At 38.8% G+C, this 57,671-nt stretch carries 55 protein-coding genes, 2 pseudogenes and 1 riboswitch (1 of these 58 only partly in view); of the genes and pseudogenes, 8 read left to right on the top strand and 49 right to left on the bottom strand.

Going from position 1 to position 57,671, the window contains the following annotated elements; genetic code table 11:
* Positions 1 to 844 precede the first annotated feature (844 nt).
* Positions 845 to 1,696 carry a superoxide dismutase gene (locus NSQ44_RS08135; protein WP_082830427.1) on the top strand — a complete coding sequence of 284 codons (852 nt, stop codon included), beginning with the start codon at positions 845 to 847 and terminating at the stop codon, positions 1,694 to 1,696.
* 5 nt (positions 1,697 to 1,701) lie between these two features.
* On the opposite strand, the gene NSQ44_RS08130 is transcribed toward NSQ44_RS08135, so the two are convergent.
* The 16 genes and pseudogenes from NSQ44_RS08130 to rarD form a co-directional block, all read right to left on the bottom strand.
* On the bottom strand, positions 1,702 to 3,144 hold the full coding sequence (locus NSQ44_RS08130) for an NAD(P)H-hydrate dehydratase (RefSeq protein WP_340856456.1): 1,443 nt from the start codon (positions 3,142 to 3,144) through the stop codon (positions 1,702 to 1,704).
* Between the two features lie 49 nt (positions 3,145 to 3,193).
* On the bottom strand, positions 3,194 to 3,400 hold the full coding sequence (locus NSQ44_RS08125; RefSeq protein WP_063389709.1) for a DUF6501 family protein: 207 nt from the start codon (positions 3,398 to 3,400) through the stop codon (positions 3,194 to 3,196).
* Between the two features lie 74 nt (positions 3,401 to 3,474).
* A complete protein-coding gene (gene odhB / locus NSQ44_RS08120; RefSeq protein WP_063389708.1) occupies positions 3,475 to 4,734 on the bottom strand; it encodes a 2-oxoglutarate dehydrogenase complex dihydrolipoyllysine-residue succinyltransferase in 1,260 nt (419 codons plus the stop codon).
* Between the two features lie 16 nt (positions 4,735 to 4,750).
* On the bottom strand, positions 4,751 to 7,594 hold the full coding sequence (gene sucA, locus NSQ44_RS08115) for a 2-oxoglutarate dehydrogenase E1 component (protein WP_340856454.1): 2,844 nt from the start codon (positions 7,592 to 7,594) through the stop codon (positions 4,751 to 4,753).
* A 746-nt stretch (positions 7,595 to 8,340) separates the two neighbouring features.
* Positions 8,341 to 9,624, bottom strand: coding sequence for an IS110 family transposase (locus tag NSQ44_RS08110; RefSeq protein ID WP_340855228.1), 1,284 nt, complete (start codon positions 9,622 to 9,624; stop codon positions 8,341 to 8,343).
* 92 nt (positions 9,625 to 9,716) lie between these two features.
* A complete protein-coding gene (locus NSQ44_RS08105) occupies positions 9,717 to 11,534 on the bottom strand; it encodes a vWA domain-containing protein (RefSeq protein ID WP_340856453.1) in 1,818 nt (605 codons plus the stop codon).
* A 10-nt stretch (positions 11,535 to 11,544) separates the two neighbouring features.
* Positions 11,545 to 12,450, bottom strand: a complete 906-nt coding sequence (locus NSQ44_RS08100) for an ATP-binding protein (protein ID WP_094245678.1) — start codon at positions 12,448 to 12,450, stop codon at positions 11,545 to 11,547.
* 798 nt (positions 12,451 to 13,248) lie between these two features.
* On the bottom strand, positions 13,249 to 14,715 hold the full coding sequence (locus tag NSQ44_RS08095; protein WP_340856450.1) for an amino acid permease: 1,467 nt from the start codon (positions 14,713 to 14,715) through the stop codon (positions 13,249 to 13,251).
* 119 nt (positions 14,716 to 14,834) lie between these two features.
* Positions 14,835 to 15,138: pseudogene (locus tag NSQ44_RS08090) on the bottom strand (group II intron maturase-specific domain-containing protein); the annotation flags it as partial.
* Between the two features lie 138 nt (positions 15,139 to 15,276).
* A riboswitch (Lysine riboswitch) is annotated at positions 15,277 to 15,469 on the bottom strand.
* Positions 15,470 to 16,061: 592 nt separating this feature from the next.
* On the bottom strand, positions 16,062 to 16,424 hold the full coding sequence (locus NSQ44_RS08085; protein ID WP_340858188.1) for a type II toxin-antitoxin system PemK/MazF family toxin: 363 nt from the start codon (positions 16,422 to 16,424) through the stop codon (positions 16,062 to 16,064).
* Between the two features lie 222 nt (positions 16,425 to 16,646).
* Positions 16,647 to 16,832 carry a hypothetical protein gene (locus NSQ44_RS08080; protein WP_094245675.1) on the bottom strand — a complete coding sequence of 62 codons (186 nt, stop codon included), beginning with the start codon at positions 16,830 to 16,832 and terminating at the stop codon, positions 16,647 to 16,649.
* 663 nt (positions 16,833 to 17,495) lie between these two features.
* Positions 17,496 to 18,578: pseudogene (locus tag NSQ44_RS08075) on the bottom strand (LysM peptidoglycan-binding domain-containing protein).
* Between the two features lie 183 nt (positions 18,579 to 18,761).
* Positions 18,762 to 19,430: a bacillithiol biosynthesis deacetylase BshB2 gene (gene bshB2 / locus NSQ44_RS08070; protein ID WP_063389702.1), complete on the bottom strand. Its 669-nt coding sequence runs from the start codon at positions 19,428 to 19,430 to the stop codon at positions 18,762 to 18,764.
* A 17-nt stretch (positions 19,431 to 19,447) separates the two neighbouring features.
* Entirely contained in the window at positions 19,448 to 19,795 is a 348-nt protein-coding gene (locus NSQ44_RS08065) for a YojF family protein (protein ID WP_063389701.1), read from the bottom strand.
* Between the two features lie 14 nt (positions 19,796 to 19,809).
* Positions 19,810 to 20,076, bottom strand: coding sequence for a hypothetical protein (locus tag NSQ44_RS08060; protein ID WP_063389700.1), 267 nt, complete (start codon positions 20,074 to 20,076; stop codon positions 19,810 to 19,812).
* Between the two features lie 34 nt (positions 20,077 to 20,110).
* A complete protein-coding gene (rarD, locus tag NSQ44_RS08055) occupies positions 20,111 to 21,010 on the bottom strand; it encodes an EamA family transporter RarD (RefSeq protein WP_066250309.1) in 900 nt (299 codons plus the stop codon).
* A gap of 138 nt (positions 21,011 to 21,148) precedes the next feature.
* Between rarD and NSQ44_RS08050 the strand changes: the two genes are divergently transcribed.
* Complete coding sequence (locus NSQ44_RS08050; protein WP_063389698.1) at positions 21,149 to 21,562, top strand: Hsp20/alpha crystallin family protein; 414 nt, start codon at positions 21,149 to 21,151, stop codon at positions 21,560 to 21,562.
* A gap of 550 nt (positions 21,563 to 22,112) precedes the next feature.
* Here the strand turns inward: NSQ44_RS08050 and NSQ44_RS08045 are convergent.
* From NSQ44_RS08045 to ypmT, 17 genes are all read right to left on the bottom strand, one after another.
* A complete protein-coding gene (locus tag NSQ44_RS08045; RefSeq protein WP_340858187.1) occupies positions 22,113 to 23,498 on the bottom strand; it encodes a S41 family peptidase in 1,386 nt (461 codons plus the stop codon).
* A gap of 183 nt (positions 23,499 to 23,681) precedes the next feature.
* A complete protein-coding gene (locus tag NSQ44_RS08040) occupies positions 23,682 to 24,521 on the bottom strand; it encodes a M15 family metallopeptidase (protein WP_063389695.1) in 840 nt (279 codons plus the stop codon).
* Between the two features lie 236 nt (positions 24,522 to 24,757).
* Positions 24,758 to 25,462, bottom strand: a complete 705-nt coding sequence (gene deoD / locus NSQ44_RS08035) for a purine-nucleoside phosphorylase (RefSeq protein ID WP_340856448.1) — start codon at positions 25,460 to 25,462, stop codon at positions 24,758 to 24,760.
* A gap of 98 nt (positions 25,463 to 25,560) precedes the next feature.
* Positions 25,561 to 25,869, bottom strand: a complete 309-nt coding sequence (locus NSQ44_RS08030) for a YodL domain-containing protein (RefSeq protein WP_063389740.1) — start codon at positions 25,867 to 25,869, stop codon at positions 25,561 to 25,563.
* 79 nt (positions 25,870 to 25,948) lie between these two features.
* Positions 25,949 to 26,272 (bottom strand): phosphatase PAP2 family protein, encoded by a 324-nt coding sequence (locus NSQ44_RS08025; protein ID WP_158640156.1) that lies wholly within the window; start codon positions 26,270 to 26,272, stop codon positions 25,949 to 25,951.
* Positions 26,273 to 27,570: 1,298 nt separating this feature from the next.
* Complete coding sequence (locus NSQ44_RS08020) at positions 27,571 to 28,341, bottom strand: sporulation protein (RefSeq protein ID WP_063389692.1); 771 nt, start codon at positions 28,339 to 28,341, stop codon at positions 27,571 to 27,573.
* A complete protein-coding gene (locus NSQ44_RS08015; RefSeq protein WP_340856447.1) occupies positions 28,342 to 29,151 on the bottom strand; it encodes a serine/threonine protein kinase in 810 nt (269 codons plus the stop codon).
* Positions 29,152 to 29,153: 2 nt separating this feature from the next.
* The gene (locus NSQ44_RS08010) at positions 29,154 to 29,342 is read right to left on the bottom strand and encodes a hypothetical protein (RefSeq protein WP_327855925.1); all 189 of its coding nucleotides are present in this window, start codon (positions 29,340 to 29,342) and stop codon (positions 29,154 to 29,156) included.
* A gap of 183 nt (positions 29,343 to 29,525) precedes the next feature.
* Positions 29,526 to 30,140 (bottom strand): hypothetical protein, encoded by a 615-nt coding sequence (locus tag NSQ44_RS08005; RefSeq protein ID WP_340856445.1) that lies wholly within the window; start codon positions 30,138 to 30,140, stop codon positions 29,526 to 29,528.
* 148 nt (positions 30,141 to 30,288) lie between these two features.
* Positions 30,289 to 30,516, bottom strand: coding sequence for a YozE family protein (locus tag NSQ44_RS08000; protein ID WP_339211415.1), 228 nt, complete (start codon positions 30,514 to 30,516; stop codon positions 30,289 to 30,291).
* 218 nt (positions 30,517 to 30,734) lie between these two features.
* Complete coding sequence (gene bioB / locus NSQ44_RS07995) at positions 30,735 to 31,733, bottom strand: biotin synthase BioB (protein WP_340856444.1); 999 nt, start codon at positions 31,731 to 31,733, stop codon at positions 30,735 to 30,737.
* Positions 31,734 to 31,857: 124 nt separating this feature from the next.
* Positions 31,858 to 32,007 (bottom strand): YjcZ family sporulation protein, encoded by a 150-nt coding sequence (locus NSQ44_RS07990; protein WP_082829556.1) that lies wholly within the window; start codon positions 32,005 to 32,007, stop codon positions 31,858 to 31,860.
* A 366-nt stretch (positions 32,008 to 32,373) separates the two neighbouring features.
* Entirely contained in the window at positions 32,374 to 33,312 is a 939-nt protein-coding gene (locus tag NSQ44_RS07985) for a magnesium transporter CorA family protein (RefSeq protein ID WP_340856441.1), read from the bottom strand.
* A gap of 293 nt (positions 33,313 to 33,605) precedes the next feature.
* Positions 33,606 to 34,577 carry a peptide-methionine (R)-S-oxide reductase MsrB gene (gene msrB, locus NSQ44_RS07980; protein ID WP_340856438.1) on the bottom strand — a complete coding sequence of 324 codons (972 nt, stop codon included), beginning with the start codon at positions 34,575 to 34,577 and terminating at the stop codon, positions 33,606 to 33,608.
* 338 nt (positions 34,578 to 34,915) lie between these two features.
* A complete protein-coding gene (locus tag NSQ44_RS07975; RefSeq protein WP_094245205.1) occupies positions 34,916 to 36,274 on the bottom strand; it encodes a transposase family protein in 1,359 nt (452 codons plus the stop codon).
* A gap of 165 nt (positions 36,275 to 36,439) precedes the next feature.
* Complete coding sequence (locus NSQ44_RS07970) at positions 36,440 to 37,645, bottom strand: MFS transporter (protein WP_340856436.1); 1,206 nt, start codon at positions 37,643 to 37,645, stop codon at positions 36,440 to 36,442.
* Between the two features lie 151 nt (positions 37,646 to 37,796).
* The gene (gene ypmT / locus NSQ44_RS07965; RefSeq protein WP_340856434.1) at positions 37,797 to 37,991 is read right to left on the bottom strand and encodes a protein YpmT; all 195 of its coding nucleotides are present in this window, start codon (positions 37,989 to 37,991) and stop codon (positions 37,797 to 37,799) included.
* A gap of 172 nt (positions 37,992 to 38,163) precedes the next feature.
* Between ypmT and NSQ44_RS07960 the strand changes: the two genes are divergently transcribed.
* Positions 38,164 to 39,543 (top strand): RsmF rRNA methyltransferase first C-terminal domain-containing protein, encoded by a 1,380-nt coding sequence (locus NSQ44_RS07960; RefSeq protein ID WP_340856432.1) that lies wholly within the window; start codon positions 38,164 to 38,166, stop codon positions 39,541 to 39,543.
* A 672-nt stretch (positions 39,544 to 40,215) separates the two neighbouring features.
* Here the strand turns inward: NSQ44_RS07960 and NSQ44_RS07955 are convergent.
* The 13 genes from NSQ44_RS07955 to NSQ44_RS07895 all read right to left on the bottom strand — a co-directional run bounded on the left by NSQ44_RS07955 (position 40,216) and on the right by NSQ44_RS07895 (position 50,548).
* The gene (locus tag NSQ44_RS07955; RefSeq protein ID WP_340856430.1) at positions 40,216 to 40,794 is read right to left on the bottom strand and encodes a YpmS family protein; all 579 of its coding nucleotides are present in this window, start codon (positions 40,792 to 40,794) and stop codon (positions 40,216 to 40,218) included.
* A 5-nt stretch (positions 40,795 to 40,799) separates the two neighbouring features.
* Positions 40,800 to 41,624 carry an SGNH/GDSL hydrolase family protein gene (locus NSQ44_RS07950; protein ID WP_340856428.1) on the bottom strand — a complete coding sequence of 275 codons (825 nt, stop codon included), beginning with the start codon at positions 41,622 to 41,624 and terminating at the stop codon, positions 40,800 to 40,802.
* A 134-nt stretch (positions 41,625 to 41,758) separates the two neighbouring features.
* Positions 41,759 to 42,331: an SCO family protein gene (locus tag NSQ44_RS07945; RefSeq protein ID WP_340856426.1), complete on the bottom strand. Its 573-nt coding sequence runs from the start codon at positions 42,329 to 42,331 to the stop codon at positions 41,759 to 41,761.
* Positions 42,332 to 42,438: 107 nt separating this feature from the next.
* The gene (locus NSQ44_RS07940) at positions 42,439 to 43,287 is read right to left on the bottom strand and encodes a DegV family protein (RefSeq protein WP_340856423.1); all 849 of its coding nucleotides are present in this window, start codon (positions 43,285 to 43,287) and stop codon (positions 42,439 to 42,441) included.
* Between the two features lie 213 nt (positions 43,288 to 43,500).
* Positions 43,501 to 43,752 (bottom strand): DUF2535 family protein, encoded by a 252-nt coding sequence (locus tag NSQ44_RS07935; protein ID WP_063389678.1) that lies wholly within the window; start codon positions 43,750 to 43,752, stop codon positions 43,501 to 43,503.
* An 87-nt stretch (positions 43,753 to 43,839) separates the two neighbouring features.
* The gene (gene ilvA / locus NSQ44_RS07930; protein ID WP_340856420.1) at positions 43,840 to 45,108 is read right to left on the bottom strand and encodes a threonine ammonia-lyase IlvA; all 1,269 of its coding nucleotides are present in this window, start codon (positions 45,106 to 45,108) and stop codon (positions 43,840 to 43,842) included.
* Positions 45,109 to 45,382: 274 nt separating this feature from the next.
* Positions 45,383 to 45,874, bottom strand: a complete 492-nt coding sequence (locus NSQ44_RS07925; RefSeq protein ID WP_340856418.1) for a dihydrofolate reductase — start codon at positions 45,872 to 45,874, stop codon at positions 45,383 to 45,385.
* Positions 45,871 to 46,665: a thymidylate synthase gene (locus tag NSQ44_RS07920; RefSeq protein ID WP_340856416.1), complete on the bottom strand. Its 795-nt coding sequence runs from the start codon at positions 46,663 to 46,665 to the stop codon at positions 45,871 to 45,873. The genes NSQ44_RS07925 and NSQ44_RS07920 overlap by 4 nt, the downstream gene beginning before the upstream one ends.
* Positions 46,666 to 46,872: 207 nt before the next feature.
* A complete protein-coding gene (locus NSQ44_RS07915) occupies positions 46,873 to 47,388 on the bottom strand; it encodes a phosphatidylglycerophosphatase A family protein (protein WP_063389674.1) in 516 nt (171 codons plus the stop codon).
* A 15-nt stretch (positions 47,389 to 47,403) separates the two neighbouring features.
* Complete coding sequence (locus NSQ44_RS07910) at positions 47,404 to 47,985, bottom strand: YpjP family protein (RefSeq protein WP_340856415.1); 582 nt, start codon at positions 47,983 to 47,985, stop codon at positions 47,404 to 47,406.
* A 373-nt stretch (positions 47,986 to 48,358) separates the two neighbouring features.
* Positions 48,359 to 48,793: a BrxA/BrxB family bacilliredoxin gene (locus tag NSQ44_RS07905; RefSeq protein ID WP_063389672.1), complete on the bottom strand. Its 435-nt coding sequence runs from the start codon at positions 48,791 to 48,793 to the stop codon at positions 48,359 to 48,361.
* A 59-nt stretch (positions 48,794 to 48,852) separates the two neighbouring features.
* Positions 48,853 to 49,977 (bottom strand): conserved virulence factor C family protein, encoded by a 1,125-nt coding sequence (locus tag NSQ44_RS07900; RefSeq protein WP_340856413.1) that lies wholly within the window; start codon positions 49,975 to 49,977, stop codon positions 48,853 to 48,855.
* A gap of 97 nt (positions 49,978 to 50,074) precedes the next feature.
* Positions 50,075 to 50,548: a glutathione peroxidase gene (locus tag NSQ44_RS07895; RefSeq protein WP_063389670.1), complete on the bottom strand. Its 474-nt coding sequence runs from the start codon at positions 50,546 to 50,548 to the stop codon at positions 50,075 to 50,077.
* A gap of 182 nt (positions 50,549 to 50,730) precedes the next feature.
* Between NSQ44_RS07895 and metA the strand changes: the two genes are divergently transcribed.
* The 3 genes from metA (at position 50,731) to cspD (ending at position 53,421) form a co-directional block, all read left to right on the top strand.
* Complete coding sequence (gene metA / locus NSQ44_RS07890; RefSeq protein WP_063389669.1) at positions 50,731 to 51,639, top strand: homoserine O-acetyltransferase MetA; 909 nt, start codon at positions 50,731 to 50,733, stop codon at positions 51,637 to 51,639.
* A 60-nt stretch (positions 51,640 to 51,699) separates the two neighbouring features.
* The gene (locus NSQ44_RS07885) at positions 51,700 to 52,839 is read left to right on the top strand and encodes a diglucosyl diacylglycerol synthase (RefSeq protein WP_063389668.1); all 1,140 of its coding nucleotides are present in this window, start codon (positions 51,700 to 51,702) and stop codon (positions 52,837 to 52,839) included.
* Positions 52,840 to 53,217: 378 nt separating this feature from the next.
* Positions 53,218 to 53,421: a cold-shock protein CspD gene (cspD, locus tag NSQ44_RS07880; protein WP_063389667.1), complete on the top strand. Its 204-nt coding sequence runs from the start codon at positions 53,218 to 53,220 to the stop codon at positions 53,419 to 53,421.
* Between the two features lie 72 nt (positions 53,422 to 53,493).
* Here the strand turns inward: cspD and NSQ44_RS07875 are convergent, their stop codons facing one another.
* Positions 53,494 to 53,712: a zinc-finger domain-containing protein gene (locus NSQ44_RS07875; protein WP_157728045.1), complete on the bottom strand. Its 219-nt coding sequence runs from the start codon at positions 53,710 to 53,712 to the stop codon at positions 53,494 to 53,496.
* Positions 53,713 to 54,065: 353 nt separating this feature from the next.
* Between NSQ44_RS07875 and NSQ44_RS07870 the strand changes: the two genes are divergently transcribed.
* Complete coding sequence (locus NSQ44_RS07870; RefSeq protein WP_340856411.1) at positions 54,066 to 54,485, top strand: reverse transcriptase-like protein; 420 nt, start codon at positions 54,066 to 54,068, stop codon at positions 54,483 to 54,485.
* Entirely contained in the window at positions 54,463 to 54,630 is a 168-nt protein-coding gene (locus tag NSQ44_RS07865; RefSeq protein ID WP_340856408.1) for a hypothetical protein, read from the top strand. The genes NSQ44_RS07870 and NSQ44_RS07865 overlap by 23 nt, the downstream gene beginning before the upstream one ends.
* Positions 54,631 to 54,943: 313 nt before the next feature.
* Here the strand turns inward: NSQ44_RS07865 and NSQ44_RS07860 are convergent, their stop codons facing one another.
* Together NSQ44_RS07860 and NSQ44_RS07855 are read right to left on the bottom strand one after the other, a co-directional pair.
* Positions 54,944 to 55,210 carry a YpbS family protein gene (locus NSQ44_RS07860; RefSeq protein ID WP_327862924.1) on the bottom strand — a complete coding sequence of 89 codons (267 nt, stop codon included), beginning with the start codon at positions 55,208 to 55,210 and terminating at the stop codon, positions 54,944 to 54,946.
* Between the two features lie 64 nt (positions 55,211 to 55,274).
* Positions 55,275 to 57,671, bottom strand: the 3' portion of a protein-coding gene (locus NSQ44_RS07855; RefSeq protein ID WP_340856405.1) for a dynamin family protein. 1,209 nt of this gene lie beyond the right edge of the window; 2,397 of the gene's 3,606 nt are visible here — the last part of the coding sequence; its start codon lies off the right edge, out of view; its stop codon occupies positions 55,275 to 55,277.

Genomic DNA, 57,671 nt, shown 5'->3' with positions numbered 1-57,671 from the left:
TGATCAAATTCAGTAATGAAAAATAGTTCAAGGGACCGTAGAAGCTTTGAGAATGCTTTAAAATATCACATTAAAAAAATCCCAAAATCGTCTGTTTATTGATTGTTGTATTATGATTCAAGCAAACAAAAAGTACTGGATTGTCATTTCACGGACTTTGTTATAGCCTTTTGTAAAGGAATACCAAAAATATATAGACGACATTTTAAAGCAGGATGAAAATGCGTATGATGATAAAATTTTTGTTATGATGGCAGATCTAATCAAGAAGTAGTATTTGTTGTTAAAATGAAATTTGAATGTACTTACTTCTGTCATTAAAGTAGAGTTTGTCTATTAGTTCCCAAAAAAGCTAAAGAAGCTGACGTGCTTGTTTGAAAAGATGAAAAGTATACTGTTCAATGAACGATGTTTGGGCAGATTGAACTTAAGGGGCCGTCCAATTAGTTGATTTCACGGCATTGGATCCCCCTTTTCATGTTCAGTAATGCTGATATATCAGCATTTCTTGATTATTGAATTCCAATGGATGTATCCTTTTGGGACAATCCCCTGATCTTATTTTGCATTGATATGCATGGCATTTTTCATACATAATTCAGGCAGCTGCTCTTTTTTCATAACAAGACCGAGTATTTACAAACAAAATTCTTCCCATCCAGCCTCTCCTCTCACAAAAAAAATACACGTCTTTAAAAAATCATCCGTTTTTAATTGGTGAAAAACCGCTTTAAGGAGTCCCCTCTTCCATCTAAAAAAAGACGCGCTTCTTTTAGTTCACCCTTTTGCAAATTGCTTCATATAGTATTCTGGACGATTGAATGAAAAGGAGGATTTTGTTGTCTTGAGTGAATCGTATATTAATGAATTAAAAAAATGGTGTGATGATCTTTATGGAAACATCATTTCAGAACACCCTTTTGCAAGCGAATTCGAGGAAAAAATAATCCGTTTCAAAACAGAGCTGGACAAAGCCGAGTCCGTTTCAGAAAGCGAACTTTATGAACAGGCGAATCAATTGTATGATGAATTCAGATCATTTATTGAAGGTGAAGATGACCGGTCTTTGGCTGTGCCGATAGGACAACATAAGCTCCCTCCTCTTCCCTATCGATACAATGCGCTTGAGCCGTATATTTCAGAAGAAATCATGAGGCTTCACCACTTGAAACACCATCAAAGCTATGTAGACGGTTTAAACAAGGCGGAAATCGAAATGGAAAAAGCACGGAGAACAGGAGATTTTTCATTGATTAAACATTGGGAACGGGAAGCAGCTTTCAATGGGGCAGGCCACTATTTGCATACAATTTTTTGGAATGTCATGAACCCAAAAGGCGGGGGCGAGCCAAAAGGTGAATTAAAGGAAGCGATCAAAAATTCATTCGGAAGCTTTCAAGCATTTAAAAAGCATTTCAGCGAAGCTGCAAAAGCAGTCGAAGGCGGAGGCTGGGCGATATTAGTATGGTCCCCCCGTTCAAGAAGATTGGAAATATTGCAGGCGGAAAAGCATCAAAACTTAAGCCAATGGGATGTCATTCCTCTTCTTGTATTAGATGTTTGGGAGCATGCATACTACTTGCAATATAAAAACGATCGGCAAAAATATATCGATAATTTTTGGAAAATCGTCAACTGGCCAGAAGTGGAACAAAGATTTCAAACTGCAAAAAAAGTCATTTGGAAGCCATATTGATAAGGCTATTCGAATCGTTTCATCACTTCCGGCAAAATGTCTGGAATATCGCCCGCAAGCATTGATCTTACACCTTTCGTTTTTACAAACAGATCTGCACATAAACCGTGTAAATAGACTGCATTTGCCACAGCTGCTTTTTTGTTCTCATAATAGGACAAAAAAGCAGCGATGATTCCCGTTAATGCATCTCCGCTCCCGCCTTTGCCCAAAGCAATGTTTCCAGTTGGATTGATCATTCCTGTTCCATCCGGAAATGCAATCACTGTATATTGGCCTTTTAAAACAACAATGACATTTTCTTCAACGGCAAATTTAGAAGCAGCTTCGATTCTGTTCTTTTGTATATAGCTGATCGGCTGATCGATTAAACGGCTAAATTCCCCCGGATGCGGTGTTAACACAATAGGATGTTGTCTATTTTTCGGATATGTGCGTTTTTGTAACGCACCGGCATCCAGCACAACAGGCCAATCGTTTTGTAAGATGGATTGAATGGCTTTTTCGGTCTCTTCTCCAGGAACGATACCTGGTCCAATTGCACATACTGACAGCTTTTCCGGGAATTCACCATCTCCTGCTTTTATGAGACCTTCAAAAAAATAAGTTGCTTCAGGAATTTGCCCGGCGATGGCCCCCGCTACAAAGGGTGTTGTGCCGATCACAAGCTTGCCAATTCCTGCCCTCATAGCTCCTTTCGCAGCAAGAAGCACACTTCCCGGCATTTCGTCGGAGCCAGCAATTAAATAGCCTGTTCCAAAAGTGCCTTTATGGGAAAAAGACGGATGGTTCGGCCATGTTTGCTTCACATCTTTTTCTGTCCAGACCTTCCATTTCCCTTCTTCCTTCAGGCCGATGGACACAACTTCCTTTTTTCCGTAAAAAGATGAAGAAGGCAGCAAAAAGGCTGATCGCTTATATCCGTGGATGCTGATGGTGACGTTTGCTTTAACCGCTATCGACGCTTCTCCGGTGTCGGATAAAACTCCTGAAGGAACATCAACGGAAACGACAAAAGCGTTTTGTCCATTAATCCATTCAATGATGTTTTTCACATCATCTCTTAGCGGATGCCTTGCACCGACCCCCAGCAAAGCGTCAACGATGACTTGGTAATGATTTTGTTCATATTCGGCTGTTTCGAGAAAACCGCTGTTTTTATAAAAAGCGAAATGATGCTTCGCTGCTTCACTTTTCGGTGCCCCAAGCGGAAAAGAAAGATCGGCATGGTAGCCGTTTTGTTTTAAATATCTGGCCAAAACAATTCCATCTCCGCCGTTGTTGCCTTTACCGGACAATATTAAAATGCGATCATCTTTTTTTACATACGAAACAAGCTTTTGAAATAAAGAGCGCCCGGCGTTTTCCATCAACACAATAGAAGAAAGGCCATTTTTTTCTGCCAGATTGTCAATGTTGCGAATATCCTCTTCAGTATAAACGAACACGAACAACACCTCCTCTCAAAAAGGTAAGAAAAAATAAAGGGATGATTAGCTATTTTGCCTCTTCAAAATATTCTTTGTAAAACCCGCCTACTTTTCCGGAATTGTCGATAATAAAATAATACTCTTCCGTTTCGTTCAAGACATCATAAGTTTGTCCAGGTGTCAATACATTATTTACCATATACTTTTTTGCATTTGTATGTAAACATACAACTTTTTTATTTGCTTTTTTGTTTTTCCATGATAGATGATTCATGTTTGCCACTCCTTCATTCGTTCGTTTTCATATGAAAAGAAGAACGCGGAATGCGTTCTTCCTTCATTAGTGATTTACCCTTCCAGCAAGAGCTGCTCTGGATCCTCCAACAGCTTTTTGACAGTTGCCAAGAAGCTGACAGCTTCTTTTCCGTCAATAATACGGTGGTCATATGATAAAGCAATATACATCATCGGACGGTTTTCAATGCGCTCTTCGTCAATCGCAACTGGGCGAAGCTGGATTTTATGCATCCCTAAAATACCGACTTGAGGTCCATTTAAAATCGGTGTTGACAATAAAGATCCGAAAATACCGCCGTTAGTTATCGTAAATGTTCCTCCTTGCAGATCCGAAAGCGCAAGTTTATTTGCTCTCGCTTTTGCTGCAAGATCGGCAATTTCTTGCTCGATTTGAGCAAATGTTAAGCGATCTGCATCTCTTACAACAGGAACAACCAAACCTTCATCTGTAGAAACAGCTACTCCAATATCATAATATTTTTTCAACACAATTTCATCGCCTTGAATTTCCGCATTCAGTAGAGGGAATTTTTTCAAGGCTGCGACAACTGCTTTTGTAAAGAAGGACATAAAGCCTAAACGAACATCATGCTCCTCAAAAAATTGATCTTTTCTCCGTTTGCGGATGTTCATAACGGCTGTCATATCCACTTCATTAAAGGTTGTCAGCATAGCTGCTGTATTTTGAACTTCTTTTAGACGTTTGGCAATGGTTTGTCTTCTGCGGGACATTCTGATCCGTTCCACAGGCTTCTGATCTGCAACCGTTGCCTTTTGTGTTTCTTGCGGTTCTGGTTTTGGTTTATTAGGGGCTTTTTCTTCCGCTTTTGGCGCTTCATAATATGCAATATCTTGTTTGCGAACACGACCGAGCGGATCAGCCGTCGGTACGGCCGATAAGTCGATTCCTTTTTCACGTGCAAGCTTTCTTGCTGCAGGTGTTGCGATTGGGCGCGGTTTGCCTGCAGACTGTTCTTCCGATTCCACTTGAACTGTTTGCTCCTCTCGATTTTGCTCTGGAGCGGCTTCTACTTTTTGTTCTGGCTGAGGGCTGCTTGCCTGTGGAGCTTCACTTGCGCCTTCATCGATGATTCCGATGACTTCGCCAACTTCGACAACATCGCCCTCATTTTTAAATACTTCTTTTAAAACACCGGCATGTTCAGCAGTAATTTCAACATTGACCTTATCGGTTTCCAGCTCAAGAATGTATTCGCCTTTTTCAATTTTATCGCCAGGTTTTTTCAACCATTGAGAAATTGTACCTTCTAAAATGGATTCTGCTAGTTCTGGAACTTTAATTTCAGCCATTTTTTAAATTTCCTCCTCATTCATTCCATGTAAGCGCTTCTGTTATGATTCGGCTCTGCTCTTTTTTGTGAATTGTCGGGTCTCCTTCTGCAGGGCTTGACCGTCTTGGACGTCCAATATATTTAACAGCGAGCTTATCACCCACAATAGATTTTAATTGCGGATATGTGAAAATCCACGATCCCATATTCTTCGGCTCTTCTTGCACCCAGACGATTTCCTGCAAGTTAGGGTATCTTTCTATAATCTCTTTAATTTCTTCTTCAGGGAACGGATAAATTTCCTCCACCCGTACAATATGAAGAAAATCTTTTTGATCTAATTTTTGCAGACCATTCGCCAATTCTATCGATATTTTGCCAGTGCACAAAATTAAACGTTTTACTTTTTCTTTATTTTGACCTAAACCAGGCTGTTCAATAACCGGTTGAAATTGACCTTCAGTCAGCTCTGTAACGTCGGAAACCGTATTTGGATTACGCAGCAAGCTTTTTGGTGTCATAATGATGAGCGGACGCACTTCTTCTTTTGTTAAAATCGCTGCTTGTCTTCTTAGCAAATGAAAATATTGAGCAGCAGTCGTTACATTTGCCACCGTCCAATTGTTTTCTGCAGCAAGGGTCAAGTACCGTTCCAAACGCCCGCTGGAATGTTCCGGTCCCTGGCCTTCATATCCATGCGGCAGCAACATGACGAGGCCAGATTTTTGTCCCCATTTTGCCCTGCCGGCTGAAATAAATTGATCGAATATGACTTGTGCAACGTTTGCAAAATCACCGAATTGTGCTTCCCAAATGACAAGCGTTTCCGGAGAAAATACGTTATATCCGTATTCAAATCCCAATACAGAAACTTCAGACAACGGGCTGTTATGAATCGCAAATGATACTTGAACATCCGACAAACGATGCAGCGGCGAGAAGGTTTTGCCTGTTTTCACATCGTGCAAGACTAAATGTCTATGAGCAAAAGTCCCGCGTTCCGAATCTTGTCCAGTAATTCTAAGCGGAGTTCCATCTCTCAAGATTGTCGCAAAGGCGAACGCTTCTGCAAGCGACCAATCTACTTTTCTTTCTTCTTCATATACTTTTGCCCTGCGTTCTAGAATTTTTTGCAATTTATTAAAAACGGTGAATCCTTCTGGGAACGTAATTAATTCCTTGTTAATTTTGTCAAGGACATCCACCGGCACAGTCGTGTCGATTTTTGGCAGACCATGGCTGACCGTTTCTGGAATATGAATTTCCTCTTCTTGGTGTTCGTTTTTTGGAACTTTATCGTATGCTTTTTTCAGCCGATCCTGCACTTCTTGTTCAAACTTTCTTGCGTCTTCTAAGGAAATAATTCCATCGCTTTCAAGCTGTTTAGCATATAATTTGCAAATTGTTTCATGTTTCTTAATTTTTTCATAAAGCAACGGATTTGTCGCCATAGGCTCATCCATTTCGTTATGCCCGTAACGGCGGTATCCGATTAAATCAATTAAGAAATCTTTATGGAATTTATTGCGATACAAAATGGCAATATAAACAGCTGCCAAACATGCTTCTGGATCATCCGCATTCACATGAACGATCGGAATTTCGAAGCCCTTGGCTAGGTCGCTGGCATATTTTGTTGATCGAGAATCATGGCTTTCCGTCGTAAATCCGATCATATTATTGGCGATAATGTGGATTGTTCCTCCGGTTTTGTAACCGTTTAACTGACTAAGGTTAAGAGTCTCTGCCACGACTCCCTCGCCAGGGAATGCTGCATCGCCGTGAATCAACACAGCCATGGATTTGTGAATATCTTGTTCAGGATATCCGCGCACATTGCGATTATCTTGGGCTGCACGTGTATACCCTTCCACAATCGGATCCACAAACTCTAGATGGCTAGGGTTGTTCGCTAGCGTGAGTCGTGCACGAACAACATTATGATCTTTAATTTTTCTGTCCGCACCTAAATGATATTTCACATCTCCGGTCCAGCCGTAGTTGATTCCGATTGAACCTTCAGACGGAACCAATTCTTTGTTCGGTGCATGCTGGAACTCAGAGAAAATAAGCTCAAATGGCTTTCCTAACACATGAGCCAACACGCTTAGTCGGCCCCGATGCGCCATTCCGATGTTTATATTTGTCGTTCCGCTTTTCACAGCTTCAGAAATCAGCTCATCAAGCATCGGAACGAGCATATCAACACCTTCAATGGAGAATCTCTTTTGGCCGACAAATGTTTTATGGAGAAAAGATTCAAATCCTTCAACTTCTGTTAATCGCTTCAAAAGAGAAATGCGTTTCTCTTTTGAAAGTGTTTTGAAAATTTTCCCAGATTCCACCATTTCGTTGAGCCATTCATGCTCTTCAAAATTGTGGACATGCTGAAATTCAAATGCAATCGATTTTGAATAAACATCTTTTAAATATTGGATCGCTTCGTACCCGTTGTGTACATGATCAGGAGTATACGGACTCAACAATTTGGCCGGTATTTCAATTAAGTCCTCTTTCGTCAGACCGTATCTTGATTCATTCAAAACATCTTCTTCGTTATGTTTTATCCCCATAGGATAAATAGAAGCATCCAAATGTCCAAATGTCCGAATATCCTCTGCAAACCTTACAGCAGCTGCTACTTTTTGCAGCTTTTCAAACGTATAAGACAAATTTCTGCTTACAGTGGATGAGGAGTTTACATAAGATTGTTCAGTTAGAGCCTCAGGAGCCCCCCAAGCATCAAACATGTTTCTTAATTCTTCATCAACAGAATTCGGATCTTCTAAATATTGTTCATATAAGTCCATGACATACCCTAAATTAGGTCCGTGAAAATCACGCCATGCGATTTTTAAATTTGACGAAGTTTCTTCCATTTTCTTAAAAACCCCCAATGATCACTAATCATTAGAATTCTTCTGCTTTGTTTCCCCACAAAAAATTTTTTTAAATTCTCATCACCATCCCACAAGAAGCAAGCTATATTTTTTTAAATAACCGCTTCCACCGCTATTTTAACACTATTCATCAGATTGACCAATAGTATTTACTTAAAAATTAGCATCTTTATATAATAATTTTCTTGATTTTTTGAATACATGTTGTATTCTGCCATGTTTTGGTGGTTTATTCGATTGTTTTTTGCAGCAATTTTTTCAAAAGCGGGAACAAGACGTCCGGGAGTTCTGTAATATTTTGCACCATGATGCTGTGTTTTCCATAAATCGTTTTCATTACCTCCCTCTAGAAATGTTGATATATCAAGGCTTTTCGGCCTCTCAGGGGTGTCAAAAAAATATTTTTCGACAAAATCCCTTACATCCTTTTTCAGTTTTGTGGATATCTTACAGAGCCAGGGTGCGCTTCGCGGCCACGTCTGGATACATTTTCCTGACGTGGGGGGAAGCGTATTCGATGCACCCTTGGATCTCCGCATCGCTGATGAGGACGAACCCTCCCATGTCTCCGGGCGTCTTTGCGCCAACATTCCCTCGTTCGGTCTCGTCATCAGGCGGAGGCCGGCCAAGCTTTCTTAGGGACTCGAGGTCGCATGGAGGAGATCACGCCAGCTTCTCCGGTGTCATCCTGTTGTCAAACATTTTTTCTGTTCGTGGGGGAGGCCTTATGCCACCCGGTGTTGAACTTGGGACAAGACGTCCTGCATCATTCGCTCTGCGTCAAAGGCTTGTTTCTTCGTACAAATCGCAAACAGCACATTCAGCAGTTTTCGGCATAACACCACGATAGACTGTTTTCCGGTCAGCGGGTTGACGGATCGGGTCGTGTAATACTCATGCAGCTCGCGAAACGCCTCGTTGTGCCGGATCAGCGGAATCATCGCCCGAAACAACACCGATCGCAGCCGTTTTCGTCCCCGTTTGGAGATCCGCTTTTGCCCTTTGCGCTGGCCGGAGGAGTTCTCCTTGAGCGTCAGGCCCGCTAATTTCACCAATTGACGCGGGTCCCGATAGTGGGAGAAACTGCCGATCTCCGCCAGCAGGTCAATGATCGTGGCATCCCCCAACCCGTCGACCGTTTTCAGCCATTGATACTCCATCGTCGTTTGAACCAACGCCTTCAACTCCGCGTCCAGCGCCGCGATCTCGGCTTCTAATTGGCGGTATTGGCGGACGAGCGCGGCGATCTCAAACCGGGCCATCGTCGTCCCTTCCGTCACCCCAATGGAGTCCTTCGCGGCGTCGATCAACGCCTGAATTTTGGCCTTCTGCGGGCATTTCAGCCCTTCGCTTTGCCGGTACACCTCGATGAGCTCCTCGGCGGTCCGACCCACCATATCGGCCGGAAACGGCGTCCACTCCAACACCGAAAGCGCCGTTTTCCCCAGATCGCGAAACACCGTCCAAAACTCCGGAAAATACCGATCGGTCCAACGAATGATCGCATTTTTCACCGCCGTCTGTTCCTTGCGGAGCTTTTCTTTGAGGGTGCTCCCGACGCGCAAATCCGCTTCGATCTCGTGCAACAGCCGGGGGACGAGGAATCGTCCGTCTTTCGCCAGTCTGGCGATGACCAGGGCGTCTTTGGCGTCGTGTTTCGTCGGCAGGTTGTCATCGAGTTCTTTCGACCGGCACACATGCGCTGGGTTGACCATGACCAGCGGGATCCCGTTTTCCTCGAGAAAGTAGGCCAGGTTCAACCAGTAGTGCCCGGTCGGTTCCACGGCGACGATCACCTGTGACTTCCCGAACGCTTGCATCGCCTCCTGAATCGCTTCATTCAGCTGCCGAAATCCCTTCTTCGACTGGAGGAACGGGAAGGATTTTCGAAGCACACGCCCCCGGTCATCCACGAAGCAGGCGTAGTGGGTTCGTTTCGCGATATCGATTCCCACGACAAGCGTTTGTTCGGTGACTTGATTGATTTTATGATTTTGTGTACAATTCATCTGAAGTCCTCCTTGGCATGATGGTAGGTGTTGTTTGACACCCCTGCATCATACCAAGAGGGCTTTTTTTGATCAAGTCCCCGGAAAAGCTCCTAACAGGAATGCTTTCTTTTGCTTTCTTCAACTGCTCCGGCGGATAAAAATATGTTCAGCACCTCTATACCGTGCTTTCGTGCATTCATAACGGCTTCATGTGTATCGACAATTCCATTTTGATCATATCCGTAGGCAGCAGGCTCACCGTCTGAAAAAACAAGAAGAAATTTTTGCTTCTCTTTTCTTGCAAGCAGTTCGTTTGTCATATGCCGGATCGCAAAACCGTCGCGGTTATCTTCTTCAGGCAAAAGCTGCATGATTTCTGGTCCTGAGCTGGAGCTAAGTGAAGTTTCGAAGTTGATTACTTTTTTGAAATAGTTCGGCTGGTTGTTTTCTGTACTGTTTGCCGAGTCTTCCCAAAAACCGACAATTTGATGTGGAACCCGAACGGACTTTAACGTTTCATGAAACAAAATGATGCCTCGTTTCGTTTCTTCCATTTTGTCGTGCATGGATGCAGAGCAGTCGACGAGCAGTGTAAACACCCCGTCAAGATCATTCGCAGGATTCTTTTTTTTGAAAAAAAGCTTCGGGTTTTCATCCGTCCATAGACGCAACAGCTTTTTATTCAATCTGCCGAAATGTTCATCTTGTTTTGGATATGTCTTTTTATGTTCAAGCGTTTTTTGAATGATTCGCTGCAAACGTTTTTTGTACACGATCAATTGCTGCAATTCCTTTTCATACGCAGTTTTTTCTGCTTCCTTTGGCATGTTTGCCGTCAGGAAATATGCTTTTGCATGCTTGTTTTCCTTCCCGAGTTGTTGTTGTATTTCTTGCTCTGCTTCTTTTTGCAGCTTTTCATCAGCATTTACTTCGTCATAATAATTGTTTTGAGTCTGTCTAGCTGAACCTTCCACAATCACAAGCGCCTGATCTCCCGTCTCAGTTTGCCTTGCATGTTCATCTATTAAATTCGTTTGCGTTCCTTGTTCTAAATCAAATTGCAAAAAGCTTTTCGTCGGTGTGGATGTTTCACGATGCCATACGGCCATTTTTTCATCATGAAGATCTTCATCACCCTTTTTTACATTATCCAGTGCATCCTGATTTTGAAGCCGGTCTTTTCGTTTCATGTCGTCAAAAGTCAAGGTATGGAGATCTTTTTCCGATAAATCAGGCAAAATGAAATAAGTATGGATCAAATCTTTTTTCAACACTTCATCCAACAGCCCCATCGTCTTCAGGACAATATCGGAAACTTCTTTCGTGCTATTTGCATCGTATACGTTCATCACTTGTTCCTTCACGAAAGGCAGCAGTTCATCTATTTGGACGCTTATTTCTGGTACATTCAAAACAGGTGATGTGGCCGTAGCCATTTCATACAGGGCCGCAAAGAGCGCATCGGTTGCAAATCCCCGATCAAGGCTTGCTTTCAACTGATCACGGTAATATTTTTTATAAATATTCAGCCGCTTGCGGAAATAACGCTTTGTCCCGGGACGATCGCGTTTAACCAGCTCTTCAATCCGCACATCTTCAAGCAGCATCAACAGCTGTTTTGCAAATTTTTGATGATGTAATGTCCGAACGAGATCATGAAATGCAGCAATTTGATGAAAATCCGTATAATAATAGCTGCCAATTGCGCGCAAATAAATGTCTGATTTAAATCCTGCAAGCTTGTCTTCTTCCGCACGATCGTTCCAAAAATGGCTGATATAAATTTTTTGTTCTGCTGGATGAAAGTAAGACTGAACGGCAAAAGCGATATCGATATCTCTTCGTTTTGTCAATGTTTGCGCTAAGTCGGACAGCTCCATCATTAACATTGAATCTATGATTTCATCATTAAATTTTATATAATGCATCGGATTTCCCTCACTCAAAAACGGTTTCTGCAATGTTCATGATCGCTCTTTTTTCCAGCTCATCATCCAATTTTGCTGCAATGGCCCGTTCAATCGCTCTTAAAGGGGGCAAATAAACCGACAAATCGCAGGCATCGATCAAAGCCCGGATGGAAGCTGCTTCTTCCGAAACCTTCCCGATTTTTACTTGTGTAATAATGTCACTGGATAATGTGAGAAACTTTTCTATCAGCTTTTCATCTTTTAAAGAAGACTGCTCAGTGAGCACTTGTTTTAACTTTTCATTTTGTACATATGGAACATCCATCACGACGAATCGGTTTTTCAACGCTTCGTTTAACGGAACCGTCCCTACATACCCTTCGTTAATAGCTGCGATGACACCAAATCCCTCTTTCGCCGCCACAACCTCTTGTGTAAATGGATTCGTGATCCGCCTCCGGTAATCTAGCACCCCATTTAAAATTGGCAATGTCTCAGGTTTCGCCATATTGATTTCATCTATATATAAAAAATGCCCTTTTTTCATCGCCTGAATAACAGGTCCTTCGACAAACTCAATGGCTGTTTGATTGCTGGAATTGACAATCGTTTTATATCCAAGCAATGCTTCGGCATCAAGATCAACTGAACAGTTAATGCTGTGCATCGGCTGAGAAAAAAATGATGACAGCGTTTCAGCAAGTTTCGTTTTCCCAGCACCGGTCGGTCCTTTTAACAAAACATTTTTTCCAAGGGCCAATGCCACCAGCGCATCATACAAAATGACTGGATCGTCAGACAAAAAACCGCCTTGTCCAATTAATCTTTGATCTTGATCAGAATGCACCCGCTTTTTGCGAGATTCAATTACATTTATTATTTCTTTTGGCAAATGAAGCTCTAAAGACATCATAAAAATTTCCTTTCTAATCATCACGTTCTTTTTTATATTGTTTCACTACATAACTATATCATATCCTTTTTTAACACATTAATTTTTAAGATTCTTTTGAATTTAAAATATTATAATTTTTACAGACAGCACAAACCATAGACGTGGTTTGTACTACTGGGATTGTCCAGAAAGTCAAAATCCATCAAATCATAAGCATGAATATATCAACGTTTTAAAAAAAAAGTTAAAGGGGCGTCTATAAGCCCCAAAAATCGACTTATTAGACAGCCCCTATAAATCAATAAATTATATAGAAATTTATTTATATTGAACTCAACTTTCGCATACCAGTAGCTTAGTTAAAATTATATATAGATCTTGTAATTCAAATGTATCATTTAACATTTTGGCAACATTAAGAAAGACACCTATTTTCTGACCGTCGAAAAACGGTCCAAGCTACATATCCATACAGATGTTAACATGTCAAGTTACACCTATATAGGGAGGAATGGATTCAATCCAATCGTTTTCTATCTTACCAAATGAAAGACGCCTTTCCGCCATTCCCCCATCTCTGAATGTTGGGAGCTCTGAACAGACAATCTTAATTATCGGAATAAAAAGAACAAATCATTTGATGGAAAAGTTGAAGCTTTCCCTTTAACTGATGAATGCCGCTCCGTATCAAGAAAGAGCGGCTTTTCTGATTGGACCATCATTCGTTTACACTTGTCCTGCACCGTACGAGCGTTTTCGTCGTTGTGATGGCATACAAAATCCATTGAACACCGAGCGTGCAGATTTTGGAACTAATGCGTCTTATCAATCGGCTTTTTAGTCTAATTCACATTCTTCGAGAGGAACGACCTTTGTCTTTTTCACGATTTTATAGCCAAACCAAACTGCTAAAAACAATGGCAATCCAATGTAAGAAACGAGAATACCGTACCAGTCGATTGATTCGCCCATGAAGGCCCTGTAGTTCTGTCCCAAAATGACGACCGCGCAAAGTACCAGAGCGAACAGCGGTCCGAATGGAAACCATTTTGCTTTGTAAGGAAGATCACGGAGATCTCTCCCTTGCGCAACATACGCTTTGCGGAAACGATAGTGACTGATTGCAATGCCAAGCCATGCAATGAACCCCGACAAACCAGAAGCATTTAATAACCATACATAGACGATCCCATCCCCAAAAAACGAAGCCAAGAAAGCAAGTGTTCCTAATGAAGCAGTAACCAGTAATGCATTAACAGGGACTCCCCGGCGATTCAACTTAGCCAAAAATTTTGGCGCTTTCCCCTCTTTTGCTAGCCCCCAAAGCATCCGAGTAGACGCATACATACCAGAGTTTCCAGCTGATAAAACCGCTGTTAAAATGACAGCATTCATAACGGATGCAGCGAACGCAATGCCAGCTTTGTCAAAAACGAGAGTAAACGGGCTGACCGTAACATCGCTATTCGCTAGATTTTCATTCGTATATGGAATAAGAAGTCCGATTGCTAAAATAGCCAATATATAAAATAGCAAAATGCGCCAAAATACTTGCCGAATGGCGCGAGGAATGTTACGTTTCGGATCCTCGCTTTCACCTGCTGCAACTCCAAGCAGCTCTGTTCCTTGGAAAGAAAAACCCGCCGCCATAAAAATGCCGAGAGTCGCCATGAAACCACCATGGAATGGAGCGTCGCCGATGGTGAAGTTTTTAAATCCAACCGCTTCACCACCCATAATACCTACAATTATTAAAAAGCTGACAATAAGAAAAATAATGACTGTTATTACTTTAATGAGCGAAAACCAATATTCTGCTTCGCCAAATCCTTTTACGGATAAATAATTAAGCAGAAACATAATTACTAAGCATAAAGCGCTCCATAAAAGTGAAGGACTATCAGGAAACCAAAATTTCATAATGATAGTCACAGCAGAGAGCTCTGCGGCAATCGTAATGGCCCAGTTGTACCAGTAATTCCATCCTAGAGCAAATCCGAGCGCAGGATCGACAAACTTAGTTGCATACGTACTAAACGTTCCAGTAACTGGCATATAAGCTGCCATTTCTGCAAGACTGGTCATCAAAAAATACACCATTATACCAATTGCAATATACGCTACCAGCGCTCCGCCCGGCCCAGCAGTATGAATTGCTCCACCGCTGGCTAAAAACAATCCAGTGCCAATCGTCCCACCAAGAGAAATCATCGTTAAATGCCTTGTTTTTAGCTTGCGTCGAAGCTGGTTAGGCGAAGAATGGTCGGTCGTAGCTGTTTCCTTCTTTTTAATAACGCTTTCCATTGTTTTCATCGCTCCTTTTTTCTTTGTCATGGAAAGGAGCCGGGTGATAATCGAGCAGGAGTGGGTGACTAACCCCCGACCTCTCACACCACCGTACGTACCGTTCAGTATACGGCGGTTCAATTAAGATGACGCAGAAATTGATATCTTTCGAATAGACTTCTTAACCCTTGTCGACTCCAGTAGGAGTTGTCGAGGGTTTTGTGTAGAATGGGACTGCAGGCAATCCGACAGTATTTCTTGCGTATTACCCCACTCGAATGGCTTATGCGTTGGAACACTTAATCCTCTGAGTTTCCGAATTTTTGTTTTCGGCGTTTTCCACTCTTTCCATAAACACATTCGAAGTCTTCGTCTGATCCATTCGCCAAATTCTTTGAACTTACTTGGCGTATCTGCCAAGGCAAAATAGCCGCACCATCCCCTTCTGTTAAGCTAACTGCTCTTCTGCCTTTGCAGCTCGGGACTTTCACCCTAGAGATTACACCCATGCTGGGCGCACCAAAAAAGCCGCCGAAGGTGATTCGGCGGCAATACAAACATTACCCGTATCAACCCTTCCGTGAAGATAGCGCTCCACGGCTGCTTTTCTTCAGGCAAACCGTGACAGTGCTGCCCCTGTTCGGTGGCAACCCCAGTCCGCACATCCAGAGAAATGTGCGAACTTCGGCGGCTTTCCCTTTCCAGCGAAGTCTTCAATGTTCTCTGCATCTCGTTCGCAGTACTCATAAAAGCCGCAACCTCTACCTCATCGGGTGAATGAGGATGCTATTTATTTAATTCCATAATGATTATAAAACAATTTTTGTGCAAAAACAATATCTATTTACACCTCGATTGAGACAAGATTTTTTCGTATAGAATTTTTTAAAATCCAACCATTGCTTTCAAGGGATGATCAATCGGTCTACCAGATGATTGTTGTAGATAGAAGACATGGTTTCTCGTGATGACTTCGATCTTTTGTTTAGAAATGATTTTAAATATGGTTCTTACGAAATTTTTTATGAAAACGAGTAAGGGTTGAAAACAAGTTTATATTTGTTATTTCGCAATAGTTATCACAATCGATAAAGTACCTGTTTCTCTAACAAAAATAATCCAGTTCGTCCGCAAGTCACTCGTTTTATTATTTGTAAGCGATTGATTTGACCCTCAAGCAGACCGATGTTTTAGGGGGAAGTAAAGCATTCTTTACAGCTTGGATATCACTTCTCAGCCTAAAAGCATAATAATATAATGGTGTTTTTTGCTGGTTAATTGTTCACAAATCCTATGTAAGGTGGTAGAAGTACTGTAACCAAAACAAAAAGCCATCATGTTATTTTATTAATGATGACTTTTTGTTAAATTTCAATATTTTGATTTTTTATTATATTTTCAGCTTCTTCTTTTATAATTCCAAGAGATAAACACTGCAATAAATTTTCATCAATTAATTCCATTCTTTCATCTGGAATTTTATCATATTTTGTCAGCAATAAACTTTTATGTATTGTCATAATCTGACTTAAATCCACATATCTTTCTATATTTCCTTTGGGAATATATGTGAAAATTGGATGTTCATCATAAATTAACTTTTCATACCAATCTTTAGATTTTTCTGATAATTTAATAGTATTTATTGGAGCAATTAAAATATATTCAAATTCTTCATTTTGATTTATTATATTATTAGTTACAATAATTACTTTTCTTGGCTTAATAGTAACAACAACTTGTTGTTCTCTGGCTCTAGGTCTTCCTTCAATTATTTCTGGAGAAAAATTACCTATTTGATCAACTATTTTTCCTTCTAATGGATTGTTTTTATTAGGAATAAAAAACGAAAGAGGTCTTTTTGTATCTGACGGATAAAGGATGGCAGCTTCAAATTCATAACCTTTTTAATTTGTTTCCAGTTTTCTCTATTTAAAAAACCAGTCAATTTATTTACCTCCAAATAAATCCCTATAAGTTATTTTTGAAATTCCTCTTGTGTTTTTACTTACTTCATTTGCTTCTTTCCAATCTTTTTTAGATAAATTTAAAAATTTATTTTTTGTGATAATAGGCTTTTTAAGTTTATTCTTATTAGTAGCTGCTAACATTTTTTTATCATCCTCTCGACACATATACTACACCTCCTCAGATGCAGTATATGCAAGTTTTAGCTAAATTATATCATATCTACATATTGAAATGATATTATTTTTATTCATGTATATATTAAAACTAGGTAGACGTTGCGGAAAGAGTGGCAAAACACTTAACTAGAGCTGATCAGACCATAGCAGATCTAGCTAAAAATAAACTCTACTAATTTCTTCATTTTCACCAAAAAATCTAACCCAATCACACAATATTATGTACATCCAATCACTCTACCATTCATGTTTGTTAACAATAACTCATCCATCCAAACCATATCATCATTTACATTATATTATAGTATGCTTTCATAAACTCTAGTACTTCATTGATTGAATTTACATCTATTGAAACATCTGTTGAGTGTCGTTAAATAGACATTAAATAAATTTTTCAAAATATCACTAAAACCTTTTAATTTTACTAATTTCTTAAAAATAGTACCGAAAAGTACGTTATTATTAATAATCTTTTACTAGAAAAAACTTATATTTTTTGTTCAAATTTCATACTCATGCAAAATCCCTATTATAAGGAAGATGGATGTATCGGCAAATTAGACGATTCTATCATTCTTCCGATTAAAAAAGCAATCAGCCAACAAACGGCTGATTGCTTCATGTTTCTCATTCTCGCAAAATATAATTTTAAAAGTAAGATCTGGCTCCTAAATATCGATCGTTCCAATATTTTTGGTTTAAATTCGATATTTGCACGCCACTTGATCCGGCATGAATGAAATCCCCATTTCCAAGCTAGATTCCCATGTGGGAAGGACCTTTTTTATATGTTGAAAAATATACAAAGTCTCCGACATCTGGTGAACTTACTGGTTTCATCATGTTCCAATAACCGGCTGTACTTAACCGAGAAACGGATGTCACTTTGTTTAATACATAGTAAACAAATCCGCTGCAGTCAAAACCAGATGGCGTATTTCCGCCCCATCTGTACGGAACTCCAACTAATTTTTTGGCCTCTCGAATCATTACTAAAACTTTGCCGTTTTGAGTAGATGAATCAGAATTCGTTTTTGTACCGGAATTCACTTGACGTGCACTATCGGCTGAAGAGCCTGACAGCTTCAATACTTGGCCGGGGTAAATAACGTCAGATGAAAGGTTATTCGCAGCTTTTAATTGATTGACGGTTAATTTAAATTTTACAGCAATTTTCCATAGAGAGTCGCCTTTTTGGACGGTATATGTATTTTGTGAACTTGCTTTATTTGAAGTTTGTGAGGTTTGTTTGGGCGCCTGCACCTGTTCTTTGGCGCTAACCTTTTCGCTAGATACAGCTTGGCTGGATCCAGATAGTTTTAACACTTGTCCAGGATAAATTAAATCGCTGGTTAATCCGTTCAGCCTTTTTAATTCGCTGACAGACGTTCCGTTGTTTTTGGCAATGCCCCATAACGTATCACCTTTTTTCACTATGTATGTCGAACCAGTTTGTTTAGGAGCCGCCTCTGTTTTATTATTAGTAGTTAGTTTCGCTTTCGGAGAAGACGATGCTTCTGAAGGAATATTTAAAACCTGACCTATGTATATTGTATCGCTTGTAAGTCTATTTGCTTCTTTTAACTTTACAACAGTAGTATTATATCTTTGCGAGATTCCCCAAAGAGTATCCCCGGCTTCTACTCGAATCGTTTCAGCGGAAGCGACTCCTGCGAAAACGGAAGATCCAAGAACCGCGGATGTCGTTAATCCCAACACTTTTTTCTTCATACAGCCTTTCCTCCTCATATGAGATATCCTATGTTCGTTTATCGTACAATTAAATTTCTTACTTTTTATATCGACAACTTTCTTCATATTTTACTATATTATGAGATAAAATTCATCATTTTTTCAAAAAAGAGGATGATAGACCTGTATTGTAAATATTTTCAAAGCAGCCTATTCGATCGTTTATTTTTCATCATCAAATGGGTAAATCCAGAACGTTTCTTTATGAAAAAATTGTTGAAATTGAGGGAGGTCTTTTCCTCCTTCTTCTATTTTTTCTACGATGGAATAAGTTTGTGATCGATGAGCCTTCAATGCCTGTATTTTTATATCTGCAACTTCAGATATATCGATTTCTACATCCGGCTCGCCTATATGTTCAAATCGATCGTTTGAAAAAGCTATGCAATAAACGGTTGGACGCTCCTCCCTTTTCAAGCGTTTCACCGCACGAATAACCGCCTCGCCACAAGCGTTGTGATCTGGATGAACAGCATAACCAGGATAAAATGTGACAAGAAGGGTCGGTTTGACTTCCCGGATGATCTGTTCAAAGTGGTCTGCCAATTTTTCTTCATCTTCAAATTCCAATGTTTTATCCCGATAGCCGAGCATTCGTAAATCGTTTATATTTAAAATTTTTGCGACCTGCTCCAATTCTTTTTTTCGAATATCTTTTAATGTCTCCCTATTGGCGATTAAAGGCTTTCCCATGCTGCGGCCCATTTCGCCTAAAGTGCAGCAAGCATACGTGACAGGTACGTTTGCTTTCCGTTTTAAAGCGATCAGTCCTGCTGCTCCGAACGATTCATCGTCGGGATGAGGCAGGATCACTAATAACCTCTCTTCCATTTATTCCTCTCTCCTTTTTATGAAAATGGAGTTTCACTAATTTGTAATGCAATGGCAAGCTTTCCATCTCGATCGTGGCCGGCCATGAGCAGGCGATTTTGTTCATCAACGGTATAATCGGTAAGACCTTCAGCATACACCCAGCCTTCCTCTGTTTTTAATCCGACACGGTATGGTCCTGTTCCTTTTATTTTACCTTGTGAAAATGTAATTTTTGCATTTCGGACAAACGCGACAATAGTCATGCTGTTTTGATTGTGGTGTGAAGTATAAGCACCGGTTGTCGTTTCAAGATGAATATACACCTCTTTATGTAAAAAAGAATCAATGATTTTTTGAACCCTTATCGGATCAATCGGTTTCAAAGCTTCCACCTTCTTTATTTTGTTAAGATTTTCTCATACATCTCCATATGCTTGCTGATTAATTCAAGCTTCTCTTCCGGTGAAATGTCGGCTGCTATAATGCGTTTCAGCGCATCTAGTAATTTTTTATCTGGACTTTTTCTTACTCTAGGGTGAGTCATTTCATCGAGGAGTTCTTTTTTAATCGCCTCTTCCAACGTTTTTTTCTCATCTGACCCTACTGAAAGAGTTCGGTTTGACCAAAGTTTTCTGTATGCATGAAGAAGTTCATTATCATTCACATTTATTCACCTCGAGGAACCTGCTTGCATGAGGTTATTTTGAGAGTCTAGTCTTCCATATCGTTTTGAAAGAAGGTTCACTCATTGTAAAAATGATGATGCCTGTCCAAATGCAAACAAAGGTGATCAATTCTACAACAGTAAACGGCTCGTGGTAAAGAAAAACGCCGAGAAAAAAAGTGATCGTTGGCGCAATATATTGCAAGACTCCGAGAAAATACATCGGAATTTTAGGCGTACCTTTCGCAAACAACAATAAAGGGATCGCTGTAATGACGCCTGTTCCCATTAGAAGAAAGTTGGTCGATGCATCCCATTCAAAAAAAACACTGCTTCCTAACGATTCTAAGTATAGCACATAAATGATTCCAATTGGAAACACAACAAACGTTTCAAGCGCCAGACCAAAAGCAGAATCTAATTTTATCACTTTTTTAGCCAGTCCATAAAACCCGAATGTACTCGCAAGAATAAGCGATGTCCACGGAACATGGCCATAATGGACAGTTGATATGAGCACTCCGAAAGCCGCAAACAAAAACGCGGTCTGCTGCCCTTTGTTTAATTTTTCATGCAAAAAGATCATTCCTAATAGTACGCTCACCAATGGATTTATGTAATAACCAAGACTTGTCTCAAGTACACGGTCATGATTCACCGCCCAAATATAAACAAACCAATTGGCGCTGATTAAGAAGGATGAAAGAGCCAACGTTAACAAAATCTTGGGTGATTTAATGATTTTGGTGCACTCATATAAAAAATCAGCAAATCGTTTTTGGAACAAAAGCAACAGTAACACAAAAACAAAAGACCATATGATTCGATGAGCCAAAATTTCCTCAGATGACACATGGTCTAATACTTTCCAATAAATAGGGAATATCCCCCATAAAATATAAGATAGACTAATATACATGATTCCTGATCTCATGCTAGATCATCTTCCTTCCCATATCACACATTATATTCTGTTTCGATCGCTTTTTCCAAGAAATTGTTTTGAACGATCTTTCCGCAGCAGTCATATATTACAATGTAACAATTAGGGTCGAAGAGGGATGTGTGAGCAATGAATCTTTGGAAAAACATGAATGCCGGACATGTTGAACAATATATTCAGGAAGTAATGAAGCAAGCGTTTGGTTCACACTATACGGAGCAATTCCCATTCACCAGTCCTTTTCCTATTATGAATCATAAAGAAGCTCCTCCTTCACCTGAATTTTATGAGACAGATGAATTTATCTATATTAAACTTCCGATGAATGATGATTTAAAAAAAATGATAAAAATCCAGCATAACCAACATCATTTGCATCTTATGAATTATCCGGAAAAAAATCAACAAAAAAAATTTGTATTTCCTGCACCTGTGAAAAGAAAAGGGACAAAAGCCGTATTTTCTGACGGAATTCTTGAAATTAAATTCGTGAAATTAAAAGATCATCATTATACGGAAATTGATCTTTTCCCATCTGAGTAAAATGAGGCCGGTTTTGTTAACCAGCCTCCACTCATCCAATTTTTGTATGGATAAACACCGCACTGCCAAAAGGGATCTTCAACATATTCCTGAAACTGAGGATGAAATGCGACAAATCCGATACCGCATTTTACTTTAATACCTTTTCTTAACACCTATTCAAAAATATCGAAGCGAACGTTCGCCGCATTATATGAAAGCTCAACAGAAATCTATTTAAATTTTAGAAATGAAAATGGCAGAACGATAGGGAGGTCTATGATTATTAAATTTTTTAAAATGAAATGAAAAGTGGAGAAGGTAGGCAAGAATTTAAAAGCAAAATATTTGTCACTTGCCCTTTTTTATTTGCGATCACTTTACATATATTTGGATGCCTTAGTTGTATTAGCAATCATTCCCTCTTTCTTCATCGTATAGAAAAAATCAGTTAAGTAAAGATTTTGCAACAGGACTTTCCCTAAATAAAGTCCTTTCAATGTCAACAATATGCTTGAACAAATCTGAAAATAAAGAAGGCGGCCGGAAGACCAAGCCGCTGCTGTCAATTTTATTCCATCTTCGATTTCAATACTTCAATTGCTTTTTTCATTTGGGTATCATTTTTTTCAATTTTTTCTCTTACTAAATCCATCAGTTTGATTGTCGTATCTTGTGAGATTTTCCCCGTTTGTTTTAATTGATGGTCTCTTTGGAAAGCAACAACAGTATTTTTTAATGCTTTATCAAAATATCCGTCCACATCTGTTTTATAGCCTAAAGCTTGAAGCATTTTCTCAGCTGTTTTCACTTCTGTTGAAACGTCGCCTTCCTGCAACGTTTTTTCCGGATTTAAATATGGTAAATGAGCATATTCAGGCAAAGTCACTTTATATTGAGGTTCTATTCCTTTTTCGTGAATCCATTTGCCTGAAGGTGTCAGCCATTTGGCAATCGTATATTTCATCGACGAACCGTCTTCAAACGTTTTAGCGCTTTGAACGGTTCCTTTTCCGAACGTTTTTTCTCCTACAATCGGAATTCCCTCCGATTCGTTCAAAGCCGCGGCCATAATTTCGGCTGCGCTGGCTGTTCCATTATCTGTGATGACTACGACCGGTACATCAACGATTGGTTGATTTTCCGCTTTATAAATATCCTTTGATCCGTCTTTTGCTTCAACTTGCAAAATCTTTTTGCCTTTGTCTACAAACATATTTGACATCGTTATGGCTTGGTCCATCAATCCCCCAGGATTTTGTCTTAAATCGAGGACAATTCCTTTTACTTTTTTCTCCTTCAGCTCTGTCAATACATCTGCCAATTCTTTTCCAGTGTTCTCGGAAAATTTTGTGATTTGTATTTTTCCAATTTTATTTTCTACTACTTCACTATAAACTGTTTCAATCGGAATCGTATCTCTTGTAATCGTAAAGGTCAGCGTGCCGACGCCATCCCGTTCAATTTCAAGGCTTACTTTCGTTCCTTTTTCGCCACGAATAAGAGATACCGCTTCATTCACAGACATTCCTTCAACACTTTTATTGTCAACTTTTAAAATTTTATCTCTCGGCTTCAACCCTGCTTTCTCGGCAGGCGAGCCTTTTATCGGTGAGACGATCATGATATAGCCGTTCGTCTCTGTTACTTCTGCACCGATTCCTTCAAAGCTTGAAGATATATTTTCTTCAAATCCTTCTGATTCTTTCAAATCCATATATGACGTATACGGGTCGTCGAGAGATTCTACCATCCCTTTGACAGCACCTTCTACCAATTTTTCATCATCTATTTTTTTATAATATTCTTGCTTTAACGTATCATATGCTGAATAAAGCTTCTCAAAACTATCATTTTCTTTTTCAGATGCTGACGTAAAGTTGAGTAATGTGAGCGTAAAACCGCTAGTTATTATGACCGTCAGTACAATTGCGATGAAAAAATTTCGTTTTTTAATATACAACACAACTCCCCCTTTAATCCATCCATTTCATTATGTCCGACAATTACAATATCGTCAAACGATCTATGTGTTTCTGTCGGCAAAGAAATGGCAAGTCAAAACGTTAAATCAACGCTCTTTCATCCTTCATCTCTTGTTTATGAAAAAATCAATCCCGCTTCAGCGGGAGAGCTTCGGTTAAATTTTCTTTACTTTTTGGAAATATTCTTCAAGTGTTAAATTATTTTCATATATGACTTTTGCAGCTTTCTTTCCAACGTAGCGAATATGCCAAGGCTCATACTTATATTTTGTGATCGCTTCTTTCCCTTTCGGATAGCGGATAATATAGCCAAATTTATGGGCGTTTTGTTGAAGCCATTTTCCTTCCTTCGTTTCCCCAAATTTTTCAGTAATTTGAAAATCTACACTTTCACTCGTCACATCAATAGATAACCCTGTCTGATGCTCACTTTGACCAGGTTTTGCTACTGCTTGAACTGCTTTTTGCTCCCCTTTTTGTTTTTTTTCTGCTTCAAACAGCTCAACCTGCCGATCGTACGAACGAAAGCCTGAGGCTCCGAAAAGAATCACGCCGTCTTTTTTCGCAGCTAGAAAAAGCTGTTCAAGTGCCGCAGCTGCTTCCTTGCGCAAATAACGCTTCGGAACATCCGCGTCCCCGAATGAAAACTGTATGTTTGGCACTGTCAAATCATTTGGTTTATAGTCGACAGGAAGGAAAAAATCTTTATTGACAAGAACTAAAATATTGTCAGGATTTTGAATAACGGGTTGACCGTTAACCGTTTGTACGACATTAAAATATTGCTCCTCAAGCAAAAATTCCGGATCAATTTGTTCTGTTTGGACGGTTTTTTCCGTTGTTTGGACGAGTTCTTTGTTTTCTACTGTTTTTGCTTGCGGTTCATTCTCTTCAACATAGTCGCTTCCATGAAAAAAGGGAAGCTTATCAAATGGCATTGAGCATCCGGCAAGCATCAAAGCTGCAAGAATCGTGACTGCGATGATTTTATGCATAAAAATTCCCACCTTGTATAATCTCTCACTCCTATTTTAACACTTGTCCAAACAGAAGAAAAACGGTTCCTACATTATAACTTATCATAACGTTCAATAAAAGAAAGGAGCAGATGACGATCTTTCAAATTTTAAAACAAGAGAGTGGATGTAATAAATGGAGCTAAGCCGTTCCCTTCATTTTTTGTGAACATGTTTTTAAAAATAAAAAGCGGCATGACGCCGCACATGCCGTGTTATTCCTGTATAGCAGCTTCAAGAGCGATTTCAACCATTTCGTTAAAGGTCGATTCCCTTTCGGCAGCAGATGTTTCTTCCCCAGTCAGGACATGGTCGCTGACCGTTAAAACAGATAATGCTCTTCTGCCGAATTTCGCAGCAAGTGTATAAAGAGCAGCCGTTTCCATTTCAATTGCCAAAATTCCGTATTCAGCCCATTTTTCGTGCTCCGCTTGATCATTATAGAATAAATCCGTCGTGAACACGCTTCCGACTTTGACGTCGATTCCTTTTGATACTGCAGCATCATAAGCTTTTTTCAACAAATCAAAATTAGCGGTAGGCGCATAATCAACAGAGCCAAACGTTATGCGGTTCATTTGGGAATTCGTTGATGCGCTCATAGCTAAAATGCAGTCTCTGATGTGGACGTCTTTTTGAATGGAACCGCAGGAGCCAACGCGAATAAGCGTTTGCACATCGTACTCTTGCATGAGTTCATGAATGTAAATTGAAATCGATGGAACCCCCATTCCTGTTCCTTGGACAGAGATTCGCTTTCCTTTGTAAGTTCCGGTAAAACCGTACATTCCTCGAACTTTGTTGTAGCATACAGCATTTTCTAAAAAGGTTTCCGCAATATATTTGGCCCGAAGGGGATCACCGGGAAGCAATATTTTGTCAGCAATCTCATCTTTTTTCGCACCAATATGAATACTCATGTTATCAAGCCCCTTCATTTAAAAATAATTGAAGTAATATTATCATAACATAGCAGATTTTTCATGAGAATCCGTGCAGCATATTTTGCATCCTCCAATCACCGGACGTGAATGCGGTGAATTTTTTTCCACCCGCCGGTCACTAATTTATAATACTTTGTTCCATTTTTTCCTTCATCAATAAAAACAATGTCTCCTGTCCAAATATAACGTCCGTTATAATCCGGAGGGATCGCTTCCGAAATATTAAATTTCCGAAAAATTTTTTTGAGCACTTCCTGATGATTTTTTGCACGGACAGTTAAGCGGTATACGGGCCGATACCCTTTTTTCTCCCCGATGTTTGGTGTTTGAAAGATCGTCACATCATAATCGGTCGATGGATTAGACAATTTAAGAAGATTCAGTGCCAACCTTGTCCCCTCCAAATACAATTTTCCAAACTTATTTGCTGTCAATGGAGGGAATTCCTGCTGCGAATGTCAACTACTTTTGTCGAACCTTTTCTGATATTGTCAAGATAAACATAAGCCAGCACAATCCAACCGCAAATCCCGCCAAAACATCTGTTAAATAGTGAACTCCCAAATAAATTCTGCTTAATCCAATCAACAGACATAAAATACTGGAAACAGCAAAAACGACCCGCTTTCCTTTTTTTATGCGGGTGCTGATTAAATAAGCGATCAAACCGTAGACAGCTGTTGAATTCATCGTATGACCGCTTGGAAAACTGTAGCCGGAAATATCGGTCAGTCGATCAAAATCAGGGCGCTCTCTTTTCACCATTTCTTTTATCATTTCATTCATCCAACGAACTCCGTATAAATTTATGTAAAGAATAATGAACGTGATCCATTTTTTTCGAAATATATAATAAATACTTATGAAAATAGTGACAGGGAGAAGAATATGATATGAACCAATTTCTGTGAAAAAGAACATAATGGAAGTAAATGGATCATTTCGAACCCCTTCGATTGATTGAACAATTGTATCGTCAACATGGCGAACTGTCTCATTTTTAATCGCAAAGGAACTCGTTATGAAATAAAAAAGCAGGATGAAAAATATATATGTTTTATTCATCTAAGGCAGCGAAGATATGCCACTTTTAGCGAAAGTGGGAAAGGGAATCGCTTTTCCTCCCTTCGTTTCTTCATTTCGTTGTATTTCTTAGTATAGTAAAAAATAGGAAAAACGCAAATCGTTTAAAACGTCTTATTCTTTTTATCGCTGATATTCGAAACAATTTTTGCTGAAACCTATGATAGAATGATAGTTGGGGAGGTGGTGGAAAACAGTGGATAAAAAAATACATCCATTCATACTATTAAATTTGTTGATCAATTCGATCGTGTTGGGGATGTTTGCTTATGACAAATACAGCGAACATAATATAGGTTATAGCATCACTTTTACAGTCTTATGTATATTTTTTGTTTTCTTAACTATTTATGGGTTCATGAACAATAGTAAAATTAACCGAGCAAAGCAATAAAAGAATGATGCTTCTTTTTGATGTTAAATAGTAGTGATGGCAGCATTTTAATAAGGTGGAGGAGAATTTCCTTTGCGTGCTGCTGGTATTTTCTTATTCAAGTTAAGAAGTTTACTGTTGCCGCGCATTGATAAATCCGTTCATTCATCTTTTCAAGAGAGTGTGTGAACTGGATACATTTCCTTCCGTCTTTATATACATAGAGAGCTTTGATTTTTAAGTTCTTCATCGCCATAAATTTTTGATAGCTGGCTTCTATTTCTGAGCAGCAAAAGCAGAGGGGTGACGATATGTGCTGCCCAACACCCCTTCCATTTTCGCAGCCTTAATGCGTCCTCTTCCTCCCATTTTGGGTTGGTCCGATTTTATCGCGGCCACAATAAATTTAGCTAGTTAAAAATGCCGCGTAATTTGACAGCACAGCTACTTTGACAGCTTTTCTAAACGGAATAGTCTTCTCCGTTGTCGCTAATATGAGAGCTTTGTTATACACCGACTTACGCCATAACCGACTGATTCTATTCCCCGTCGGATTTTATGACAACAGCCTTTTAAATTGGACATGATTGTAAATTTTCATACAAAAAAACTAGGCTCTCCTTGTTTATCAGCTATATTGGCGAATGATATTGATAAGCTTGCTATCAAGATTCGGCACGTCCTGCCTGCTTACACGAACTCGAACGTAGCTTTCATCCAAATCTAGCGCTTCGGCGAGAAACCCGGAAAGTCCTCTTGCTCTTCGATCAATTTCCATAATCATTTCAATATCGTGTTCGCCTATCGAATAGAAAACAATTTCAAGCTCCTTTAAACGGCCTCTAAATGGACCGGAAGTCGGATAAAATTCAAACTCTTGAATGAACGGTAGCCTTTTTCTTAAACGATATGGCGCTGCTTCATTTTCAACTTGAAGGAGCTTAAATCCGATTCGGTTTATACTGTTTAATACTTCCTTCATTAAGCCGCCGGGAACAACGTCGATATAGTCCGTATCTTTCGGATCGATCGCTCCTTTAATATCCAATCCGGTATGAATCCATACTTTGGATGCTCCGATAGTAATTGGAGTATCAAGCGGAAGCTGAAATGAAAACGGAATTTCTTTCGTTTCATTCGGCAGTATGACGAAAGGTTTATTGATTTGTATTTTAGCGATTTCTGCTTGCCTCTTCTCTCTACGATCATCTACTTCTTTTATATAATGCGTAAGAACGGACAAGTAAATTTCGTCAATTTTTTGTTCAACGTTTCCTCCATTAATGACAACAATGCCTTTCACCTCTTCGCCGGGATAGAACGTTGAGGAGGTAAGCTTCGTATCTACTTTTGCCGCTCCAATCCCAATGCCCGCGAAAATTTTATTAAATAGAGACATTTATTCTCCCCCTATTTCGGAATTTTTCTGAATATCCTCTAGAATCTCCTCTGCTGATTTGTATGAACCATCCATTCCAAACAGCTTTTTTATAATATTCTTTGATTCTACGGAAATATCTAGCTCCTCTTCCCAACTTTTTTCTTTTTTTCCCTTTTGATCAAATGATGAATAAAGCAAAAACAATACGAAATGCCCCAGCGCATAAAAATCCGTCTGAAAGCTAATTTTACGCATCCTTTGCTTTTCCGGCTCCCATTTATGAAAACTCTCCTCTTCATCATCTGTAATCAAACGGGACAAGCCAAAATCAATGATGGAAATACTGTCGTTGTAAAGAAGAATGTTCGGTATTCTTAAATCACGGTGGACAACGTTTTGATCATGTATATACTGGACAACTTCGAGAATTTTTGTTAAATAATGAAAAGCATCTTTTTCGGAATATTTTTTTCCAAATTGAAAGATTAATTGCTCAAATGTTAGCCCTTCTTTGTATTCCATGACAAGATATTGATGGCTACCATCATTGATTTCAGCGTATAAAGCTGGAACGGCAGGATGACTTAATTTTTGCAATATTTCCCTTTCTTTTTGAAAAGGCCGTTCACCCGTTGTTTTTCTTCGCTTTCGGAGCTGCTTCAAAACGACTTTTTGATGTGTGGACAAATCTTCTGCAAGATACGTGATTCCGTAGCTCCCTACTCCTAAAAATTTTTGGACTACGTATCGTTCGATAACAGATCCTGGTTTATGCAGCCGCTCACCCCAAAGCGGAAACGGCTTCCAAAACTTTTTCCAAACTTCCATCATCAGCTGCTATACGAACCGGAAAAGAATCCAAACCCAGATCGATGTTTTCTTTTATAATAATGATGGCCGTAAGAAGTTGGATCATGTTTGTATTTTGACTTAGGATAATGCTTTTTGTGGTAGTGGCTGCTGCTGGAATAATGGTAAGGGCGATGGCCTAAAAACGATTTGATGAATTTTTTCAACATACACCTTTTCCCTCCTTCTTGTATTACTTGTTTTTACGAAAAAAATCTGTATTGGTTTCAGTTTAAAAAATTTTTTGAATAAAAAGATTGGAAGACCTGGTAATCTTCCATTCCTCTATTTCTATTACTTGTCATCCATTACAGTTTTTTCATTAGAAAATTTTTCAAAAAAAAAAAAAAAGATCATGGTAAGCGGCTCATTTTTTTCAAATATTGAATGACAACGTCCATCATTTCCTTATATTTTTTATCCCCAAATAAATCGTAAAGACCTTTGTAATCATTATACAGATCAAGGAGGGAATCAATGATTTCCTGCTGCATAGGCTTTGTTTTCTTTTCGTTTTTTTGGCTGTTCATCGGAGCAGAAGCATTTTTCTGTGCGCCCATCCCAGCAATATGTCGGATAATATGAATATTTTGCAAATGTTGATCTGCTTCTTTTTTCGAAACGGCCAGCTTTAATTCATCCGCAGATGATTCCAACCATTCCCCGTCGCGCACCCGCACTAATTCATAAATCACTTCCTCCCACGCATCATCTTTATATCTCCACAATTCCGTCCGGTACCCGACAATTTTGAAAATTTCATCACCGTAGCCTTTCACATAAACAAGGTCGCCAATTCCAAACATCAGTTCCACTTCAACCGTTTCTGACTCAAACACAGTCCCATCATATTCTGATAAAAACTGTAATGAATGTTCAAAATATAAAATTTCACTGTAATTGATTTCATATAAAAACTCTTCGTCCATCGTATGGATGTTTGTAATCGTCCCCAAAGTACCGTACAACGTAATAACGACTTGATCTCCAATATTGAACTTCGGTTTTTTTCTTTTCAGTATGAAGGCACCCCCTTTAATGCCATCACTCTTTCGATTATCACATTATATGCATCAACAACTTGTTTGAGTTGGGCGAACTATTTTGAAGGCTCAGTCAATGTTTTTGTTCAATCAATTGAACATATTTTTCCCAAGCTTCATCAAAAACAGACATGTTTTCCAAATACGATCCATTTAATTCCAAGTAAGTGCTGAGTTCATCATAATCAGTTGAATTTTTCGGAAAGCTGTGGTCAAGATAAGCATCGTTCGCAAACTTGCTGATTTTGTCCTTCGGTTTAGGATGTCTGAACGTCATCAAATAATGATAAAAAGAAGTCATATTTCCACCTTCCTAAAAAATTTGCTTGTTTCATTATAACGTTTTGATAAATTTTCGAAAATAAAAAAACCGCCTTATTATGGAGCGGTTTTAAAGAGAAAACATGCTCTTTCTTTAGCTGCAGCTGGAAAAAGATTTTTTATTGTTTTATAGAATGGACCATATTTATTCTACACTGATTAAAAAACAACGGTCCATTATGTCAAGACACCGTTTCCTTATTGAACGGTTTCTGGAAGCGGATTTAAGTCAATCTCAAAGCCTAAATCTTTTAACATTTCGTGATCTTTTGACATTTCCTGTCCTTCGGTTGTTAAATAGTCTCCGATAAAAATAGAATTAGCCGCATATAACCCAAAAGGCTGCAGCGAGCGCAAGTTTACTTCCCTTCCTCCGGAAATGCGTATTTCTTTTGTCGGCAGCATGTAGCGGAATAAGGCAAGCACCTTTAAACAATATCGAGGATTTAGATTATTTTCTCCTTGCAACGGAGTTCCTTCAATAGGATGAAGAAAATTAACCGGAATAGAATCTGCGTCGATCTCCTTTAAAGCAGCAGCCATTTCAATAACATCTTGTTTCGATTCACCCATCCCGATAATCACACCGGAGCAAGGAGAAATCCCTGCACGTTTGACTTTGTCAACTGTGTTTACGCGATCTTCATATGTATGACTAGTGACTATATGTTCATGATATCTTTCTGATGTGTTCAAGTTATGATTGTATCGATTGACACCAGCTTCCTTCAATCGTTCCGCCTGTTCGTCTTTTAAAATTCCTAAACATGCGCAAACCGTCAAGTTGTATGTATCTTTTATTTCGCGTACAGATTCGCATATTTTTTCTACCTCATGGTTTGTCGGCCCTCTTCCGCTTGCAACGATGCAGAAAGTTCCAGCTTTCAACTCTTGTGCCCGTTTGGCCCCCTCTAAAATGGATTCTTTTGAAAGCAGCGGGTATTTGTTGATCGGAGCCGTTGATACAGAAGATTGGGAACAGTAGGAACAGTTTTCTGGACAATATCCTGATTTTACATTCATGATCATATTTAACTTCACTTTATTCCCGTAAAATGCTTTTCGAATCTTGTAAGCACCATGCAGAAGAAGCAGCAATTCTTCATCAGGACAGTCCAAAATTGCAGCAGCTTCCTCATATGTTATTTTATGTCCAAATAGTACGTTTTCGGCTAATTCAACCCAATCGATTCCCATTTCGTAATCCCCCTTTTCTGTAATACTTAAATGGTAAAAAAAGAAAGGATATATGTCAACTATTTTTTAAATTAAGTTTACATAAAATGCAGATAAAAATCCTGCCCAAACAGGCAGGATTTTTTTATTTTACATAAGCGCAGCCGACAATGATCAAAAGTATAAATAATACTACGATCAAAACGAATGAAGATCCGCAGCCATATCCGGCACCATGTACCGGATAACCGTATCCATGTCCACAATGGTGAAAATCGTGATGGTGAAAATGCATTTGCCCCACTCCTCATTTTTTAATCTAGGTTTCAGTTTACATTATGTTTTTTTGGACTTTCAGGTATGTGCACATGCCTATTTTTCCAAATTCTTTGGAACAAACGCCCTGCAGTTGGAAATTGGAAACACCAGTTGTGCAAGCGGGCAGATGAAATCGTCCTATAAGAAACATGAGGAGGAACTTCATCTGCGACCGCATTGTGATTGTCTTAAAAAATCAATTTTTACAAATTTTAGATTATTTGAGATTACTATAGACATGGCAGCGGTCAACGAAAGAAAAGGAGTGGGCAAATTCGTCTTTTTCCGACATAAGCTGCTAGTATTAGTTCAGAGTCATCTGACCAGTTATGGTTGTACAAGTTTAAAAATATCTTTTTTTCCAAAAAATATAAGCTGTTAAGCTTGACATGAGCAATGAAATGGAAATGGGAATAAAAAACGCAAAATGATGATTTTGAAACGGTATCGGCACATTCATTCCATACAAGCTCGCTACTAATGTCGGAATAGAGATGACGATCGTAATTGCCGTCAAAAATTTCATGACAATATTGACATTGTTGGAAATGACTGATGCAAATGCGTCCATCATTCCGCTTAAAATACTTAAATATACCTCTGTCATTTCAATTGCTTGTTTGTTTTCGATAATGACATCTTGCAAAAGATCTTGATCTTCCTCATACATTTTCAAGTAATTTAATCGCAGCAGCCTTTCCATGACAATATTATTGGATTTCAGCGATGTCGTAAAATAAACTAAGCTTTTTTCCAGACTGAGCAATGAAAAAAATTCTTTATTTTTCATCGATTGATGAAGCTCTTTTTCTACTTCGCTCGTTTTGCGATTAATTTGTTTCAGATATCGCAAATAATATGTTGAAGTTAAATATAAAATTTGAAAAGCAAAACGCGTTTTCATAAACGTATAAAAACCTTTAACTTTATTTCTGGCAAACTGTTCAAAGATTTGGTTTTCTTGCAAACATACTGTAATAAAACAACTGTCAGTAATGATCATTCCGATCGGGATCGTTTCATAAAACGTTTGCCCGATGTCATCTACCGTGATAACCGGAATGTCAACAATAATCAACACATTGTGGTCCTCTTTTTCAATCCGGGATCTTTCCTCATCATCCAGTGCATCTTTAAAAAAGTCTATTGGAATTTGCAGCCGTTCTGACACGAAATGAACTTCTTCCTCAGTCGGTGCCACCATGTTGATCCAACAACCGTTTTGAATATCTTCAATTTCCTTCAATTGGCCGTTCGCGCTTGACATATAAATGTTCAGCATGCTTTAACCTCCTTTGCTAGAGGCAGTCTGCACGCGCAAGAGTGTCATCGCTTACGAACAGCGCCTCTTTCCGCATACATACTGCCTTACCTATCTCGGGTCCGTCCGGATCTAAAAAAGAACCGCTATTCATAAACGATTTTCACCCTCCTTCATCCATAAAAATTCAACCTAATATATGATACTAATTTTGTTTTACGATGTATATAGGTTTTAACGGAATTTTACATAAATTTGAACATTTAATAAAAAAAGGGCACATGTTTTTGTGCCCATTCGTTTACATATAATCTTTACTCTGTTTGATCGTCTTCAAACAGTTTTTTATATTCACCATAGCCTTCTTGTTCGAGCTGATCTTTCGGGATAAAGCGAAGCGCAGCCGAGTTAATGCAGTAGCGAAGGCCTGTCGGTTCTGGACCGTCAGGGAAAACATGTCCAAGGTGCGAATCCGCCGTTTTGCTTCTAACCTCTGTACGGATCATGCCGTAAGATGTATCTAATTTTTCGACGATCTCATGCTGATGAAGCGGTTTTGTAAAACTTGGCCAGCCGCAGCCTGAATCAAATTTATCGAGCGAGCTGAAAAGCGGTTTTCCCGAGACGATGTCGACATAAATCCCTTCTTCTTTATGATCCCAATATTCATTTTGAAATGGAGGCTCCGTCCCGTTGTTTTGCGTCACCTCATATTGCATCGGAGTCAATCGTTTCTTCAGCTCTTCTTTATCCCAGTCGCTCCAATGCTTGCGTATAAATTCATCCCGTCCAGACGCTTGACGATACCGTTTGTAGTGAAAAGGATTTTTTTTGTAGTAATCTTGATGATAGTCTTCGGCTGGGTAAAAAGGTTTTGCCGGCAATATTTCGGTCGCAATCGGTTTTTCAAAACGTCCGCTTTTTTCTAAAAGCTCTTTCGATTGTTCCGCGAGCTCGCGCTGTTCCTCCGAATGATAAAAAATAGCCGTTTTGTAAGATTCTCCCCTGTCATAAAATTGTCCGCCCGGATCAGTCGGATCAATTTGCTGCCAAAATATATCCAGAAGCTTTTTATATGGAAACACGTTCGGATCAAAGGTAATTTGCACGGCTTCCACATGACCCGTCGTGTGCGAGCACACTTCTTCATATGTCGGATTTTCCTTATGTCCTCCCGTATATCCGGAAACAACCTTAATAATTCCCGGAAGCTCGTCAAAAGGCTGGACCATGCACCAGAAGCAGCCACCCGCAAAAGTAGCCAATTCATATTTATCATTGCTCATCATTTTTCCCTCCCTTTAGCAAATTTTCCTGCCTGCTCATTCTCATCGCAAAAGTAAAGATCAACTTGTTCTTCCTACAATACATTATAAAACGATTAAAAAGAACAAAACAATTGATTTGCCAGCTATGAGGAGTAAATTTATCAATTTTCGGTAGTATTATGCAATTACGACTTATCCACAGTTGGTAAAATTTTCCAGTTAAATTTATTTACAAAAAGGGTCAAAAAGAACCAATTTTGCTTATTTTTTTAAAAAATGTGGATAACTTATTTTTGTTTGTTGTGGATAACTTTTTTTCTTTGCCAAACATCACATCCTTTGGTACAATTAATTCGCTAGGTAAACCTAATTTGCATAGGTTTTCCCAGTTGTGCGATATCCTCGTCTGTTAGTGTTTGCCCACGGAAGGCTTCTAACAATCGCGAGGATATTTCTTTTATCGTTTTCTTCATGCTTCTCAATATTTTTGACCCATGCTCATGTAACACCATGATAATCTCTGTAATTTGGGTTAATAGGTAGTGATTTTTCATGGCATTGTAATCTTGGCTGCTTGCGTGTTCAATGTGGTAGCGCAGGTTTTTTTGTCTGTTAAACCCCTCATTCTCTATTCTCCAGCGGCTTCTGCCAGCGTTCATCAGTTTCTTTGCATTGTTTTTTGTGATTTTTATATCTGTGATAAAGGTAAATTTTTGTTTTCTTTTTTCATCTTCTAATTCGCATTCGAAAACATTCACCCCAAAGCCTCTGTAATCAATATCGTTCACCCAGGTGATTTCCCCTCGCTGTTCGCTTTCACGTATCTTTACCACATTGGCTTTCTTGCCTTCCTCCTCTTCCATATTTTTTAACGCTTGAAACTCATCGGTGATGCTTTTAATACGATCTTCCTTAAAACGGAATAAGTAGTTCCAATTATTCGCCTTGCATTGTTTAAATACATTTTCGCAGGCATAAAGACTATCGGCAATCAGACAGATAGGCAGTTTTTTAAAGGTGTCTTTCAGTCTAGCAGTCAGTCGATAAAAAGCATTCAACTCACAATCTTGCTTTTCCACGTCCTCTGATTCATTTTCAATAAACTCGGAGGCCACACTTAGTACCATATTTCCCACAATTAACTTGGCTTCCAAGACATGATGCATGTAGATGGTCTTTATTTTTTCTTCACCCGTTTCCTTGTCTATGTATTTGCGCTCCCGTTTCAGGCAGTGTTCACAATGTTTTTTGTCAAAAGTAAAAATACCGGTCCCATCTATGGCAATACCCCAGTATTTCCCATTGATACGATAGGATTCAAAACACCTCTTTTTGAATAATTTCTTGATCATATCGATTCGGATCCTTTCAAGTTCTGCCGGGTTCACTCGTGCCAAAAAATCATTGATTGTGTCATAATGGGGCAGTTCTTCCAAATCTTCATTCCCCAACAATTTCCCCAAATTTTTAATGCACTCTTCCTTATTAAATTCGTTTGTCATTTCGCGCATACTTTTTAAGTTGCATGCATTTTTCAAAATAACCATCATCAAAAGGACTTCCGTGTCATAGGTAATATAGCTTTGGTGCCTTGGATCATCAATAGTTTTGAGCAATTTGTTTAAATTTTTAAAAAAGTGATTTTGTGTTTTTAGCAACTCGAATAAATAATTTACCTCTTTTTCCTTTTCACGCTTTTCCTTCCTCGTTACCATAAAAAAATCCCCCCCAAATGCCAATATATTAGGTTTTTTACATACCCTTATTATCACATATTTGGCAAAGTTTAGGTGGAATTATCTCGAAGAATTTTTACTCTTCAGGGCTGTTGATTTGCAACTCAAGCATAGCGAAGTGCAAAAACTAGTATATTCGTTCCATTAAGAATTTTTCCTTTTTTGCTCCATGTTATCACGAAATGGCCATAACGCTGCCATCATGAAGGCTAAAAGCAAAACGATGGAAGCTAAAACGTATGGAAAATCGACGTCGATATCAAACAAAATTCCTGCAATCGCAGGACCGACAATGTTTCCTAAACTTGTATAAGTAGAGTTCATGCCGGCAATAAACCCTTGTTCATCTCCTGCCATATTGGATAATAGAGTGGTGACAGCTGGTCGAAGAAGATCGCATGCTAAAAATACAGCAAACGTTACAGCCATAATGAAAAAGTAGCCGTCAACTAAGGTTGACAGAAAAATAAAGACGGAAGCGCCTAATAAACAAATTTCAATCAACCTTTTCTCGCCAAGATACTTCACTAGCTTGTCAAAGAAAACGATTTGGGCGATGAGTCCAAAAATCGTTCCTGTTGTTATGATGATGGAAATATCTTTCGGCGAAAAACCGAATTTTTTATCGACAAACAAACCGAACATCGTTTCATATGCGGAAAGACCAAATGCTAAAACAAACACGATCAATAGCGGTACAACATACGGAGGTTTGATCGATTTGCTTAATTCGCTGAAAAATTGAAGACGAGTTTGTTTTTCATCTAATTGTTGAATGTTATCATTTGGAAGCGGTTCTTTTAAAAGGAGAATGGAAAAAACGGCTGCGACAAGCGCAATAAATGCCGCAAGAAAAAACGGCACCCGAATGCCGAATTCTGCTGCAAATCCTCCGATGCCGGGCCCGATAATAAAACCGGCGTTAATGCTGGCAGACAAATATCCAAGCGCTTTCGGCCTGTCCTCTAAAGCGGTGATATCTGTAATAAACGCAGTAACAGCGGGCATAATACATGCCGCGCTGATTCCGCCAATTATTCTTGAAATCAAAAGCAAGAAAAACGCAGAACCTATTGCAAATAAAAATTCGGATACAGCAAACAAAACTAAACCGATGACAATCATAATCTTTCTGCCAAAACGGTCAGTAAAAATCCCCGTGACCGGCGAGGAAAACAACTGGGCAGTTGAAAATGCTGCTATAAGATATCCCATATAAACGCCCGATAAATTTAGTTCATTCATATAAGCAGGCAAAACCGGAACAACGAGTCCGATTCCTAAAAAAGCGATAAAAACATTGCAAAGCAGTAATATGAGGGAGATATTTTGTTTATTTGAACGTAACATGATAACTTCACCTGCATATCTTTGACTTTAAATTTTTATGTATCAAGAATCAACTACGATGTAAAATTTTTACTTTTACAGGAAAGAAAGAAGGCGATCCATCAAAGGACGTTTTTCATCCTTCTGGATCCCCTTTCTATCTCGCTTTTCTTTAACTTTTATGCTCGCGCAAATGAAGTACATATACAGCAATGCTTAAAAACAAGGCGCAGTAACCGACATTTATGTAAACTTTGTCTAAATTGTAATCTAAGTTTCCAGTAAGGTATTGTTTATATGCCATACCGCCAAAATAAACAGCAAGGAGGAACATGACGATGCTAGCAATTAAATATATTTTTTTCAAATACATCACCCCTACACCAAATTCCCTTGCTTTTCTTTTTCTATAAAAATGTTTCATCTCTAACAATTTATTTTCTCTTATCTTCACCTCTCCGTCAAGAATTCGCCAGAAAGAATTTTCGCCATTATGTTTCATATTCCGCTATAATATTTTAGGAAAGGAGATCTGAAATATGGCATTACCTGATGATTTTTGCCGGAAAATGAAACAATTGTTAAAAAATGAAGCAGATGATTTTTTTTCTGCTTTGCGAGATGAACCGATCAAGGGACTGCGCTTCAATCGTCTAAAAATAGAAAAAGAAACGTTCATTCGGAAAATATCTTTTTCTCTTTCTTCAGTTCCCTTTTGTGAAGACGGATTTTATTACGATGAAAAACAAGACGAGCCCGGAAAACACCCTTTTCATGCAGCTGGGCTCTATTATATACAAGAACCGAGTGCTATGGTTCCTGCTGAAGTGCTTCAGGCAAAACCCGGAGAAAAAATATTAGATTTGTGCGCTGCGCCAGGTGGAAAATCGACGCAAATTGCCGCAGCGATGGAAAATGAAGGAATTCTTATCTCAAATGAAATTCATTTCAAACGAGCGAAAGCACTATCGGAAAATATTGAACGTTTCGGAATTCAAAACGCCATTGTGATAAATGAACGGCCCGAAAAACTGGTTCAACACTTTCCGAATTATTTCGACAAAATTTTAGTTGATGCCCCGTGCTCTGGAGAAGGAATGTTTCGAAAAGATGATAACGCCATCGAATTTTGGAGCGAGGATCTTGTTGAAAAATGCTCGTACACGCAAAAAAAGCTGTTATCTTTAGCGTTTCAAATGTTAAAACCCGGCGGAACTCTCGTCTATTCCACCTGCACGTTTTCTCCTGAAGAAAATGAACAGGTTATTGAGGCATTTGTAAGCATGCATCCAGAAATGTCTCTTGTTGAAATTCCTAAACGTGAAGGTTTTGATCGAGGAAGAGTGGAATGGACAAAAACGAATTTTGAAGAAATTTCAAAATGCATCCGCCTTTGGCCGCATAAAATCAAAGGTGAAGGGCATTTCGTTGCGAAATTAATCAAAAATGGCGAAAACAATACGAGAAGCAACGTTTCATATTTAAAATCAAATGTCAAAAAACAGCAATTAGCTGAGTTTCAGCAATTCGAACAATTTTTTTTAAAGAAAAGAATAACCGGGGCATTTTTCTTAAAAAAACAACAGCTGTATGTATTACCTGAAAAATGCCCAGATATTACTTCGTTGAACGTTTTGCGGGCGGGTCTCCATCTTGGAGAAATCAAAAAGAAACGATTTGAACCGAATCATCATCTTGCCCTGTCACTCACACCAAATGATGTGAAATACAGTTATTCCTTCTCAACGAACGAAAAAGATTGGCAGGCTTATTTAACGGGAGAAACGATTTCATCTCCATTGGGTTTAGACAGGGGATGGATATTAATGACAATAGACGGCGAATCGATCGGTTGGGGAAAAGAAACGAAAGGAACCATTAAAAACTTTTATCCAAAAGGTCTTCGTGTTCAATTTTGACAATCGAGTAGGAGGGAGCGATTAACTCCCGTCCTCTCACACCACCGTACGTACGGTTCCGTATACGGCGGTTCAATTAAGATAATTGACGCAAGTCTTTATAACTTCCGTGAATAGCTGTTCTCTTTATGCCAGTGGTCACTCCACCCTCCAAGAGGTCTCCCACGGGATTCACCGCTTCCTCCCTCAAGTGAGGTACTACGTTTTCTGTGTTCATCATGACTCACTGAATGCCAAGGGCTATTCTCTCTTAATTGTTCGGTCCTTCTTAGTAGTTCTAAACCAACTAATACTATGACCTCTGCTGACTTCTGACGGTTCAGCTACTTATCACTAAGTAGGTTATGAAGAGTACTTCACATATCCGCCAGACCTCCCCGGGTAAGTACATGCACTTTCACACCATCTATCCGCCTCATTTACTCGATATGACCTTCGACAGAAAGAGCTTTGTTTTGTTTTGCAAACTCACTCAATCATACCTAGCCTTATATGAGGTTCGTGTTCCTCGGACCGGTGTTTTGCCTCCAGCTTCCTTCAGATTCCGCGTCACCACGGACACCCTTGCTCTTGGCTAACCTCTACTTCTGTCTTCGGGGTTCGGGACTTACACCCTATAGTTCATGTACATGCCGGGCGCACAAACAAAAGCGGGTTTTGATACCCGCTTACTTATTTGAGAGGGAGCGGAACATACAAATTTGCTGAAATTACCCCTTCCTCCAAATCAATTTTTTCAGCTTGAATTTTAGACCCGTTTTCCAATGCCAGCTGATCAAGAAAAACTACAATCTGGCGATTTTTTGCATCAATCTGCACTTCTTTTGGAAAGTGGTATTGGGAATCAATATATTTCAACACATAAGAAACCGGAACGGAAAGTCTCCCAACCGATAAGCTTTTCACCTTTAAAATGACGTTTCCCTGCTGTACACTCGGTTCAAAAGACATGACCATGTCCAAATCCCGGCCGAAAGCGAGAAGGCTGCCGTACAGTTTAATATCATCCGTAATTTCAACCCAGTATGTGAGAGGCTGATGAACGGCTTCCTTTTTTAAATAATCATTGATGAGCTTAGTTACTGTCTGTTTATCTGTTTCCACTTTAAAGACAGCAAAATCTTTACTACCTTCCGCTTCCTTTTTCAGAGGTGGTTTTTCCCCAGGCATAAGCAGAAGACCAGAGGAGATGAGAATAATCAAAAAATTGGAAAACAGCAAGATAAGAAATGCAAGCTTCCATTTATTCATTTACTTCAATCCTTTTTTGTACCATTTTCCAATGTTTCCATAACCTTTGCCGCAATCAATACATATCCGTTCTCGTTCGGATGGAATTCATCTGTATATAAGAGGTTTTTGTTCTCTCCTTCTTGAAAAATATCCTGAATTGAAACGAATACCGCACGTCCATCTCCGAGCAAAATTTGTTTCGTCCGCTCGTTCCATTCCGAAATAATCATATCAATTTCCGGAAATTCTGCCAATTTCCACACAAACGGATTATAAAGCCCAATAAACGCAATGACTGCCTGTTCATTTGTCGACCGGATCTTGTTCATAATGTCTCTTAAACGTTGTTCATAAAGAAGGCGTTCTTCTTGAAAAAGTTCAACTGTTAATTCAAAAATATTTTCCCGCACGACTTTCATTAAATCATTTGCACCAATCGTCATGAATATGAGATCGGCATCTTCCAATTCCTTTTTTACTTGATCTTCATCAAGCTTTTTTAACAAATTTTCCGTTGAATGCCCTATCGCTGCAAAATTGACTGTTGAAACAGATGAAATATCTTCCTTTTTTTCTAATTCATCTGAAACGAGACCAACATAGCCTTCTTTTGTTCGGTCACCCACTCCTTTTGTCAGGGAGTCGCCAAGTGCAACAATTTTGATATCTCCTTGCAATTGAAAAGAGCTGGACCTACTTTCATTCCCCGCGACAGCGATTTCAGTTTCAATCGGTTTGTTCTCTTCCTCTTCCGCCTTCGCTTGATTTGAAGGAGAAGCAGTGGATTTTTGGACACATCCGGTTAATAAGAAAAAAGTCATAATAAGAAGAGAAAATTTTTTCGACATCATTCCTATCACCTTGTGACGATCTCTTTCTTTTTATTATATCATACGAAAAAAAGTTTAAAATTGACCCAAAGGCATCATGTACAGAGGATCCTTTCCCCTTGCTGTCAGACGCTTTAGGCCAACTTTAAACTTTACTGAACAGCTTTTATATCGTTGATGATTTCGTCATACGGCGTATTTTCAACACCGTTGTAGCTTTTTAAAACAACTCCGTTTTGATCCACTAAATAAAAGCTCGTTCCATGAATGACCTGATCATCGCTTTCCGGTTTTTGAACGATCGTTTTAAAACTGTTTTTTGCAAAGTTTTCAATGGTCTCTTGGCTGTATCCGGTTAAAAAATGCCAGTTGTCAAGAGAATCGGAAAATTGATTTGCAAATTGTTTCAGTTTCTCTGGTGTATCTACTTCCGGATCAACGCTGAATGATACAAACTCGACTTCAACACCTTCTTTTTCCGCTTTTTCCTGCAATTGAGCCATACGGGCTGTCATCGGCGGACAAACGGTTTCACAGCTTGTAAAAACAAAATCAGCTACCCAAACCTTCCCTTTTAAATCTGCTAAAGCAAAGGGCTGTCCGTTTTGATCCGTAAATTCAAAATTTTCCACTTTATAATTCAACGGATCTTTTATTTTATTTCCGCTGCAAGCCGTTAAAAAGATCAATAACAGAAAACAGGAAATGAACATTATCTTTCTCATCGATCATTCACCTTTCACCTATTCTCATCGAAAGTGTATCAAATTTTCATTCAAGTGAAAACAAATTCCAAAATGATTCATAAAAGATTCAAAAAACTAGCTTTTACTTATGGCTTCACATAGTAAGAAACTCCTAAAGCTCCTTTGCCGGTATGAATGGAAATGATTGGTGTCGTTGTGCCAATATCAATTTTATCGGCGGTTGTGATCTTCAACAATTCCTCTTTTAAGCGCAGCGCCAAATCTAATGCATTGGCATGCGCCACCCCAATCCTCTGCAAATCGCGATCTTTTATATCTTGAATCAATTGCTTCATAAAAAATTTAACAACTTGCGAATGGCTTCTAACTTTTGTGATTGGCGTAAAGATCCCGTCTTGTAAAGAAGCGATCGGTTTAATATTCAATAACGAGCCTAATAGAGCCTTTCCCTTTCCAATCCGTCCCCCTTTTTGCAAATGCTCAAGAGTGTCTACTGATACATAAAGAAAAGTGTTTTTTCGTACTTGTTCTATATGAGAGATTATTTTGTCTAACATTGCTCCCTTTTTTGCCATTTTTGCCGCTTCAATCACTTGAAAACCTAAAGCGCTAGATATATAGTTGGAATCTATGACCGTAACTTCTCCCTCTGTCAGGCTTGCCCCCTGCTGCGCGGCGCGCACAGTTCCGCTCAGTTTACCGGACATATGAATGGAAAGCACTTGAAAACCTTCTGCATGAAGGCGATCATACACTTCCTTAAAATGGATCGGAGAAGGCTGAGAACTTTTCGGTATTTCTGCAGATTCCATCATTTTTTCAATAAATTCCGCTGGTTCAAAATCAATGCCGTCCGTATAAGATACACCATTCAATGTATAAGTTAACGGAACAACTTCAATATTGTATTCCTCCAAAATATTTTTATCTAAATCTGCTGTTGAATCGGTAACGATCCTTACCTTTTGTGTCAATACATTCACTTCCTATCAAACAATAATATTTCAACCTTATCACGTTTCTGATCAAAAGAAAAGAAACAGTCTCTAATCTTTACCCGCCCTAACATATTTTCAAACTTAAAAATTCAAAAACGGTCAATTTCGCAGATCTCTCCTTCTTCTCCAAAACGCTTAAAAAAATAAAAAGCCCTTGCCGATAATCAAATATCTGCAAGGGATATTTCTTTAAGCGTTATGTTTTAATCGGTTGTCTTGAAAAATTGATTCATAATCTTTCCACTTTAAAGCATGCTTCAAATAGCTTCGAAAATTATAAAGGCTTTTTGGCTTTGATTCTTTGCAAATGTTCGCTATAAAAAGCTGCAAATGAATATTTAACATGAAACGGTAAGAGTTATCCTCCTCCAATACTGGGATTTCAACAATCTTCACCTTCTGTCCATTTTCAAGTTTGAACTCTAGGCTTTTAAATAGCAAAGTATCAATCCTCTTTTTACCCGTTTCTTCTATTATACAACAAAATAGGAGCGAATTTTGTAAAAATTTGTCATATACAAAAATATTTTAAATTAACAAATTGAATAAGTTGCTGTCCTTGTTAACCTCTGTAAAAGGAAAACCTTTCTTTTTCATTCTTTCGACTAATCCGCGGTAATCTTCCCGATGCTTGACTTCGATGCCGACAAGCGCAGGACCGCTGTCTTTATTATTTTTCTTCGTGTATTCAAAGCGAGTGATATCATCCGTCGGACCTAATACCTCATCTAAAAATTCACGTAAAGCACCCGCACGCTGCGGAAAATTAACGATAAAATAATGCTGCAAGCCTTCATAAATTAAGGATCTCTCCTTAATTTCCTGCATGCGCTCAATATCGTTATTGCCTCCGCTAAGAATACAAACGACATTTTTTCCTTTTATTTGATCTTTGTAAAAATCAAGCGCTGCGATTGGAAGCGCACCTGCTGGTTCTGCTACAATTGCATTTTCATTATATAAGTTCAAGATCGTTGTACAAATTTTTCCTTCCGGCACAAGTAAAAGATCGTCCAAAATTGTCCGGCAAATGGAAAATGTCTGATTTCCTATCCGCTGGACCGCCGCTCCATCCACAAATTTTTCAATTTCATCCAGTTCGACTACTTCGCCTTTTTCGAGTGATTTCGCCATAGCTGGTGCGCCGGAAGGTTCCGTGCCGATTAATTTTGTTTCCGGCGATACGCTTTGAAAGTATGTGCCGATGCCAGACATTAACCCTCCGCCGCCGATAGCAGCAAACAAAAAATCAATTGGCTCATCGCTGTCATTTAAAATTTCAACAGCAATGGTGCCTTGGCCCGCAATGACATCTTTATCGTCAAACGGATGGATGAACGTACGGTTTTCTTTTTCGGCGCATTCAAGCGCTTTTTTATACGCATCATCAAATGTATCGCCTGTCAACACAATTTCAATGTACTCTCTTCCATGCAATTCCACCTGAGATATTTTTTGTTTTGGAGTTGTGGAAGGCATAAAAATTTTTCCATGCACTTTTAACGCTCTGCACGAAAATGCGACTCCTTGCGCATGATTTCCAGCACTTGCACAGACAACCCCATTTTTCGTTTCCTCAGGAGTCAAATGTTTCATTTTGTTGTAAGCTCCTCTTATTTTAAAAGAGCGTACAACTTGCAAATCTTCCCTTTTCAAGTATACCCGGCAACCATATTTTTCAGATAATCTTTGGTTAAATTCCAATGGAGTATGTGTCACAACATCCTTTAATGATTGATGCGCTTTTAATATATCTTCTACTTGGACGAATGCTTCAACTTTTGTCAAATTCGTCATCGTACATCCCTGCCCTTAAACAATTTCTTAATTTTTAAATTATAACACGATTCAAATAAAAATAAAATTACATCTATTGTTTTTATTTAGAAATCGGCTTTTTTGATCGATTGAATCCAATTTTACATGTGAAATTATATGATTCTTATATGTATTACTTGCAATGCAAGATATGGCACAACTAAAAAAGACGCTTGAACGCCTTTTTTTTTGTCTAATAGAAGCCGGCGAAAGAAGCAATGCTTCCTTGACTTCAAATTGACTCAGACCGTTCTTATTTATTTCGCTCGTACACAAGGAAGTAGTGCGGATAAACATTTTTTTCATCAACTACTCCATCTTTTTGGGAAATAAGCTTCCATTCAGAAAAATCAATTTTTGGAAAATATGTGTCGCCTTCAAACTCCCCCTCAATTTCTGTTACATAGAGCCGATCGGCAAATGGAAGCAGCGCTTCAAAAATCTTCGCTCCGCCAATTACAAACATTTCTTCTTCCTTATTGTTTTGGGCAAATTGCAAAAATTCATTTATCGAATGAAAAACGAGACAGCCTTCGCAAGAAAACTTTTCATTCTTTGTTAACACAATCGTTTCTCTTCCGGGAAGGGGCCGTCCAATCGATTCAAAGGTTTTACGGCCCATGACGATCTTTTTGTTCATCGTTGTTTCTTTAAAATATTTTAAATCATTCGGAAGATGCCAAGGAAGCTTATTGTCCTTTCCGATCAGCCGGTTTTCATCCATCGCAAACAAAAAGGAAATCATACACTCACCTCACCTTTAATGTGAGGATGAGGATCATACCCTTCCAGCGTGAAATCTTCATAAGTAAAATCAAAAATGGATTTTACCTCTTTATTCAATTTCATTGTCGGAAGAGGCCGCGGCTCCCTCGTCAGCTGCAATTTTACTTGCTCAATATGGTTGTTATAAATATGAACATCTCCGAATGTATGGATAAACTCCCCGGGCTCCAAGTCGCAAACTTGAGCAATCATCATCGTTAAAAGCGCATAGGAAGCAATATTGAACGGCACACCTAAAAAAAGGTCTGCGGATCGTTGATAAAGCTGACACGAAAGCTTTCCTTCCGCAACATAAAATTGGAAAAACGCATGGCACGGCGGTAGAGCCATTTTATCTAAATCAGCGACGTTCCAAGCACTTACAATCAATCGCCGTGAATGTGGATTCGTTTTAATTTGTTCAATGACATTTGAGATTTGGTCGATGGTATTTCCGTCTGCACCTGTCCACGAACGCCATTGGTAGCCGTAAATGGGGCCCAAGTCGCCGTTCTCATCTGCCCATTCGTTCCAAATTCGGACGCCGTGTTCTTGTAAATATTTTACGTTTGTATCACCTTTTAAAAACCATAACAGCTCATAAATGACCGATTTTAGATGAATTTTTTTCGTCGTAACAAGAGGAAACCCTTTAGCCAAATCAAAACGCATTTGATATCCAAATGTGCTGATGGTTCCTGTCCCCGTCCGATCATGTTTTTTAACCCCGTGCTCAAGCACATGTCTGCATAAATTTAAGTATTGTTCCATTGATGACACATCCTTTAGTTGAAATGTTACTTTAGTTTACAATCGGCTCGTTCTCTCATTGCTATTAAACCGTTTGTCAAACGAAAAAATTTTTTCAAAATCCGGATCGAAAAAGCCGTCTCATGCAGCTTATTTTTGCAATCTCCATCTTTAAAAATGGAAAAATTGGCGAATCGCCAATTATTTCCCGCTGCACACTTTCTGAAATTATTTTATCTCTTCCAGCTTATCATTTACATCTTCGTTATTATGAGCAATGCGGCTAGCTGCACTTGCAGCAATGGCTGCCACGATATCGTCTAAAAATGTATTGACTTTCCCGTCATGGCTATTGTTCAGCTCTTTGATGATTCCAAATTTTTCTTTGTCTAAATAGCCATAATTCGTAAATCCAATTGACCCATAAACATTTACAATCGATAACGATAAAATTTCATCAATTCCATATAGCGGTTCATCTGATTCGATAATTTGCTGAAGTGGTTCAGGAAGCAATTTTTGTTCCGCAAGCTTGTCTAAAGCAATTCCTGTCAAGACAGCATGAATGATTTCTCGTTTTCTTAAAATCTTTTCAACATGGTATGTGCATTCTTCAAGAGACAGATCGGGAATGTATTTTTTTTGCAGCTCCAACACGATTTGTCCAATGTCTTTTAATGTTACTCCCCGATCTTCCAACAATTCAATCGCTTTTTTTTGGAGCTTTTCAAGTGAATACGCCATATTCAATCACTTCCTTTACTGCATCCAATTTGGAGGTGTGTTTGTGTCCCAATAAATTTTTCCCAATGCATAATGGGTTTGAAAGTGGTCATGGTATGTATGGTAATGAAAATCAAACCAATAGCCCTGTTTTGGCGGATGATCAACGCGAACATGAAATCGTATCAAGTCTTTTCCGCTCGTACGATCATAAATGTGAAAAATTTTTTCTCCTTTTCCATTCGCAGGTTTTTGGGATATAGCCAAATCTGCAAATTTTTCCTTCTCCGTTGCCAAGAAGGTTTTGATCACTTCTTCCATTTGCGGCAAAACTAAGTTGCGAAACTCATCTTCTATCACACCGCTGATTTTTTTGCCGAATTTTTCAAATGATTGTTTTTCCGCTTCAAACAAAAATTGATCGACAATGTTTGGCTGTTCTATTGCTGACTGATCTTGTGAATCACGATGCAGTAATAGTTTTTTCTCTTCGGCCTCCGGTGCATAGTTTGCGTCAGGAGCCTGTTTATTGACGGTTAAGGCGGACGGAGGCGCTACAAGCCCGAATGTTGCGAGTGTAAATAAAAAGACAAGCGATTTTCGAATCCAATTTTTCAAGTTCCCAACATCCTTTCCGCCAAATGAACAAACGATACTATCATTCTATCATATTTTAATCAAAATAGATATTTGATAGAGTTTTTTGACTGAAAAGAAATGGGTTCAAAAAAACGAGAAAAAAGGGTAAAATAAAAATCAGAAGTTGGAGGCAGCAGATCGGAAGCCGACAATTTGGGAAACCGGCAGAAAATGACCGTTCAACTCATCCTGCAAAATTTTTTCTAGTTGATTGGAGGAAAGTACATATGTATGATGCAATGTTCATAATAGGTAGCTTTATTACACTTGCATATTTAATTGTAATGGAACTTACAGACTAAAAGCTCATGGAAGACCATGAGCTCTTTTACTTTTAAGAAGCTGAATATTATTAGCAATGCTTTTCAAATGCTTGAAGAAGATTTTCCATAACTCCTTCCAGCGTATTGCCTTCAATGTCATGTCTTGGAATAAAATGGACAACTTCTTTTCCTTTTAAAAGAGCCATTGACGGCGACGACGGTTCATAACCGATAAAATACTCCCTCATTTTTGCCGTCGCTTCCCGATCTTGACCCGCAAAAACTGTTACGAGATGGTCAGGAGTTTTTTCGCTTCTTACTAAAGCTTGTGTTGCCGCTGGTCTTGCAAGTCCCGCTGCGCAGCCGCAAACGGAATTCACAAAGACGAGCGTTGTCCCTTCCGCTGATTCCATAAATTGATCCACCTCTTCAGGTGTAACTAATTCGCGGAATCCAGCATTTGTCAACTCATCTCTCATCGGTTGAACGAGCTGACGCATATACTCTTCATAAGCCATTGACATTTTCAATCCCCCTAATTTTTACTATATTTAACATTATTCGTTTATGAAACAGAAATATGCTACTTTTGCCGGCTTTCGGTCATTTGCTTCCAAACGGATCCTTTTGCTTCTTCTCCTTTTTCGATCCTTTCAATTGCCATTTTTATTTGCATTTTTACTTCAAATTCCGGATCGTCTTCTGCTTCCTTCAGTTCCTTTAAAACAGATTCATCTCCAACTTCGTACAAAAACATGGCTGCTCGCCAGCGAACAAGCTTACTTTTGTCCTTCAATGCTTTTGCCATTTCAGGAATGGCCGCTTTGTCCCCGATGTCGGATAACGCATCACCTGCTGTTCTTCTAACAGTAACACTTTTATCTTTTAACGCTTTATAGAGCAAAGGAAGGACAGCCGGATCTTCGAGCATTCCTAAATAGACCGTTGCAAGTCTTCGTATCGATGCTTTCTCATCATTCAACGCTTTTTCCAGCACATCTAAATCTTCAAGCGTTGGATCCATTTGCTCCAAATGGGCAAACCGCTTTTGCCAATCAGGATCATCAAGCATGTCAACCGTTACTTTGTAGCTGAATCGCTTAAACGTTTCCTTTTCATCCTTTTGATGAATGATTCTATTTTTTATGCGTTCCAGCCTGTCATCCGGATAGGCTGCTGATATTTCATCGACAACCTCCTGGCCGATTGCATCCAAATCTCCGTAGCGGATGCCATGCTCCTTCCATTCCCTTTCTAAAACAACGTTGTTCGCATGCTTTTGAACTTCCATGATCATGTTTCGGAAGCGTTCAGGCAGCCCGTAGCGGCGCTCCTCATGTCCGTCTGTCAGCTTTACTTGCATCGGCAGGCCGTGAAACATTTGAATAAACACTTTTACTTCGCCATATCCTTCTTCAGGAGAATAGGCGTCCTGGCTGTTATCTTCAACCTGTTCGCCGAAAATGCTTCTTACTTCTGATAAAATATCCTGCCAATGATATTTGCTGTTTCGTTCAATGGCCATAAAATCTGCAACATGATAGACCCCTTTCACCCCTTCAATTGCTAAAATGGATTGGATTTCCTTTGGGGCTTCATGAGCATTTTCTTTTTTATAATTGTTCCTTTTACCTGCTGGAAGTTCTTGGTCGAGAATTACTTTCATTGTATTAGGGCTTGGGGTTGGTTCAATCGACTTAATGTTCACAAGATGTCACTCCCTACTTCCTATTAGCTAGTTCCATTTTAACATGCCAGTCTGCAAAATTCTTTCCAAATGCACTTGCTGCAAAACAATGGAGATTTTACAAAAGCTTTTCGATATAAGGAGCGATGTCTTTCGGATTTGTTTGCGGAACAAATCGCTCTACCGGATTGCCGTCGCGGTCGATCAAAAATTTTGTAAAATTCCATTTAATCATCTTTGTTCCAAACACGCCTGGAATTTGTTCGGTCAAGTACACAAATAAAGGATGGGCATTCGGGCCTCTCACATCAATTTTTGAAAAGACGGGAAATGTCACACCATAATTTTCACAAAATGTTTGGATTTCTTCGTCCGTTCCCGGCTCCTGATTGCCAAACTGATTACACGGAAACGCCAGTACGACAAATCCTTTTTCTTTGTATGTTTCATATAAATTTTGCAAATCTTTGTATTGCTCCGTAAAGCCGCAATAACTTGCAGTATTGACAATGAGCATGACATTTCCTTTATACTGTAATAGTGATATTGTTTGCCCATCTGCGGTTTTTACATCAAAGTCATAAACAGTCATCACGCCTCTCGCTCCATTTACGTTGATTTTACATTCCAGTCATAATAATAACAAATCTAAAATTGAAATATCATTTTAAACTATCTATAATATTAGCAAAACTTAGTCTGATCATGTTCTATTTCGCTCTGCACATGATTCATTTTTTTTGTTTTTCGATTACATTCCGGAGGTGCACATACATGCCAATTAATATACCAGCAAATTTGCCGGCAAAAGAAATATTGGAGAAGGAAAACATTTTCGTGATGGATGAAAAAAGGGCTTACACTCAGGATATCCGCCCATTAAATATTGCCATTTTAAATTTAATGCCAGAAAAAGAAAAAACAGAGACCCAGCTTCTCAGACTTTTAGGAAATTCTCCGCTTCAAGTTAATATCACGTTTTTGCGTCCGAAAACCCATACGCCAAAAACAACGGCAAAGCAGCATTTAGAACAATTTTATACAACGTTTGATCAAGTCAAGCATCGAAAATTCGACGGGTTGATTGTAACAGGGGCTCCTGTTGAAAAAATGCCTTTTAATGCTGTTAATTATTGGGAAGAGTTGACGAACATTTTTGAATGGACGAAAGAAAATGTGACATCTACTTTGCATATTTGTTGGGGTGCTCAAGCAGGCCTATTCTATCATTACGGCATCGATAAATATATGCTGCCGAAAAAATGCTTCGGCGTTTTTGAACATAAAATATCAGATCCTTCCGTCAAGTTGTTAAGAGGTTTCGATGAAATCTATTACGTTCCTCATTCTCGCCATACGGACATCGATGTGGAAGAAGTGAAAAAACAAAAAGATTTAGAGATTTTGTCTTATTCGGATGAAGCGGGTGTATGTCTTATTTCTTCGAAAGACGGGAGATTTATTTTTTTAACCGGACATCCTGAATATGATGCAACAACATTAAGAGATGAATATGAACGAGATTTGGCGAGAGGACTTGACATCGAAATCCCAAAAAATTATTTCCCTAATGACGACCCGACGAAATCGCCTTACAATCGCTGGCGGTCACATGCGAATTTGCTGTTTGTCAACTGGCTTAACTATTATGTATATCAAGAAACTCCTTATATTTGGGAATAATAATAGCAACCTGGTCGGATTAAAATACGACGTTCTGAAATTGAGGTGATGAAATCGTTTATGAATAAGCAGAAAATTTTGATCTTGACAGCAAAGTACGGAAACGGGCATATTCAAGTGGCAAAGACGCTGGAAAAGCGATGTATGGAACGGGGTATGGACGTCATCGTTTGCGATCTATATCAAGAGTCTCATCCACTCATTACTGAATTCACAAAATACCTGTATTTAAAGAGCTTTTCGTTTGGAAAACAGTTTTACCGTTTGTTTTATTATGGTGTAGATAAAATGTACAATAAACGAGTCATGAATGTTTATTACACAATGGGCAGAAAAAAACTCGAACAAGTGATTGCTGCTGAAAAACCCGATATCATCATCAATACGTTTCCAATGATCGTCGTACCCGAATACCGGAGACGCACCGGTCACGTGATTCCGACCTTTAATGTCATGACAGATTTTTGTTTACATAAAATTTGGGTGCATCAAAACATAGATAAATATTATGTTGCATGTGAAGATGTAAAAGAAAAACTTCTCAGCTTAGGGATCGACGAAAAAGACGTAAAAGTTACCGGAATTCCTATACGCAGCCGATTTGAAGAAAATATTGAGATAGAACCGTTGTACCGCAAATATGGATTAAGTGAGAACAAACATATTTTGCTTATTATGGCAGGTGCTCACGGCGTCTTAAAAAATGTGAAAGAAATTTGCGAAGCGATGCGCTATTCAGAAAACGTCCAAACCGTTGTTGTATGCGGAAACAATCATGCGCTCAAAGACCGCTTAGCCCCTCTTGCTAAAGCAAGCAGAGATCAATTGAAAGTTTTGGGTTACGTCGAAAGAGTGGACGAGCTGTTTCGAATTGCTTCCTTGTTAATTACAAAACCCGGAGGAATTACGTTAACAGAAGCTTCTTCCCTTTCGGTTCCTCTCGTTTTATACAACCCGGTTCCTGGGCAGGAAAAAGAAAACGCGGAATTCTTTGCAAAACACGGTGCTGCGGTCATCGTCAACAATGTATCTGATATGATTGATGAGGTGAACAAATTATTGCATTCACCTGATAAATTAAAACGGATGCGTAAAAATATTTTTCAACTGTACCATCCAAACGCTGTGGACACCATTTTAGACGACATAAAGTTAGAAAGTGAACGAATGTCTAAATATATTCATGAACATATTTCATAAACGAGTGTCAATAAGACATTCGTTTTTTTATAAAATGATGTCGCTTTATCGTATTAACTTCCTCGTATTACCTGGAAAATGCTTTTTTTTTTTTGCGAGAAAACAGCACTTTCACGGTGAAAGCATCCTTGTCATGTAGCCGGCAATTAAGCTGATTTATTCCTAATCAATTTCCATCTTAGCGTTTTGACAAAAATTCGAATCATTGGAATAAACTTGACTTTCAATAATTGGTTAGTGTATAGTAGATATATCATTTAGCTGAATATAAGCAGCCTAAGGTTTTGAGACCTTGCTTGTTGCATTATATTCCTGTTAAATGATAAAAAATTTTTTAAGCACGGCTTTGTGCGGAAAGTATTAGGAGGAAATCGAAATATGCAACAAAATGGTAAAGTAAAATGGTTTAACAATGAAAAAGGTTATGGTTTTATTGAAGTTGAAGGCGGAGACGATGTTTTTGTCCACTTCACTGCAATTCAAGGCGAAGGTTTCAAAACCTTAGAAGAAGGTCAAGCGGTATCTTTTGAAATTGTCCAAGGAAATCGTGGACCACAAGCAGCGAACGTTGTAAAATTATAATCGATGATCATTTGATCTTCAAATATAAAAAGAGGCTTTTGCCTCTTTTTATTTTTTATTTTCGGAATTTTTTTATTTATTACTGAATTTTCGATCGCCGCGCTTGCGTGTCCCCCTCAAGTTTTTCCCTAGCTCTTTAATTTGCTGTCCCACCGTACATTTATTAATACAAAATGAATGGGCATATGTTTTTCCGTATTCTTTACGAAAATGAGCTTTTAAAAAACAATTTACGCAATATTCATCCATTAATTCAGTCACTTTTTCAAATATAGCCGCACGATCTTTCATCATTCCATCTCCACTGTTTTTTATTTAACATTATGCTATTTCACAAAAAGAGATTGTACTTTCTCGAAAATGTATCTTTCGTATTCTCAATTGAAGAGACTAATTTTTTATACCATATTCTGTTCAACCTTGCAACCGATTCACTCAAAAGGGTTTTTACAGACATTGATCGAATTGTATGGTATAATCACATCGATTTTTTTGAAAAGAAAAAGGCAGTCAAATAGATGTTTTACTTAATAAGATCAAAAGCTCCTCACATCTATTTTAAGCTTTTTTCATCCTTATCATGATCTTGATGACATGTTATATTCTTCATTTTTAAAAAAATTCCTCTAAGGGAGTGAAATTGATTGGTAGAAGTCTACATAGATGGTGCGGCAAAAGGAAATCCCGGACTTTCCGGCGCCGGTATTTATATAAAAGGAACGAACATTCAAGAAAAATATTTTTTCCCACTTGGTGTCATGGATAATCATGAAGCTGAATTTGCTGCATTAGTCAAAGGACTTATGATCTGTCTTGAAAAAGGATATAAGATCGTCTCTTTCAGAACCGATTCACAGGCAGTGGAGCAAGCAGTGCTTAAACGTTATGCAAAAAATCAACGCTATAACAGCCATCTTCAAGAAGCGTTAAAGCTCATCGATCAATTGGATTTGTTTTTTATTAAATGGATTCCCGAAAAGCAAAACAAAACGGCTGATGAATTAGCCAAAAAAGCATTGCAGCTTCAAAAAGGGATTGATCATGAAGGAACAACAAACGGTTGATTTTAAGTTTTTTCGCATTGCTTATATTTGGAAACAGCATTTTTTATCGTTCAGAGGGCTTTATGTGTTAACTCATATTATTGAAGAAGAACTAACAACGTTCTGGTCTTTCATTGGAACCCTTTATTGTATTAGCACGCAATAAACTAACAACGTTCGGAGCGTTCAGCAGGACCTTAATGTGTTAGCGCAATAAACAACGTTTGTGAGCATTCACCGGAACCTTTAATGTATTAGAACACAATAAACTAACAACATTTATGAGCGTTCCATCAAGGGCGTGGCCCCATGAGATCCGCTTTTTGATCAGAGGGTTGAGCTTGGTTATTGCGGCTTCTCCTCCCTCCCGGCATCCCGGCAAAAAACATTTCCACAAACCATTTTGCACGTTCTGTTAGCATCCAGAAAATAAAGACTCTTCCATAAATGTTATGAGGAACTGGGTCATCCAGTTCCTTTCAGCTTTGCTTCCGACTTACATATTCTTTTACCATTTCTTCCGTTACGTATTTTCGCTGCGGAACGATTCCGGTTGCTCTGGCCAGCTCATTCATTTCTTTTGTAATTTCGTTAATCGTTTGCACGGAAAAATGAAGCCCCTTTTCGCAAAGCATTACAGCTTCATCGATTGCCTGCTCCCGTTTTTCTTCTAGATGCAAAAACCTTTTCACGATCTCGTGCTGGCGGTTTGAATGCTTTGTTATCTCTTTATGTACTTCTGCCATCTTTTTTCCCCCTAATTTTTAAGTTCGAGCACTTTCAAAGGAAGAGAGGAGCTTCTGCCCCTCTTTATGAAAGCGATGTTAATTCATTGAATTTTTCTTTCATCCATTGTACATCATTTGGTGCTGTCAACGTTTTTAATCTAGCTTGAATAAATTGTTCCCCTTCATGAATCATTTTTTCCTTCAGCTGTTCGATTTCCTTTTTCAATAATGCTTCGTAATGGCGAGCCAGATGCTCTTCAAAAGCTCTCACCGACATGTCAATCGTATCTTTCAAATTCTGTTCTAAAATATCAAACAGCTTTTGCTTTTCGTTCTGCTCGAAAAATGATTTCGTATTTCGGAACACTTTATGTGCTTTTGAAACATCAAATTGAATGTAAGGGAAAACGGAAACTTGGATCCGGATTTCTTCCCATTGAATCTCTTCTATATTTGAAAACGGAACTGCTACACATTGTTTAGCAACCATGTCGGAAAGGTTCTGATTGATTTTTTGCAATATTCCGTTTAAATAATTTTCAATACGAAGTGTTGTAGCGTTCATTTCCTGCTGGAGCTGAATATTCAGTCCTTCTATCATTTCGTTAAAACAATCCATTAAAATGGCTGCTTCTCCCTTTGTGCTGTTTGTAAATTTGCCAGGATGATACGCCTCTTTAAACAGCTCCGGAAGTTTATGAAGAAGCCGCTGTTTTACGTAATAGTTCAATTCTTCCGTTTCCTGCTGGAATGTTATAACGTATTCGTCAACTGATTGCGTACGAATTAATTCCTGCATGCGATTGAGCTGATCCTTCAATTCGCGAATTTTCTGATCGCGTTCGCTTTCATCAAGCTCCAAAAGCTTGATCATATCTGAAAGTTCTGAGACCGCCTGTTGAAATTCATGTTCAGCCGCTTGAATTAAAACGGTCATCAATTCATGATGGATAAAATGTTCAAACGACTTGAGAAAATGCGGAAACTCGTCTCGAACCTTCGAAATCTTTTTCTTTTCCAATGCCTGTAAGCTTGAAACTTGAAAAAGCTTCGGCTCTCGGATTGAATGGGACAATAACATTTGCTCGACATAATTTCGAACATCTTCTGCATCTTGATCATGTTCCGCCAAATCAATTGCATTGATGATAAAAAACATTTTATCTAACGTAAAGGCGTCCTTTACAAGACCAAGCTGATCCAAAAACTGCTGATCTCCTTTTGAAAATGGATGGTTGTAATAAGTTAAAAAGATAATGGCATCCGCATGTTTTATATATTGGAAAGCAAGTTCTGTATGCCGGCCGTGAAAAGAACTCGCACCTGGAGTATCAACAAGAGTAATCCCTTTTCTAGTCAGATCACAATCATAATAAATCGTTACATCCTGAATCATACATGACCGTTCTTCTTTTGCAACAAATGACTCAAGCTCATCTGCCTTGATCCATTTCACTTTTTGATCTTCTTTTTCATAAAATGAGATTCCTTCTAAAAAGGTGTTCAGCCTTCGTTGAACCATTTCATCTTCCGTTCGTTTCATTGCTTGAAGCATCGCTTCGCGCAAACCGGAAAATCGCTCCGCCTTAAGAGAAAGCGGTGCTAGCAATTCATTAATTTCTTCTAAAATTTGCTGCTCATTTTTAAAGACTACTTCCACATCCCCGTGTTTTTTGCCATCTTTAACACCGGTTAATTTATTGATAACAGCGGTTGTTGGAGTTGGCGAGGAAGGGAAAATTTTTTCACCAATCAAGGCATTTAAAAAGCTCGATTTTCCTGCACTAAACGCGCCAAAAATTGCAATTTGAAAGGAGCGGTTCTCAATTTGAGAAAGTTTTTCTTTTAAGCGGTTGGCAGAATGCTCCAGCCCAGTCTCATTTAAAATTTCAATCCCTTTTTGCAGCTTATTTGTCATTTGATCTTTCTTCGCCGCTTCATGTTTTCGTTCGGTTTCTTTTTTCTCTATTTTTTTATCTTTTCTTTGCTTTTCATTCGAAATAAGGAATTGAAGAGAATTCCATTCCATGATTTGTTTTTGCAGATGTTCGGCTTTCCATCGCTCGATATCGATATTGTCAACAGTTCCTTGACCATTTAATATGTCGGAAAGCTGTTTAAACTCATTCATAAATTGTTCTTTCTCATCAATCGCTTTAGACATTTGCATCAGTTTGACTGTAAGCTGTTCCCGCTCCTGCTTCATCCGTTCTCTTTCTGTTTGATTCATCTCGTGTAATACTTTGATCATGTGATCGCGCAAGCTTTGAGCTTCTCGTTTGCACAATTGCTGTACAGCATTTGAAACATCTTTCCCATACTGGAGCACATATTGACCATTTAATTCAGCCCCTGGTTTGATCACGTCAAGCAGCATATTTTCATCAAATTCGATCGAAAAGCTTAGTATTTGCTGTAAAAGAGAAGGTTGGTCGATATGATGCTTTTCATAATATTTTTTCGCCATATTGATGATGTG

It is taken from the genome of Aeribacillus sp. FSL M8-0254 (assembly GCF_038008845.1).
Classification (GTDB): domain Bacteria; phylum Bacillota; class Bacilli; order Bacillales; family Aeribacillaceae; genus Aeribacillus; species Aeribacillus composti.
The sequence above is the reverse complement of the archived record's forward strand: the minus strand, read 5'-3'. Positions and strand labels throughout refer to the sequence as shown.

What these genes read in the sequence shown, in the direction of transcription:
- NSQ44_RS08125 (WP_063389709.1), bottom strand. Translation starts at nt 3,400, where the DNA reads ATGAATCATCTATCATGGAAAAACAAAAAAGCAAATAAAAAAGTTGTA.
- odhB (WP_063389708.1), bottom strand. Translation starts at nt 4,734, where the DNA reads ATGGCTGAAATTAAAGTTCCAGAACTAGCAGAATCCATTTTAGAAGGT.
- sucA (WP_340856454.1), bottom strand. Translation starts at nt 7,594, where the DNA reads ATGGAAGAAACTTCGTCAAATTTAAAAATCGCATGGCGTGATTTTCAC.
- NSQ44_RS08110 (WP_340855228.1), bottom strand. Translation starts at nt 9,624, where the DNA reads ATGAATTGTACACAAAATCATAAAATCAATCAAGTCACCGAACAAACG.
- NSQ44_RS08105 (WP_340856453.1), bottom strand. Translation starts at nt 11,534, where the DNA reads ATGCATTATATAAAATTTAATGATGAAATCATAGATTCAATGTTAATG.
- NSQ44_RS08100 (WP_094245678.1), bottom strand. Translation starts at nt 12,450, where the DNA reads ATGATTAGAAAGGAAATTTTTATGATGTCTTTAGAGCTTCATTTGCCA.
- NSQ44_RS08095 (WP_340856450.1), bottom strand. Translation starts at nt 14,715, where the DNA reads ATGGAAAGCGTTATTAAAAAGAAGGAAACAGCTACGACCGACCATTCT.
- NSQ44_RS08080 (WP_094245675.1), bottom strand. Translation starts at nt 16,832, where the DNA reads ATGTGTCGAGAGGATGATAAAAAAATGTTAGCAGCTACTAATAAGAAT.
- bshB2 (WP_063389702.1), bottom strand. Translation starts at nt 19,430, where the DNA reads ATGGAAGAGAGGTTATTAGTGATCCTGCCTCATCCCGACGATGAATCG.
- rarD (WP_066250309.1), bottom strand. Translation starts at nt 21,010, where the DNA reads ATGAGATCAGGAATCATGTATATTAGTCTATCTTATATTTTATGGGGG.
- NSQ44_RS08050 (WP_063389698.1), top strand. Translation starts at nt 21,149, where the DNA reads ATGAATCTTTGGAAAAACATGAATGCCGGACATGTTGAACAATATATT.
- NSQ44_RS08040 (WP_063389695.1), bottom strand. Translation starts at nt 24,521, where the DNA reads ATGCATAAAATCATCGCAGTCACGATTCTTGCAGCTTTGATGCTTGCC.
- deoD (WP_340856448.1), bottom strand. Translation starts at nt 25,462, where the DNA reads ATGAGTATTCATATTGGTGCGAAAAAAGATGAGATTGCTGACAAAATA.
- NSQ44_RS08025 (WP_158640156.1), bottom strand. Translation starts at nt 26,272, where the DNA reads ATGAATGAAATGATAAAAGAAATGGTGAAAAGAGAGCGCCCTGATTTT.
- NSQ44_RS08020 (WP_063389692.1), bottom strand. Translation starts at nt 28,341, where the DNA reads ATGTCTCTATTTAATAAAATTTTCGCGGGCATTGGGATTGGAGCGGCA.
- NSQ44_RS08015 (WP_340856447.1), bottom strand. Translation starts at nt 29,151, where the DNA reads ATGGAAGTTTGGAAAAAGTTTTGGAAGCCGTTTCCGCTTTGGGGTGAG.
- NSQ44_RS08010 (WP_327855925.1), bottom strand. Translation starts at nt 29,342, where the DNA reads ATGTTGAAAAAATTCATCAAATCGTTTTTAGGCCATCGCCCTTACCAT.
- NSQ44_RS08000 (WP_339211415.1), bottom strand. Translation starts at nt 30,516, where the DNA reads ATGACTTCTTTTTATCATTATTTGATGACGTTCAGACATCCTAAACCG.
- bioB (WP_340856444.1), bottom strand. Translation starts at nt 31,733, where the DNA reads ATGGGAATCGATTGGGTTGAATTAGCCGAAAACGTACTATTTGGACAT.
- NSQ44_RS07990 (WP_082829556.1), bottom strand. Translation starts at nt 32,007, where the DNA reads ATGCATTTTCACCATCACGATTTTCACCATTGTGGACATGGATACGGT.
- NSQ44_RS07985 (WP_340856441.1), bottom strand. Translation starts at nt 33,312, where the DNA reads ATGCTGAACATTTATATGTCAAGCGCGAACGGCCAATTGAAGGAAATT.
- msrB (WP_340856438.1), bottom strand. Translation starts at nt 34,577, where the DNA reads ATGAGCAATGATAAATATGAATTGGCTACTTTTGCGGGTGGCTGCTTC.
- NSQ44_RS07975 (WP_094245205.1), bottom strand. Translation starts at nt 36,274, where the DNA reads ATGGTAACGAGGAAGGAAAAGCGTGAAAAGGAAAAAGAGGTAAATTAT.
- NSQ44_RS07970 (WP_340856436.1), bottom strand. Translation starts at nt 37,645, where the DNA reads ATGTTACGTTCAAATAAACAAAATATCTCCCTCATATTACTGCTTTGC.
- NSQ44_RS07960 (WP_340856432.1), top strand. Translation starts at nt 38,164, where the DNA reads ATGGCATTACCTGATGATTTTTGCCGGAAAATGAAACAATTGTTAAAA.
- NSQ44_RS07955 (WP_340856430.1), bottom strand. Translation starts at nt 40,794, where the DNA reads ATGAATAAATGGAAGCTTGCATTTCTTATCTTGCTGTTTTCCAATTTT.
- NSQ44_RS07950 (WP_340856428.1), bottom strand. Translation starts at nt 41,624, where the DNA reads ATGTCGAAAAAATTTTCTCTTCTTATTATGACTTTTTTCTTATTAACC.
- NSQ44_RS07945 (WP_340856426.1), bottom strand. Translation starts at nt 42,331, where the DNA reads ATGAGAAAGATAATGTTCATTTCCTGTTTTCTGTTATTGATCTTTTTA.
- ilvA (WP_340856420.1), bottom strand. Translation starts at nt 45,108, where the DNA reads ATGACGAATTTGACAAAAGTTGAAGCATTCGTCCAAGTAGAAGATATA.
- NSQ44_RS07925 (WP_340856418.1), bottom strand. Translation starts at nt 45,874, where the DNA reads ATGATTTCCTTTTTGTTTGCGATGGATGAAAACCGGCTGATCGGAAAG.
- NSQ44_RS07920 (WP_340856416.1), bottom strand. Translation starts at nt 46,665, where the DNA reads ATGGAACAATACTTAAATTTATGCAGACATGTGCTTGAGCACGGGGTT.
- NSQ44_RS07915 (WP_063389674.1), bottom strand. Translation starts at nt 47,388, where the DNA reads ATGGCGTATTCACTTGAAAAGCTCCAAAAAAAAGCGATTGAATTGTTG.
- NSQ44_RS07905 (WP_063389672.1), bottom strand. Translation starts at nt 48,793, where the DNA reads ATGTCAATGGCTTATGAAGAGTATATGCGTCAGCTCGTTCAACCGATG.
- NSQ44_RS07895 (WP_063389670.1), bottom strand. Translation starts at nt 50,548, where the DNA reads ATGACTGTTTATGACTTTGATGTAAAAACCGCAGATGGGCAAACAATA.
- metA (WP_063389669.1), top strand. Translation starts at nt 50,731, where the DNA reads ATGCCAATTAATATACCAGCAAATTTGCCGGCAAAAGAAATATTGGAG.
- NSQ44_RS07885 (WP_063389668.1), top strand. Translation starts at nt 51,700, where the DNA reads ATGAATAAGCAGAAAATTTTGATCTTGACAGCAAAGTACGGAAACGGG.
- cspD (WP_063389667.1), top strand. Translation starts at nt 53,218, where the DNA reads ATGCAACAAAATGGTAAAGTAAAATGGTTTAACAATGAAAAAGGTTAT.
- NSQ44_RS07875 (WP_157728045.1), bottom strand. Translation starts at nt 53,712, where the DNA reads ATGAAAGATCGTGCGGCTATATTTGAAAAAGTGACTGAATTAATGGAT.
- NSQ44_RS07865 (WP_340856408.1), top strand. Translation starts at nt 54,463, where the DNA reads ATGAAGGAACAACAAACGGTTGATTTTAAGTTTTTTCGCATTGCTTAT.
- NSQ44_RS07860 (WP_327862924.1), bottom strand. Translation starts at nt 55,210, where the DNA reads ATGGCAGAAGTACATAAAGAGATAACAAAGCATTCAAACCGCCAGCAC.